We start from the raw sequence: 57671 nt of genomic DNA on the forward strand, positions 1-57671 counted from the left end.
GATATTTAGAGGCCTCAAAGCCTTCGGCCTGGATAATCTTATCGAGATCCACATCCTGCTGCTCACAGAATTCTTTGGCTTCGGCGACAGCTTCGCGGAGCTGATTCACCAGCTCGGATTTATCCTTGACCGGATTGGTAGCCTCGGGATCATCGGGTTCGTGTCCGGTGGCGTAGGTAGCCAGAGCTTTTTGCAGGTTGCGGAATACGCCTACATAGTCGACAATCAAACCATTGTTCTTGTCACCATGCACGCGGTTGGCCCGCGCGATGGTCTGCATCAAAGTATGGTTCTTCATCGGCTTGTCGAGGTAGAGGGTGGACAGGCTCGGAGCATCAAAGCCGGTAATCCACATGGCGCAGACAAAGACCAGCCGCAACTTGTCGTCGGGATCTTTAAACTTCTCGTCCAGACCGCCTTTTTCGAGGCGCTTACGGTGGGGACGAATATCCAAGCCCTCTTCTTCAAATTCTTTAATCTCGTTTTGGGACTTGGAGATCACCACGGCCATATCGGTTTCCTGCATGTAGTGCAATCGCTCCAGCAGGCGATCTTCCTCCATCCCTGAGACTGATTCCAACTCTTGCTTTACGCGCCGCTTCTCTTTTTCCCATTCCTCCTGCACCAGATCATACATCCGCACCGTGGTAAAGCGGTCGATGCAGATCATCATGCCTTTACCCATGTAGCCGCGGTCCAGGAAGTGTTGGACCAAATCCTCGGCAATAGCTTCGAGGCGGTCCTGCCGGGTAATCAGGTGGTACTCCTGGCGGAACTCCCGCTCCAACTTTTCTTCCTGCTCTTCGTTGAGCATTGCCTCGTCGAGCAGCTCTTCGAGCTCTTCGTTGAGATGCTCGTTGGTCAGCTGCAGCTCGGGGATGCGGTTCTCATAATAGAGCGGAACAGTAGCCCCATCCTCGATGGATTGCTTAAAGTCATAGACGCTCACGTAGTCGCCGAATACCTCACGGGTTTTCTCGTCCTGACCTTTGATCAGGGGCGTGCCGGTAAAGCCTAAGAAGGCCGCGTTGGGCAGCGCCTTGCGCATATTCATGGCCAGCTTGTCGTACTGGGTGCGGTGGGCCTCGTCAGTGATGACGATAATATCATCGTCGGTGCTGAGGACCGGGAATTCTTCATTATCTCGGCTGTGAAACTTGTGGATAAGAGTAAAGACGTAACGGTGGTTCTCCTGAAGCAACTGCTGGAGCTGCTCCTTGCTGTCGGCCCGGATTTCATCTTCGGGCTCGGTCACGGCTCCGACGGACGCAAAGTTCTTGTAAATCTGGTCATCGAGGTCCAGCCGGTCAGTGACGATCACGAACTTCCAATCCCCGGCCAACTCACGCATGACCTTGCGGGTCAGAAAGACCATCGAATAGCTTTTGCCGCTGCCCTGCGTGTGCCAAAAAACGCCCAGCTTGCCCTTATTTTCTTCGATGGATTTGACGGCTTCAATAGCATTATTAACACCCAAATACTGGTGGTTGCGGGCCAGCAGTTTCTTGGGATTGGCTTTGACGTCATCAAACAGAATAAAGTGCTCCATCAGGTCCGACAGCCGCTGTTTCTCACAGATGCCCCGGATGGCGGTCTCCAGCGTCACCATGCCGGGCTCGTCTTCGTCGCTGATCTTCTTCCACTCTCCGTACATCTCCCAAGGTGACGTAATGGTGCCCACTTTGGTATCGGCACCGTTGGAGAGGATGATGACCTGGTTGTACCAGAACAGCTGGGGAATGGTGTCTTTGTAGTCGCTGAGGTTGTACTGATAAGCGTCCTTGACGCTCCGGCCTGTTTTCTTGAGCTCAAACAGGATCACTGGCAGACCGTTGACAAAGGCAACCAGATCGGGACGCTTGTTACCGTAATCGCCGTGTACCCAGAGCTGGGAGACCAGCAGGTGATCGTTATTTTCGGGCTGCTGCCAGTCGATCACCTCCAGGGTCTTGCGGATCATCAAGCCGTTCTCGTCGCGGTACTCCACGTCTACTCCATCACGCATAAGCTCATAAATCTGCTTGTTCGCACGGACCCAATGGGTGGAGGAGCGGTCGCGGGACAATTGCCGAATAGCCTCATCGATTTGCTCTTTGGGCACGTCGGGATTGAATTCCTGCAGTTTGCTCCGAAGTCTCGGCCTCAGCACGACTTCATCCCGGGTTTCCCGGCCCAGCGTGCCGTCATCCTCTTCAGTAGCCAGCACTTCCTCATAGGCATTGATGGTCTCCCATCCCAACTGATCAAAGAGATCAATAGCCGGTTGCTCAACCTGTATGTCTTCCGAATATTTTGATGACATAAATATTGCTGGTTAATAAATTAATTTAAAACTAAATAATAGTATTAATTCTTTCTTTCAATTTTCTTTCGGTATCCTCAAATAAAGTTGCAAACTTATAGGAAGCACTTTCTCCTTTATTAAAAAGAGATTTATTTATAACCGGCAATTGGTAAGCTTTAACCTGAACATCAACATCTTCAGCAAATTCATCCCTTATTAAAAAACGAGCTGGCTCGTCTTGATAATTACTTAGAGTATCAGGGTAAAGAAGAGCAACCTCATTAATCTCGAATCGGATAGCATAAGCCAATACCTGATATAAGTCTGACTGTGATATTCCCTTTTGGGAATTATTACTATTTGAATATACAATCTTGTACTTGGTATCAGCGATTACTCTTTTCTCTCCTCTTTGTAGGATCAGGTCCGGTTTTAGAGCAAAGATTTCATCCTGATCTAATGATTTTGCAGTAGACTGGGGGCGTGCATCTAAGTCATCCACTTTTTTGTTAATAAATCCGTAAATAAAATCTTCAAATAGAGATTCCATCGGAATTAAAAAAGCGAATAACTTAAGATCGTTTTTATAATCAAAAGAGACCGCATGTTCTAAGAACAGCTGGCAGTAATCACGAACCGTTTCAAACTCCGAAAATGCTGGATTAAATTTTATTGCTCGGCAATCTTTAGCCGTGGCTTTCACATCAGACACTTCGTCGAGCTTGAAAAGTATTTCCCTCAAATACTTTTTGCTCTCATCATTCGTCGTCTGATTAAACAATAAAGTAGCTACGTATTTGATGATCTGGTTGAATCGATTGTCCAGTACATAGGGATCAAACACACAGTTCAACTTGTGCCAGCGAGCCCGCGAAAGATTTTTGGATATATATTTATCGATGTCAAGGCGACCGCGAACGAAATTAACCTCACGCCGCACTTCTTCGTATTGTTGGTATAGTGAATGGCTAAGCAACTGCCGGGTATACTTGGCAAACAGGTAGATAAGAACTTCAAAAAAATCATTCTTTGAGCTATCAAGAGATGTTCGGTAGTTGGGGAACTTGATCTTACTGCAATAGCTCAACCACCAAAGCACATGCTGTTGCATTGCACTTATATCCTGCTCTACATATTTCCTGGTATCATCATAAAAAATTTTGGGAAGCAGGTTAATCTTCTTCCCTTCAAAATGAATAACCCCAACGTATTTATTCGACTTGATTTCACCGGTCTTATGCAGAAACTGCAAAAAGCGTTGGGCTTCCTCGGTATCTTCCTCATCATTGCCATAGTAATAGCCCGTCTTTTCGCGTCGCTGCCATATATCATCTAAAAAAGCCTCCAGGCCGTCAAAAGCCCATGGTAACTCTTCCTTATTCTGATATTCAAACAGGTTAGTCATATCATGCTCGGCCTGTTATTTGCAGCGGCCAAACATCTTCTTTTATGTCCAGTCCGGCATGCGACAAGATCCCCCTTACTTCATCCTCATCATTCATAAAGTACTCAAGTAGCAATGGAATAACCTTTTTATTCATTCGCTCTTTCAACGTGATATCTTTGTCCATAAAGTATGAATGGCCAATTTGAAAGTCGTGTCCTTTTAAATCTACAATTCGCTTGTTGATCTTTTTAAGTATATCAGCATCCGGTAGCTCTTCTCCGTCAATAGTGTATTGGGGATACATGGCTTCAAACTCAAAGCGGCGACGAAGGGCAATGTCCAGTAGCGCTACCGACTTGTCTGCGGTATTCATGGTACCGATAAGGTATAAGTTAGAAGGTACTGAAAAGCTTTCTCCCGAAGGTAAAGTAGTAGTAAGCGGGATGGCATCATCAGAGCGTTTTCCGGGATCATATCTTTTATCCGGCTCTATCAGTGTAATCAGCTCTCCGAAAACTCTCGATATATTGGCTCTGTTAATCTCATCAATGATGATTACGTAATTTTTCCGTTTTATTCGTTCTTTTTCAGTATCTGACTTCCCAAGCTCCAATAACCTGTCTAATAAGGGTTGGTAATAAATGGACAAGCCCTGCATCTCCAAAGTGGACTCGGCCTCATACATTTTTTCAAGCGTGTTAAGATTCAGATTATGAGCAGTACCGCCGCTGGCTTTCCGAAACTCTATTCCATTGGGATTCACTCCGGTGATGTAATACGAAACCCTGGTCATTTCTACCTCAATCTCCTCTACCTTTCCTTCTACCAGAGGAGCAATAAATTCCTTAAATACCTCTTTGAAAGGTTGTTTTTTTGCTCGCACTGTCTGTGCATTAATGAGATTCTGTTTTGCTTTGTCAGCAAGTTTCTTAAAGATCCCTTCCTTTCGCTCAAACGTGAGATCCTTTTGATTTTCTATATCAGGCCGAAGTCCCTGAATAAAATCTTCATAGCTGTAGTTTTGATGGAAAGTTATAAATTCAATTGTATCGTGAAGATATTGGTTAAACTTCTCCTTAGCCTCTTCATAACTGCCAACTTTTTTATCTTCTACAATTTCAACAGCTCTTTGAATGGTATGATAGGTTTTGCCAGTCCCAGGCGGGCCATAAAAGATAGTGTTCAGCGGAAAATTCATATTATTTTTATATTCATGTGCTGCTTGAGTTCCCTCTTCATCATTATCGAGCACTTCTTCATCTGGCTCATCATACCATACAGCGGCAATATGTTTTCTATTATCTACCTTTGATACCGTATTCCAATATCCTCCTGAAAAGTTAAGTTCAAAAGAATCAATGTTAGGCTCCCAATCAACTTTCAGTGTTTTTCCATCCTGAGGATTTTTGGTTACCACCCCTCTGGCTTTGATTGCCATTACCGAATCGGTTTTATTTTTTGTGTATACTGATTTAATAGCAATCTTACTGCCAACGGCTATACTGTTAATCTCCTCTATATATTTTTCATCGTACCCATTTTCCCATATACCTTCTTCAATAAAGCGATCAGTTTGATCTGGGTTTTCTTCCTTATTCCAATAAGCCCCAACTAAATAATAGTTGATAAATAATTTGTCCTGCAAAGTATCCTCAAGGGCTGCGCGTATAACCCAGGGATTATGCTTATCTGCATATTGTGACCGATACTGAGACTTGCTTTGTCGCTCATAACCTTCTCGAGCAAGCGCCAACACTCCCTCATAGAAATCATTGGGATCTACTTTATCAGCCACAATCTCAACCCACACTCGTTTTAAACTGCCATCTATAGGGTCCTTGGCTTCGGCTGTGATGGTGGGATACTTGTTTTTGATTTCCTCTAACATCTCTTCCTTGATATAAAAACCAAGGATCGTATTATTTTTGCCCCTTTTTACATTGGCTATGTATCTACTGCCAAGTGTGACTTGTATATAGTTATTTAGAGCCGAAGCGTAAACATTTTGATGTTCATTCTCGATCTGAAGCTCGTTGAGCACATCACCAGCTACCGAAAAAAACTTGCGGACAGCTGATTCATCACTAATCCTGTTAATTACCTTTAACAACGACTCCCACTGATCATCAAACTCCCTATCTGATGATTCTTCACTCCACTGCCAAGCCTCATACGATAGCTCATAAAAAGGTTTATCGGTCTGGTCACTAATAGCCTTCAAGATTGACTGATACTCCTCAAAGGATTCGAAATCTGGATCAATATTAAACTTTTCCCTCAGAAAAGGCTTCGCCGGACCATTAATCGGGAAATAGGTTTCCGGGTCAACAAAGAACATGCCCTGGGTTAGTTTTATCTCTGCAACACTATCTATGTCTAATGCATCTGCAAAACCCTCTTCTGTAACTTCATTCTTCCTTACGCTGTGAAAAAATGACCATAAACGTTCTATTTCATTGTTAGTACGCGTAGCTTTATATGGGAAACACCAAACGTTTTGACCCTGAATAGAGGGGAGTCCCAGAGCATCTTGTGGAACATGAATACCCAATTCCTGCGCAAGCCGTTTAAGATATGTTAATCGATTAGCAGAGTATTTATAAATGAAGTTGAAGAAGGTAAACGGATCTATTTCTTGAAGATCAAATTTTTCACCATCAGCATTTTGATCCGTAAAACTCTTAGTAATACCAGCACTTTTTAAAAGCTCAATTATCTCCTTTTGCTTGCCTTCCTTATCAGCAAGATATGCTACAATTTCCTTGTGGGTTTGTACCCAGGTAAATTGACTTTCTGTATCAAGCATATTTCCTATAACTAATCTTAATTAATCCCTTTCCTTTGCGATTACGACATATTTAAGAATAATCCGATTTTCATCTCAAATAACTCTTTGAAATAATGTTTTCTCTTATGGATTTAAACCGCACAGAAGTTTAATTCATAAATAAATCTCCGGTATCACCACGTCGTCTTACGTCTTTGACCTCAATTATTTTATAACCTTTCTCCACAAAGACATCAGCTGCTTTATCCTTTTCTTTTGTAATCTCAAGATCAACTAATAATGCATCTCCATTCCCAAATCTTAAACCAGAACTTACCTTTTCGAGAAAGTCTTCATCTACGATTTTTACTCTTTTTATTTTTCTTTCTCTATAAATAAAAGTAAATGGCGTCCTCTTTGTTGGATCAGTGTCAAATTTTTTGACGTACAAGACTTGATCTTTTTCTAATTCAGTTTTTTCATTCTTTTCTTTTAGATATCCATTCGATTTTGATAGTTGCTTGAAACTATCTCTATCTAATTGAATCAAAGGTTTGTCTTTTTGATCTATTTTTGTGACTTCAATACCATCTATTTCTTCGTCTGAATCTAAGGCTTCACCTGATTTCCGCAAAGCTTCATCTACGACAGAATTCTCTTGATAGATTTGGAAGGCTTCTGGCGCTACATATATCGTGTTATTATTTCCTTTTATCTCAAGCTTATTCTCAGCCTTATTTACATTTTCTGCTTTTTCAGCACCTAAAAGGTCTTTTATTTTTAAATAGTCCTGAAGCAACTCGAAGAATAATTCAAGATTATTGATCTCCGGTTTAAAGGCTATACTTCCAACTGCTACCAACTCAATAACCTGTTCAATGCCAAAGGACTTTTTGTGAAAGGCGTTTACAGTGATTTTTATTTCATTATTGGGAAGAACCTTTCGACTTATCTCATTTAAAACACCTAAATAATGGAATTGTGTAACAAGCAAGGTATTTAGGTCAATTGTAGATTGGTCTCCAGTGTATCGAAATAAATATTTCTCTTGCATAATTTAATAATTTAACCCCGTAGTTATTTGTTTGCTTATTTCCTCCACATCTATCTTCCCCGAAATGAACTTCGGTAATAGTAAATCTCTTGTCGCTTTCAGCTTCTTATCTTGCTGACTTAGCAGGCCAATTTCTTTAACCATTGGCTCTGTTGTATCTTTAAATTCATTCAAGAGGTTTTTTGGTGGGAAGGTTATTTCAATTCTTTACCCGTACCTATTTCACTCTTTATCTCCCCAAAGTTTCAACCATACTTTTAAAACTTACGAGAAAGGGGATACGGAATAAGCCGCATCCCTTTTCGAACTCTTACTCCATCCTCTCCCTACATTTCTTTGGCTTCGTCTACAGAAGCTTTCTTGTAGGGCGTCAACAACTTCTTCAAGTTATTGGCAGCTTTCCTGGCTCTGCGACCAGCAGCTTTATTAGCCTTTTGATCGAAGTCTGCGTGGTTTTCTTCTAACTTTTCCCACTCTTCTTTCATTTTATTGAAGAGACTAACTGTGCTTTCATCCATAGTTATGTGTTGTTTATTTGTTTTTTAGTGAGGTCACATTAATCGTGGTTCTGTTTGAACCAATAATATATTTATTAAAAGGACTCAGGAATTTCCCTTTTCCGTGTAAGGTTAGTCAACATTATTCTGATTCCCAAGCTGATACAATTCCTCCACATCTATCTTCCCCGAAATAAGCTTCGGTAAAAGTAAATCTCTTGTTTCTTTTAATCTGTTGATTTGTTTACCTAAAATGTACATCTGCTTAAACAATGGACTGACTTTCTCTTGGAACTTCTCCTGTAACTCCATTGGCGGAATGAACATCTGTTTGTTTTCTGCAAAGAAGGTGAACTTAAAATTAGTAATACCAGTTGATTGCACCTGATATTTCATAATTCTCCTGTCGTCATAAATTTCTCGAATGTGTAGATAAAGTATTTCAGGTTTTAAAATACTTTTATCAGATCGTAATAACTTACAGAAGCTGGCATGTACAACATCATCGCAATCCAATTCAGATAAGAATGTATCGGTAATTAACATTGCCCTTCCAACAGGTTGATCTTTGCTACCTCCTGAAACTTCAAAAACTATATCCCCATGCTGTAGCTTTCGTGAATTAATGTAAGATTGTTTGTGGAATCTTAACGGTATATCATCAACGTTACCTGATCGTCCTCCAGGGATATCAGTACCACGTATTACATAGGCAGGATTATTCTCTTCTCCCTCAGGTTCTTCTTGTCCCCACGTTCCACCAATATAGTGTTCTAAAATTTCATCCATGATCTTTAAATCCCATCCCTCGGGCACAGCATCAAATTCATCCGTACCCGAATCCACAAACTCATCATCTTGGTAGCCGGGATAGCGGAAGTGCACAAACCATTCGCGGTAGATCCGTCGAGCCATCTCCTCCAGAATCTCGATGCGTCGAGTATTTGTTTCTATCAGATCGTCAAAGGCAGAAAGAATTGAGGCAACTTTTTTCTGATATGCTAAACTTGGAATTTCTACAGTTAAGTTTTTAAGAGTAGTAGAAGGGCTTGAAATTGCAGGAACGCCTGACCCTGACTCGTGTTTTAATAAATCGTCCTTCCCTTTTGAACAGAAGTAATAGTAAAAAAACATTGGATCCACTTTTTCTGGATCACATGTCAATTTCATTTGGCTTTGAGAAACCACATATCTCTCAAATTTGGCTGGTAATATACCTACTTGACCAAGTGTCCCTCGATGGGTAAAAACTAAGTCATCAGGAAATGCATTGCTTGAGCTTAGATCATCTGCTTTTTCTTCAGTTAGATATGAGAACTCCTCATCATTAAATCTACCATCTGAAAGATTTTGTCCCTTTATAACAGGAACACCCTCAGAAACAAAATTATCCTTAGTGATTCTTGAACCAAAGGGGCCCATCGCTACATTTAAGGTTATATCTTTAACCTGGTATTCTTTGAATTTTGGACTATTACTCTTGACCATTGGCAACATCCCCCAGAATTGTTTCTATATTTTGATCAATTATTTTTTCCAATTCCCTTGCTTGTTCATTTAAATCCCTTAGTTCTTTAGATAAACTTTTCATTTGTTCATTAAAATCATCCAGATCTAATTCATCTTTTTGAACTCCTACATACCGGCCAGGATTGAGACTCCATCCTTGTTCCTCAATATCTTCAACCGTAGCTACCTTGCAGAGGCCGGGAATATCCTGGTACTCTCCATCATCAAATAGCTTGTCCATATTATTCGGCTGAGTAACAGACGAACCGTTGGCTTCGTAATCGGTATCCGGTTCGGCGGCCACCTCAAAGTGCACTTTCTCTTCGTTGCGGTAGCGGCGTACGATACTGGAAATAAATTCAATCTGGTCGGGTGTAAAGTCGCGGTGAGCTCGGTCGATCTGTCGGTAAATATTTCGGGCGTCAATAAAGAGCACTTCGTTTTCACGGTCGGTGCCTTTCTTTCCCTTGTCAAAGAACCAGAGCGTACAGGGCAGAGTCACCGTATAAAAGAAGTTGGAGCCGATAGAGATAATCACATCTACTACACCTTCTCTGATCATCTCCTTGCGAATCTCTTTCTCACTATGGCGGGCATCGCCAGCGGAGTTAGCCATCACAAAACCGGCACGTCCGCGTTCGTTCAGGGCGCTGTAAAACTCCTGCATCCACAGGTAGTTGGCATTGTCGGTGCTGGGAATGCCAAACGGATATCGTTCGTCCCCTTCAATAACTTCCTTGTCCACCCCGCTTACGTTAAAGGGCGGATTGGCCATCACGTAGTCAAAGCGTCCCACGCAGTCATGCAGATTCTCGTAGTAGGTATTGCCTGCTTTAATATCGCCCTCCAGTCCATGCACTGCCAAGTTCATCTTGCAGAGGCGCACGGTGTTTTCCTTGTTCTCCTGTCCGTATATAGAGAGATTCTTCTCAGCCTGGTCCCGGTGCCGCTGGCGAAATTTCTCACTCTGCACAAACATACCACCCGAACCACAGGCCGGGTCTAAAATCTTGCCACCATAGGGCTCCAGCACTTCTACAATCAGCTTTACAATGGAGGTAGGCGTGAAAAATTCTCCACCTTTTTGTCCCTCATTCATGGCAAACTGCCCGAGGAAATACTCATAGATCTGTCCGAATACGTCACCTTCCACATCCGTACCAACGTTTGAGAAGTTCTTCAGCAGATCTTTCAACACAGGATCGTCAAAGCGCTTGTACTCTTTGGGCAGCACGTCGGCCAACTCGGGGTTCTCCCGTTCGATGGCTTCCATCGCCTCGTTCACCTTCTGCCCGATGTCTTCACCTTCGGGAAGCGCCAGCAGGTAATCGTACCGCGCTTCTTCAGGCAGGTAGAGCACGCCTTCGGCCTTATAGTGATCGGGGCCGATAGTCACCCGGCTGCTGCTTTCCTTTTCCATCTTTTCGTGCAGTGGCTTGAACCGGTGCCAGGCGTAACGCAAAAAAATGAGTCCCAATACAGGCGTGGAGTATTCAAATGAGCTGAGCGTTGAATTGGCACGTAAATTATCGGCGGCCTGCCAGAGCCGTTTTTCGAGTTCTTTGAGATTGGTGGACATGGGGTATGTGTTCGTCTCTTGGTTGGGTTACGTTTTACAATTACACTTTTAAGAAGATTACTATATACAAAGTTTTGGTAGGATAAGACAACACTTGAAATTACGAATGCTACTTTAGTCAGTATTTCGAGAAGTGCCTTTTACCACACAAGGTGTCCAATCCCTTGATGAGCTTCTGAAAAGGCTGGCTGAATTCAATTTCTAATTTTTTACTTACATCATCAGGATCTGGATAGGCCATATGGCCGTGGGTATCTATCACATTGTTTTTGTATTTCAGCTTTAAAGACCAAGAAGTGCCATCACAAACAGCAGCGGAATATTCTGATGCCCAATCCCATACTTCGATGCTCTCCATCTCTTCCCAGAAATGATCCCATTTTTCCTTATCCGGACGGATTAAATTGTCATCGCCAAAGTACCCATGGGAGTACCCAGCCTCCAAGGCCAGGCCATCACCTCTCCACTCGATTTTATAGGAGCCTGCCAGATAAGCTCCGATTTCAAATACGAGTATATCCGGATTCACATCATTCTTTGACATTTTTCTTACCCTTGGTTTATATCTATACCATATATGTTGTCATCAACATTTCAACAAATCAACATATATTAAAATAGCTTTGTATGACAATTACGGTCGTAGTACTTGCTAATTACCAAAACAAGCCGTTAAACAAGTTAACGGACCCTTGCCACCCATTTTAGTCCATTTGTCATACAATCGCTGAACGAAATAATCTAACTAAGTGAATAAATTTAAGTAGGAATTTGCCAAAGTTTATAACAAAATCACTCTTTATTTTTTTAATGTATAACAGTTTAGATGTATGGAATAGGCCCTGAAAACCATAATAACAAACCAACATCTCAACATTTGTTGATATGCAGTCACCTATTCTTCCCTTGCAATACAAAACAACATTTCAACAAATCATCAAAGTAACATTACTACTATAATATGCTTTGTTTCCTTTTCTATTAGTCAGTTTTAAGTGGGCAAAGGGGTTTCCAGATAAATGAAATAGCAATCCCTATTTAGCTTACTAATACTCTTATTTTATCCGTTTAAACGATTCTGACAAGGAATAAACTTTAAGGCTATATCACTTAAATTATTTAACCAGTAATTTCAAGTTTTCTACTTTCTGGGGGTATAGGGTTTAAAATGTTGCAATATAGAAAAATCGTCCATTTTCTCCCTCAGAATGCCTCAGATGCCGATTATTGCTGCAACATGCTCTGTTGCAGCAATATTTTTCTGTTTTTGGCAAACCATTGATAATACTGAATTTATCGTGATTTTTTACTGCAACATTATTGCAACATTGAATGTTGCTTATGTTGCAAAAGGGGGAAGAAATGTTGCAGTGTGTTGCAGGAATGTTGCAGTATATGTTGCAGTAAAATCGTTGTTTATATATTATATAAGGCGTTTTTTGACAATTGCAACATTGCAACATAGAAAAACGGGATTTCTCAGCAAATTACGCATACCTTAATTATTTAGGTTTTAAACCCTATATATTGTTGCTATAGTTACACTTCTTTATAGCTGTTACACTATGGTATTCTTCTGGCTGTTGTAGTATTTAAAGAGGCTTGCAATCAGGAGCCAAATAAGAGGTACCGGAACTGTTGCATGCTACAAGGAAGGAGTGGAATTCTACAATGGTAGGCTATGCCGGAGTTCGTTTTATCCGCTTAAAATGGAAATTTGAAGTCGTCTTTCTCCGGGGAAGAAGAATTTTTTCGATATTTGGCTTATCAGCTTGATAGGTCAGAAAATATTCTTTTAAGGAGAATCATTTATAAGTTGCCTTAACTCGTTTTGATACTTTGAAATAGGAAAACCAAATTCCAAAGAGAAATACTTCTCGGAATACAGCAACTATTACCTCATCAGTCATAATACTATACGCCTCTTGGGGAAGATCAGAAAGTATCATAAGAGCCAGTAATTCTGTCCCGATAAAAAGAAATAATCTAATCAACAGATAACGTTCTGCTAAGGTTTTTCCCTTTTTGTTTCCACTCCATATCATAGCTCCTGTTATAAATCCATAAATGGTGATAATAGAAATTCCAATATTTTCTACCCAAATAGCAGTTTCAAACTTTGGAAAAGCATCAAATGCTTGTTTGGCCCCTTCCCAACCAGATATCATATTGCCAATTGATAACAATGGTCCAAGAATTGTTAAACCCACACAAAAAAAGGTGAGCCATCCTCCTACTCCTTGGAGACTTTTGGGACTATTATTTTTTTTAGTCTGTTTTACTTCATCAGCTTTTCCTTTTGGATGGCTTATTGAATTTTTATCAGACTCTGTGCTTGTTGAAGAGGATTTGTTTTGGCCCGGAATGGTTGAAGTGTTTCCTGAAGAATAGTTAGAGGTATTATCATTTTCAGGAATCGGTGGTGGGGTATCAAATAGCATTGAAATATCAGAGGCCAATTCCCAATCATCAAAACCCGATCGCCAAACTTTATCTTTTCTCTCTAATTTGCCATTCTTTGCTAACTCTTTAAGCTCTGACTCATTTACGGGACCTCTTGGTTCAGTATCATCTTTTTTATGCCAATACCACTCTTCCATCTAAAATTATGTTTTGGTTAATACTTAGTTAAAGTAGCTCGGGCTCCAAGTTCATTTGAACCTTGAGGATAATATTTAAAATTAATTTTCTTATCACTCAAAATAGAGATCTCTACCTTCCCCTTATCCATGCAATTTGTAATTCCTGTAGTAATTTTTTCTCGGAATGTTATTTCCGTGCCATTTACTTCTATTAAATTCCATTTACCCGAGCAATCTAACGATGGATATGAGACTGAAACTTCCTCATTAGAAAATGATACGTCCATTTTCCAAGAGGTATCATTATTTAATTCGTATCCAACTCCAGACCACTTACCTTTTAACAATGTTAGTTCATTATTCGATAAAGATGTATTAGGCCCCTCGTATTTATTAAAAAAATCGAGGCTATTTATCATCATTTGGAAAATCTGGGCTGAATGTCTGAACTTATTTATAACTTTAGTTTTTGCCTTTTGTTTTTCTTGAGAGGACATATACATAAGTTGGATCATATTTTTCCCATCAATCATGGCAAATCCCAAGCCATGCATGTCAAGTTCAATTCCGGTGCGGTTTATTGAGCCAGAAAATTCTCCCCAAATAGCCGGTCGATTTGCTATAAATACTTCGCCTTCTTCAATGGTGTTTAATCCAGAAGAAAAGCCCTCCCAAATATTTTCTCCACTGAGTAAAAGTATATCATCATTGGATAGTTCTCCGGAAATTTCTTCCGGAAAACTTTTTATTATAATTAAAACCATATCGAGGCCATAACCATTATCACTTATAAAGTTCCGTACAACATTGGGTCTTCGCCCATCTTTTGCTTTCCAGCTTGAAGGGTATTCAATTGCTAAATCTACACCTTTAGCCTTCTCCATACCTTTTGAACGAAACTCCTTGGTATAATCATCAGTAAATAATAACCGAGGTGACTCTATGTATTTTGGGTGGAACATCAAGAGTGTTTCAAGCACAGGTGACTCTAAATTTCCCGAGGCTCTATTTTCGACCTTATCCAAAAAGTCTTTTGCATCTTCTCTTGTGACATTTGAGTAATCAAGATACTTTATACTATTATTCCGAATTTCTCCTTTGATATCTTCCCAACTGGGTAACTCATTATCTAAAACACCCTCAATATTATCGTATGCGGATTTATATTCTGAATTAAACTTCGCTTCCGTAATTTTACTCTCTGTTGATAAACTTGGGAATCGATTACTAATCATATTCAATGTATTCTCTTGTCCCATTCTAAAGCTAATGGTATGGACAATGTCTTTAACTAAAGCCTCAGTTATAAAAGGGTGCTGTGGATTAAATGATGAACTGCTTCTGCCAAAGTCAAAGGCAGATGGCCATTGTTCATTTATCTGTATTTGGTCAGATGAGGTGTTCGTAGATGTTTGAAATCCGCCACTCAAGAAGGCATAAAGTGATCCCATTAGCAGTAGGGAAAAAACCACAAAACTTACTTTCGTAATAAACTGAGAAGCTATAATGTCCTCTTTGCTCTGTAATGGACCAACAGAGATTTTATTATCTTGCTCAGTAGTTTTCTTATTAGGTAATGGTGGTGGAGATTCAATATTATCAGGTATTGGCGGAGGTTGTTGTTTTTTATTTGGTAAAGGAGGTGGTGAAGTAGACTCCTCCGCTTTTTTCTCTTGTAACACTTGGTTTAAGGATACCCAATCAGAAAATTGGTTACACCAAACCCTTGATTTCGAATCAATTTTACCGGCTTTGTACAGATCGATAATCTTATCCCATCTAACCGGACCAACAGCCTTCTCATTTTTTAAATAATACCATTTCCTATTCATACTTTAGGCAATTAACAGATCAAAAATTATACTAATTACTGAGTTTCTAAAAAATTACCAACCAAAGAAAGGAATAGCGCAGAAACCCACAAAATTAAAAAGAAAGTGTTAAAATTTTTGCTGTTAATTTTCTTTTTAAAAAGTCTCATCAATCCAGAAATAATCAATACAATAAGTCCTGGAAAAATAATTAAACCCATTGCTTGCCCTAATATATATGGAAAAGTACCACCGCCAATAATAAAACTAATAATTATACTGCCAAGGATTATCATTGGCCAGAAATACTTGTTTTCTAATGCATCAAATGTGGAAGTTTCCTGTTTATTTTCATTTGATCCCTCAGACAGTTGCTCATCAATAGATTCTGAAACTGAATCTAAAGCTGATTGAAGGGGTTCTACTTTTTTAGATTTTTCCCAATCTTTCATCCCTTGTGTCCAGACTAAATCTTCTTCCTTGACAACCTTTTGTTTAATAAGGTTTAGCAATTCCTCTTTCTCAACAGGGCCAATTTTTTCATTTTCTTTAACATAATACCATTCTTCCATTTTCAACATCCCGATGTTTTAAGAGTTAAATAGTCGTGTAAATATACTATTAGGGTGATGATAGTAGTTTTGTAGCTTAATGAATTAAAACCGCTGAGGCAAGAACTGGGAGAAGTGTAAAATGCGGTTGTAATTAAGGAATAAAAACATTCAAAAGGTGAAGGATATGTTTGGAATAGACCCTGATGACCATAACAACAAACCAACATCTCAATGAATCATCAATTTAACATTGCCATCATAACCTTTTTCATTTCCATTTCAGCAATCAATTAATGGAAACCACCATATTTCCAACTAAGGGAATAATAAAATATCGGTCCATACTTAGCATGTTACTCAATCAGCAATTCCCCATTTAAACGATCCTGATAAGGAATTAAATAATAGCCCACTTCACCTAAATTATTTAACCACAAACTTCCTATTTTCCATTTCTGGCCGGTATGGGGTTTGAAATGTTCCTATCTCAAAAAACCACCAATAATTGGGCTTATAATGCCACAGACCCCGAAATAGGCAGGAACATGGCATGTTCCTGTAAAAATTCAGCAATTCCTATAAATAACTGTTATTTAAAAGTTTATAAGAATATTGGACAGGAACATATTAGGAACATTGAATGTTGCTCATGTTCCTATAAGGAGAAGAAATGTTCCTGTATGTTGCCAAGATGTTCCTGTAAATGTTCCTATAAAAACGTTGTTTATATATTATATAAGGCGATTTTAAGCAATAGGAACATAGGAACATAAAAATACGGGATTTCTCAGCAAATTACGCATACCTTAATATTTTAGGTTTTTAACCCTATTTATTGTTGCTATGGTTGCACTTCTTTGGAGCTGTTGTTTATCCCTACTCTCTTGGCTTTGGTAGGATTAAAGAGGTTGGCAATCACCAGTGAATAAAGAAATACCGATACTACAATAGGCTACAAGCAAAGAGTGAAATAACGCAATGGTACGGTATGCCAGATGTCATTTTATCCGCTTAAAATGGAAATTTGAGAACGGCTTTTTCTGTGAAGGTATTTTTTTATCGTATTTTAGGCTTATCAACTTGTTAAACCAGAAAAACGCTTCAATTCTTTTAATCTGTTCTCCAGTTTATCCTCCCACCCTGACAGTGTGTTGTCTGCACACCTTTCAATGAACTCCTTGCGAACTGTTTCATCCTTTGCAATAGAAATGCATTTTTCAATTCGATCAGGTCGAGACATTTGGGGATCTAATCGATATTGATTGAGGTATATCTCAATTGTTTTCGGTTGATATGAACTTGCTTTCTTCTTAGTGATGTTTTTTGCGATTTCTCTTATCAATGAAGGAACCTGAACGGAATACTTCTTTTCTACCTCTGAGAGAGGACTCAGTTTTAAATTATCTTCATAGTTTTTATTTCCAATTTGAGTAAGAATTCTCTGTAGTACCTGACTCCTAATATAGGCATTATGACTCTTGACACTTTCCAAGATCAAAAGTTGTAAATCATCAAAAGTGAGTCCATTCTCATTAACATCATCACCAACTATTTGTTGAACTTCCTGATATTGTGCCTTTATGCTATCCAATATGGAACCATCGGCAAATCCCTTCTTGAGTGCTGTAATAAACACATGCAAATATGCTATTAATAAATTAGTTTGCCCTTTTAAACTGTCATCAAATTCCTCCGGATCTACAAACCTGAACTCATAGGGTGGGTCTTCTAATTCTTCAACTTTAAACCCGGTATAGGAGCATAAAGCTTCTTTGAGGCTTAATAAGTAGCTATCTATGATCCTATCATGAAATTGAGCAAGTTCTTCACTGTCTCTCTTACGGTCCCCTAAAACTGACGTAAATCTAATGCGCTCTATTTTTTTGCCGAGACTATTATAGCTCCCAAGATAAGTACTGCGAATCTCCTCTCTGGCAATAATCTCTTTTAAATATTTTTCCAAAGAGACTAATTCTAATTTCATAAGTCGTATGAGTTTTATACAGATGTTCAGCAGGTGCCAAACATCTGCATAATCTCATACCATAACAAGAGATTTTATTAGTAGGCATCGGATTATGACACCAGTAACTTCCTACTCAACAGAAGCTGTTTCTTCAGTCCTTTCTTCCATCCACTCTTCTATTTGACTACGTCGCCAACCGACAGCACGTTTCCCTATTTTTACTTTCGGTGGTAGATCGCCTTCGTTTATCATTCGATAGAGCGTTGGTATTGAAATACTGAGTAAGTCAGCCAGTTGCTTAGGTCGTATGAGTTCTAAATCATCCATGGTCTTGAGTGTTTATTGGTTTTCAATTGCACTCAAAACTTATCGGGGATAACTGTAGGATCATTTCAGTTTGTTTGTGAAAATTCACTGAAAATTTACCGAAATTTTTCACTACCCCTCATTTCCAGTTCGTAGGTTACGGGCAGAAGAAATATGAGTGATCTTAGCTCCGGTTTTTTCAGCCTTATCTTCACTTTGATCACCTTGGTATTCCTGGAGGATCTCCTTTAACCTACGGCCCCATTTATTCATAGCTTCCCGTTTTTCCTCAATATAACTATGGCGATCATAGATAGCTGTAACCTGCGAATCCCCTGACAAACCTTTATGATTAAGAATCTTGCCCAATACCGTTCTATCAACTTTCAACTTGGCAAGATTGGTTGCAAAAGTACGTCGCAAATCATGGGGGCGGAAATCTTCTATATTCGAATGCTTCTGAATAGTCTCTTTGGCTCTTTTAATAGACTCCAATGGTTCGTTATCCCTCACCGGTGATTCGAATACATAATCACTATCTCCTGATCTTGAACGCTGATTTTGTATTATTTCCTGCGCAAAATCAGAAAGAACTACTTGATGTACTTGCTTATTTTTAGTCATATCCGGTGATATCGTCCATATATCCCCTTTTATATCATTCCACTTCATATGCATGGTTTCGGTTTTGCGCTGACCGGTGATAAGCAACATTTTGAAAACTGAAGGTGTTGGAGCCTCCCAATCCTCAAAATAGTTCCAAAGCTCTCTAATTTCCTCATCCGAGTAGTAACGATCTCTTTTCTTTTCCCCCTCCGGATATTTTGAGGTTTGTCGAACAGGATTGTTTTTAACTAATCCCCGCTCAATACCAAAGTTGAAAATCCTGGACAGCCGTGTTCGTATGCTGTTGGCCATTCTGGGAGCAGGATCTGAATCACCTTTACCATATGCTTTATCATCCAATATATCGATTATTAAGTGCTTACCAATCTCGTCAATAGGATATTCACCCAATTTTGGAACGAGTTCTACATCTACAATTCGTATGTACTCCTTCCGAGTGTTCTCACTTTTATGAGGCACTTCCTTTTCCTTGTATTCCTTGGCCAGCTCACTAAATCTTATTACCTCTTTCTTATATTTACGCTTATCCTTCTCGGCTTGAGGATCAATTCCATCGTTAACTTTAACTCGTAGTTTCTGAACTTTTTTCCGAGCATCTGCAAGCCCAATTCCCGGAAACTCTCCAATTGTATAGCGTTTATTCTTTTCTCGAAATCGATATCTATAGCAAAAGGTTTTCGTGCCGGCTTTAGAATGGCGTAGCATGAGACCCCGCTCTACTTTGTCATAATATTCGATGGGTTGCTCCGGGTTATCTAAACCAGAAATCATGTTATGATCTAATCTTACTTTTGGCATAATGAATGTATTTAGGTTTATGTTATCCAACTTGTGCATTTGGGTAACATTTGGGTAACAAACTTATGAGAAGTTACGATAACTTCTGTTATCTAATTTAATCGCTAAACCGTTGAGTCGCAACGGTTTAGGCAACCTAAATACAAGTTTTGAGAAATGCCAATAATACCTCAAAATAAATCTGTCACGCAGGAGGTCGCGAGTTCGAGTCTCGTCCGGATCGCTTTTCATAAACCCCTGACTTTCAAAGAGTTAGGGGTTTTTTTATAGGATTAAAAAAAATCAAAATTTCTTCAAAAACCCCTCTCGGGGTAACATCGGGGTAACAACTCAAGGGGTAGTAAAGAGAATTTCCGATAAAATTAATCGTCACTTTCTCGCAGTTTCCACACCCACCATTAATAAAATCTCTCCAACTTGGGTGAAGCATGCTCTTCAATTTTTAATCTTATACTAATGAAGTACTAAGATAATTGAATGTATTCTCTAGCGATATAAATCGTTTTTGATACTCTAAACTTAGCAACTCATTGGGAAGCAGATGATCAAACTTCTCCTTCTCTTTATTTTTAACATTTTCAACTAGTTTGATCGGATCAGGTTTATCTGATTTCAGTATATGTTCAAGTGCACTCTTAAGATTCTCTTCACTACAATCTCGAGCGAGAATAGCAGTATTTTCTATAGCAACATTTAGTCCAGCATTTTTAAGTAAAAGCATAAGGGTATTTTGAATAACACTACCTTTCCAAACAAACATTAAGGTGTCATTTCCAAATTCTAAGAAGCTTGTTTCCAATAGGTTAAAAACATCAAAATACTTTCGACCCTCTTTTAGTAACTCTTTCCCTTGTTTATTTAAATATGGGGGCTGCAAACCAAAAGTATAGATCTCGAACATTTTTTCCCGTATTTCATCTTCAATCATAATCCCACTTCCCCCAAATGAGGGTGGTTTCCCTCCGCTGGATTGATCTAAAAAGACTACCTTTTTGTCTTCATCAACAGATTTGATAACCCATCTTTTCCCCGCAAAAATTATATAAGTTCCTTCCACTAATGGAAACACAATGGGAATTGTACCAAGTGACTTGCCATTAGCGATAATCTTATATTCTTCAGGAGTGTTAAATGCCGCATAAAACGAATAGTGGCCAACGATATGTTCTCCCTTTAATCCCAAAGTCAACGTTTTATCATTTGCCTGGGTGATAAGATCCTCTTCACCAAGCTTTCTTAGCAACAATGTAAATTGGCTCTTGGTAATGCCATCAAATGGCCCCTTTTCAAAAAGGATAGTCCAGGCTTCATTAGCTCTCACACCACCATATTGAGCAATCAAAGAAAGTAACTGGTGGATCAAAGTAGACAGATGGACTCGCGATAAAGAAGGAGGTTCAATCCATTTATTAATTAAAAGCTCCACCATTGCAATAGATTGAACCAGCTCTGTTCTAAGTTGGTCTTGGGGAGGAGTTCGGTCGGTAATTTCTTGTTCTTTGATATAGAGTCTCATTATGGCCGGATTACCTCTACGTCCTGACCTACCAAGTCGCTGCCTCATACTAGCAACTGACGGTGGGGCACCGATTTGAGCAATGCTTTCCACCGTACCAATATCTATCCCCATTTCTAATGTACTTGTACATACAGCGGTACTAGGCCGATTTGTCTTTTTTAATTCTCCTTCAATTGTTTCTCTCAAATTCTTGGACAAACTCCCATGATGCGGCCAAAATTCATTAGGTACTTTCTCATCTTCACTAAATTGCCTCAATTTATCAGCATATTTCTCAACATTCATTCTGCTGTTAGCAAAGACAAGATTATCTTGGCCCCTTAAGGTTTTAAATAAATGCTTGGATATCTCATAATCTGCATATCCACTATCCTCTTCCTGAAGATCGTCTGAATCATTATCTAAATTTGGAGGTTGATCTAAATATCCTCTCAATTGAAGCCTTAGATCTGTCCCCAACGATTTGGACTCTATATATGAGATTGTCTCTGGGGAAGCTTCTCTCAAAAACTTTTTAGCTAAGCTCTCATCTCCGATAGTGGCACTTAAACCGATTCTTGTTATGGATTTATCTAACGTTAATTCTAAACGGCTTAGAAGGGATTTAAGATGCCTACCCCTTTCATTTCCTATAAATGAATGTAGCTCGTCGATTATTACATAGTTTAAATCGCCAAAGATTTTTTTGAGTTCTGTTCCATGGTTAACAAAAAGAGATTCTAATGATTCAGGAGTAATTAACAGTACTCCTGACGGTTCTTTTAGTAACTTTTTCTTCTTACTCCTGCTTATATCACCATGCCATGGCGTGATCTGTATATGTGCTTCTTTTGCTATTTCTGAAAATCGTCGGTACTGATCATTTATAAGTGCTTTTAACGGACCTATATATAGCCCATAAACACCATTTTCATTGTTGGATATCGCATTTGATAGAATTGGGAGGATAGCAGCTTCTGTTTTTCCACTGGCTGTTGCCGAAGCAATGATAACATCATTCTCTCCCTCGATGATAGTAGGTATAGCATCTTCTTGAATATCCCGGAGCTGATCCCATTGCTCCTTCCAAATCCATTTCTGAATTTTTCGATCTAGTAGTTCAAATGCTTCTGAAGCTTGTTCTGAGTTACTCATAGTTTAAAGCTCAAAAGATGATAGTTCATCATCACTATCAACTTCGTCGTTATCCAAATCTGTCATATTTGGCCCCTGATCTTCTTCTATCTCCACACTACCTATAAGTTGCTCCCAATGTATATCAGAATTTTGTTCTAAGACCGAAAGCATATCAACAAAGGAACGAATCGTATTTCGAGGAGTACGGAAGTAAGCTTCTCCAATTTTCTCATTGCAATGCCGCATAAACTGTTCAATCGCCTCATCAGGAATCAGATAATCTTCTTCGTTCCCAGAAGCAAATACATTTCTAATATTTCTTAGAAGCACGTAAATATCTTCAGCTTGTAAATTATCCAATCTGATAATTGGACCACTTAAGTCACGTACACCAGCCTGTGAAGCAAATCTATTTTCTGCCAACCGTGTTTGAAGGGCTTCATAGCTGTATAAACCTTTTCGCGTATCCATCAAAAATTCCGGGGTCCCGCACATTAAGAATCCAATACCCTCGACACTACCCTGGAGCGAATCATTTACTATTCTTAAGATTTGTTCATAGTTATTTCTTCGGGCAATTCCACTATTCAGCTTATAGAGATTTACCATTTCATCTATCCCAACAAGAAGCCCTTCATATCCCGCAAGGCGGACAAACTTAGCCAACAACTTTAGATGATCATACACGCTGCTATCATCGATATAGGTCCTAACACCTAGTGCCTTCTTTGCATCTGTCTTTGTTGTATATTCGGCACGTAACCATCGAATAGCATTGCTTTTCAACTCTTCGTTGCCAGAATCATGCCCTTCCCAGTAAGAGGCAATTACATCTGCAAAATCATATCCTCCAACCATTTCTTTAATCTTCTCAAGCTTGGAATGAATAATATTTTCAACAGTATCATCCGATTTCCTGGCTTCATTTAAAGCAGTGCTAATAAATTTTTCTACCACACTTGATAGGGCATTTCCATCGGGCTTCGTCCGAGTTGCCATATTTTTCATCAACTCAGCATATAAGTTCCTGGCTTGTCCACCGGTAGCATGAACTCGTCGATCCGGGGCTAAGTCAGCATGTACAGTTACTAACTTCTTCTCATGAGCAATGGATCTAATTAAATGCAGGAAAAAGGTTTTCCCCGAGCCGTACTCCCCAATTATAAACCTAATTGAAGATCCTCCGTCCTGAATGCGATCAATATCTTCAAGCAACGCTTTTACTTCCTCAGCTCTTCCCACTTGAATATGTTGTAATCCAATATTGGGTACAACTCCCGCTCTTAAGGATTGTAGAATAGTGTCACGCTCTCTTCTTCTTATTTTCTTGCTCATAATTTTATGTCTTTAGCTATTTCTGTATTTATTTCGATTTCTTCAAAATCTAATATCAGCGCATCATCATACTCTTCAAAAGCTTTATCATTAATAACCTCCTTTGCACCTCCGGGGAAAAGATTCAACTCAGAACAAATATTTTCAAACTCCATCTGTGTCCATTCGTCCTTCTCTAAAAGCTTAACAACTAATTCTGAATGCAATTCATCCAATCCTAAAATCGTCTTCTCCATACTATCTTCTGACTTATTTACTTCTGGTTCATCCTCTTCTTCCTCAAAAATGTCAGTTAATATTGATTGTACCTCATCGGTTTTTCGTAGCGTCTCATTTATACGATCCTGATCTAGCTTTTGAGTATCGTTTTCTTTCTCTTCCAGTTTTTGATCTGGAATAGAATACCCTTCATGCTCTTCTCCCTTCATCACAAGTACAGGATCATCATCTGCTGCCTGTTGAGAGTGGATATCGTGATATATTTGATCTGGATCCAGATCAAATATATCTGCAGTCTTCTGGAGTAGTTTTACTTCTTCCGGATCAATATAACCATCTGCATTGGCCACTTTAATTAAAAAGTCTAGAATAGACTTTCTTTTATCCATTTTAAGATCAGAGATCTTCTTTTTAATACCCCGCACTCCCGGATTTTCTTCTTTTAACCAAAATAGATAGGCATTCAGTCTCTTCTTTTCTGCCTCAGAAAGCTGGAATAGATTTTCAATATACTCATCTAAATATCTCTCTTCTTCCTCTGAAAAAGTCCCATCGGCCAAGCCAACAACTGTAGTCAGCTGTAAAATTAAAAGGGCTAGCTTATACTCTTTAGAAGGAGCTTTAGGATAATTATCTGGGTCAATCTTAAAGAATACAACATTACTATCTCTCTCAAACTTCGCACTACCAAAACGCAAATCAGGCTCTATTCCATAACCAAGCTTAAAAAAGAACTGTGCTATTTCTATGGATTCTTTTTTTCGATACTTATTAACCCCTTTAATATCCCAGTAGTTAGTAAAATTGTTGGTGGAGACTAACGTGTATTCTTGGTTATCTAACTCTTCTTTAAGCTCATTAACAAAACCCTGAAGATCGGAACTTAAGTAATCCTTTATAATTTCTTGCGGCAAATTAGAAATGGCTTCTGCACTTTTTTCATCACCTGGATTTCGCCCTAAATGGCGACTGTAAGGGTCTAATTTGTCCGTACATTCATCGATAAGTTTTCGGAATTTATTTACATACTTATTTTTCTGATGGTTGAATTCCGGAAGATTGGTGTCAATACTAATACCCCCATTAAAGCTACTACTAGCAGGTTTGTACCTAAAAGTAAGTGTATCTTTATAGTCCTCTAATATTACCCCCTCATCAAATTTGTCATGATATTTGATTCGGAAAAGATCTTGGAACTTCTCCTTACATCTTTGGGCAGGGGTATTTAACATGCTAGACTTAACAGCCCATTTTAATGCCCAGTCTGGAGGTAATGGCTTTTCTTCTAAAGCATAATAGGCTAACCCTTTTTTGAAATTTAAATCATATCTGCGACTATAAGATCCGTTGTTGTAATATTCATTGAATTTTAGATTCTCATTATCCAAAGCTGTTGACAGATCCTTTTGATTATTATCAAATAATTGGAAAAGATCTAGGAGTTGAGAAGCATAGCGGTTGAAAGAATTATTTGAGCCATAAATGTCTAGCAGCCTTCGTATTTCCGCCTTAATTAATTCTACTTCATGTTGACTATTTTCTTCATTACCACCACCTAAATCATAAAGGAGTCTCCTTTCTAAGCCATAATAATATAGAAAAACGTATCCTATAGGAGTGCCTGGATCTTTTTTCCCATCTGCCAACCATTCCAAATATGCTGCTCTAGCACTTGGGTCAAGCCTAGAATAAGAAGGCCAGTAGGTCAAAGTAGAACCAGTATAATCTGGATTCCTTTTATTTAGAGAAAGCTTAGGATTTATAAGTGAGGGCTCAACGTTAGATCCATACTGTTGAGCAACTGAAGCAAGGTTCGTCCCTACGTATATATGACCTTCAGACAAACCGTAACCGTTTATTTTTACGGTCTTACTCTTTGGTATCCAAAACTTTTCTGAATTATCAGAAAGTTGTTTTTGGCGCCTATATTGCCTTGATCGGCTTGACTGCTTTTTTGTGCTTGTAGCTTTATTTCCACTCCCTTTAGATAATGAGCCAATAATAAGAAGGGCTATAACAAATAGTACAAAAATGATGAATCCCATATACCAACGGTTATTTAAGCTATTTCACAAGTTTAGTTCCTCACTACGGGTTTTGTATTGTATCTATTGAATAGGCAAGGTGCAACTTTACTCCAATAGGCACGAATTCAACAATTGCCGTGCTTGATTCTGATATCGATCATTGATCCTCCCTGGATAACTCCGGCACTACTATTTTATATTTTTTATTAAGCTTACCGCCTTTCAATATTTCCCTTTTACCTTTCCCAAAATCTATTTTTGTAGAATCTATTCTTTTGAGCCAACTATGTTGATGATGTTCGGCCATATACATAAACAATCTCTTTACTCGTATGGAATTACACGCTTCGAGTAAAAACTGTAGTGCATTTGGGCGTAAAGACACAAGCCCCTCAATGATATAATTAGCCTCATCAAAGCCTTCATGCCTCGGCACATCATAAAGATACTCCAAAATCGCTCGTTCAGCAGATGATATTCGGACTTCTACCTCTTGCACTGTTGCATCAGAAAGCGCATTTACTTCGTTTGAAAAAAGAGTAACAGACCGTATATCTAATTGGCTCTTCCACTTATCATAACTCTTAAACCACGACGGTAGCCTGACTTCAGGTGTTTTCCATAATATTACCTTGTCACGAGTAGCCATTTTGATATAATGGCCATAACCCTGCAACTCTAATGCTGTTTTACCTCCGACATATACAGGAAGTTTTTCAAGCTCCTGCAAGGCATATAAGGCGCCTGGCCACGATATTTCATCGCCCTTCCTTTTATATGCTCCTTGACCTAGCCGTTCTAACCATCCACTTTTTTTATAGTTATCAACGGATTGTCGAGATATGCCCTGACTCTTTAACCAGCTAGTGGTTATAACAGTACCTTGAGGCCACTTTTGTAATATTTGGTTTATTTTTTTCAATATTTGTCAATAATATATAGACAAATATTAACTTTTTTAAACTGATTAGCCTATGTTCATAAATTTATCTTGTTCATGAAACGTGAACAGTAATTAAAAATGAACAAGAGAATTTGGAATTCAACTATGTGCTATTGTTTCTGCATAAGGTCGAATCACATTTTGTACTCTACATATCTTAGCAAATTTATCAATCTCATTAAATGAAGTTTTATTCTCTCTGATCCCATCTTTTAAAGCTTCTATCGCTACATCAAGACCAATCTTATTCCGGAATTTAAAACAATCAGCGATGGTCTTAGCCGGGTTATATACCTGAATATCTATACCATCTATCTCATGGGTTTCTACGCCTTCGGTAAAACTATCTCCTGAAAACCTGTGAACCTTAATTGGAGGATGATCTAGCTTGGGGTTTCTCCTGGTTCTAGAAATAGCTATATGAATTCTATGAGGAAGTTGCGTTGTCATATCATGAAAGTGCAGTGCTGAAATCAGGCATATCGTGGCCGCCGGAATTTTCGTACCAATAATAACCAGATCCGGATTGGACAACGACTTAGTTGCACTAATTTTATATACTCCCCGTTCAAGCTTATCCAGATATCCATGGTCGCGCATCCAATAAAGAGTTTGACTGTGAACACCTTCTTCAAGTGCTTCCGAAGTACGCATAATTCCCCCGTGATTTTCAAACACGGAAAGCGCTTCTTTTATCTTTTCGTTGGATACAGACATAATTATAATTTAGCATACATTTATAAATAAGTGTATGCGATTTTATCTACATAAAAACTACTGGAATCAATTCTAAACAACTAATTTCTCACCCTAATTAGCCTAATTAGGCCTAATTTAGGTTATTTTATTAACTTAGTTAATAACTTAGATGATTTTTATCGGAATTTTTCGTATGTTCTATCTATATGGAACCACAAGAAATAAACCAATTACGAGAACGATTAGGATGGAGTTTAGCTAAATTTGGTCGCTATTTTGGCGTTACCGCACAAGCTGTTCTTAAATGGGAACGGGGGACGGCCCAGCCGAATGATTTTGCTCTAGCTACAATGATCCAGCTAAGAACAAGATTAAATGCAGTTGAGGGGGAACAACAAAAACAACAATTCATAAATGGACTGAAAAGCGCACTTCTTACCGGAGGTATTGTTGCCTTATTAGCCTATTTGTTTAACCAGAATGAATAACTATGGAAATCCAATCTACTAATAATACCTCTCTTACGGACAATTTTATATTCTTAAATGGGAAACAGTTAGCCGAAGTGTTAGATGTTGCAGCCCCTTCTCTTTCTGAAGCTGTTAAAAAGAGATACAATTGCGGGGGATACCCTGTATATGAATGGGCCGTTGAAACAGATACCGGTCGCATTAAAGGATATGACGTACCAGGGTTTTTGGTTTCCGGAGAACATCAAAAACCTGAAAAACGAACTAATCCTGAGGATTCCCTCCCAAATAAGCCTAAAATTAGCCCTAATAAGGGTAAAAAAAGTACAACTAAGCCGGAGCAGATCATCAATAATTATTCCCTCTTGCCGGAAGGAGAAGACTACGTCCGCCCCGCAGGGATGGTTACGCTACCGTTGGTACTCAAAAAAGCACTTGATCAAGATACACCGCAAAGTCGCGCCGTTATTGGAGCTATCATAGCCATGTTGGGTGCAATTACCGGACATGCTGTTTCTAATAACACTACGGGAGCAGGGGTTGGGGCTATGGCCGGATTTGGAATAGCTCTTTATATGTATAAGTATTCTAAGCCAGTTAACAACTTTAGCTACCAGCCTGCATTAGCTCAATCAGTTAATAACCAAATGTTGTTAAAAGGCTACTCAGAAAGTTCTAATCAGTCAGGTTTTTTGCCCAATTAGGATTTTTTTGTAAGGATTGTACCCTATTACGGTCTTACTAATAAATATCTCTAATAAGCTGGTATTTATATGGCAAGATATTACGTTCATACCAAAAAAGATGATGATGGCGATCACGAAGTGCATGATTCGAATTGTTCTTGGCTACCAAAACCAAGCCACAGGGTAGATTTGGGTTACCACACCCGTTGTTCTTCGGCTGTTAAAAAAGCAGAACGTAAGGGATATCAACCTGCAAATGGCTGCGCCCATTGTTCTGAAGATTGTCATACTTCTTAAATACCGGAAGAAGTAGAAAATAAATAGCTAAACATTTCTTAAGTATCGGGAAGCATTTTGGGGGGTGCTTTTTCAGCTTTTCCCGGATTAAATCTTACCAGAAAATTTTAATAAGACGCCTCACTTGCTTTTGGATGTTTCCCGTATTACTTCTTAAACATAAATTTCTGTGTGCCATCAAATCATTAATTAATAAGCAAAAATCTTATTTCCGCGCAAAAAGGAATAAGGTGATGAGCTACTTAATACTATTAACAAATTCCAAAAGACGCAGGTGTAAATAGTAACAAAATCTATTTATTATGTCATTAAAAGACTTATTTAACATATCAAGAAAAGATCTTGAATCGATTGAAGGTCATTATTTTCAATGGGAGTCAGGTCCGTATGATGATGAAACCGTAAGAAATGGGAAGGACGGTAATAACCTAAATAAGCGACAGGGCTATGAAGTATTGAGCTATGTCAATGATTATTGCAATCAATCAGTAATCATCAAAAAAGACGATCGGCTAGCTGTAGCAAGGAAAATACTTAATGATGCTCCAAGCGATGTGAGTACGTTTGATGAATATGATAAGTGGTTGGATCAGTTTGATTTTGGGGTGTAACTATTAAGCTAAACACTATTCTTTATGGGAAAATATGAATGGGATTATCAAAAGGGGATTATCCCTGAAATATCACAACACAGCATCACAAAGCATGATGTAATTGCCAAATATGTTGAGGTTTACTTAAAAATTGTTGGGGGACATTATCACTCAAAAAAATTAACAATAAATCTAGTTGATGGTTTTTCTGGTGGAGGCCTTTACACTAGAGAAGATGGAAATCAACACTGGGGATCTCCATTAATTTTAATGAATAAAGTACAAGAAGTTGAAGCTTTTTTGGACGTTTCTAAAAAAAAGGGCTTCAAAATAAATCCCAAATTTTATTTCATTGAAAAATGATCTTAAAGCAAAACAATTTTTGAAGTCTTTTATCAAAAATGATTTTGAGACACCTTACAAAATTGATAATGAAATAATAATAAGACGGTCAAAGTTCGGATCAGAATTAGATGATATAATTTCAGACATAAAAAAAAGAAAAGGAAGATCACGTAGAACAATTTTTCTTCTTGATCAATATGGATACAAAAAAGTACCAGTCGGAACTATTAATTATATTTTTAAAGAATTACCAAATTCGGAAATAATATTGACATTTAATGTTGATTCAATGATCGATTACTTATCAGATCAAGGAGTATCTGAAAAAACATTGGATAATGTTGGGCTTAATTATGACTTAACACAGATCAGGAAAATAAAAGCTGAAAAAAGAAGATGGAAAGCTCTTATTCAATTCGCCCTTTTTGATGATTTTAGAGATAAGAGTTCTGCAAAACATATTTCAAATTTATTTATTAAATCTAGCAATAGTTCTCGTGCATACTGGTTGCTTCATTTTTCAATGAAAGAAATAGCAAAAAATGAAATGGAAAAAATTCATTGGGAATATCGTAATCATTTTTACAGTGAAACCGATAAAGGTTTGCGTGTATTTTCAGCATATGATCCTAAAAAGGATTTAAAACATACAGGACAGGAAGAATTTTCCTTTGATTATAACGATAAGATAGAAAGTGAAGAGCAATTAATTTTTCAAATTCCTAAATATTTATCCTATGATAAGATTACTGCCCACAAGTTTTATTTGAGGGAAATGGATGATACACCAGCTACAAAAGAAATGATCTATGATGCAATAATGCAGCTTTATAGGCTTAAGCAAATAAAAATCACAACAAATTCTGGTAGAAAAAAGCGAACAGATGTTAGTTTAAATGATGATGATCTCATTTGTCGTGAAAAACAAACAATTATCAATTTTTAAAAAATAATAAAATGTCTAAATCCAAGATTGAGTGGACCGAAGAAACCTGGAACCCTACCACGGGTTGCAACAAAGTTTCCCAAGGCTGTAAGAATTGTTATGCTGAGCGTATGTCAAAGCGCCTTAAAGCTATGGGGGTGGAGAAATATCAAGATGAATTTGCATTCCGTATGCATGAAGATGCGTTATATCAACCCCATGCATGGAGTGGGTCCAGATTGGTATTTGTAAATTCGATGTCCGACTTATTCCATGAAGAAGCTACTCTAGAATTCATTCAAAAAGTATTTAAAGTAATGGCTGATACCCCGCAACATACTTATCAGCTTTTAACGAAGCGGCCAGAACGGGTAATTGAATTAAACAGTGAGCTAAACTGGAAAAGTAATATTTGGATGGGGACTTCTGTTGAGCGTGATGATGTTAAACACCGAATAGATTTATTACGCCAGTGCGATGCGCATATAAAATTCCTATCTGTTGAACCGCTTATTGGTCCAATACATAATATTAACCTTGATGGGATCGATTGGGTAATTGTTGGCGGAGAATCTGGACCTGGCGCACGACCTCTCAAAAAAGAATGGGTTGTTGAAATTAAAAATGCATGCTTAGATGCCAACGTCCCTTTCTTTTTCAAACAGTGGGGAAAATCTGAATTCAATGTCAATGATGAAGATCCAACTAAGTCAAAAGATCATCCGCAGCATGCTAAAGGTGGCTGTCAATTAGAAGGACAAGTCTATCGACAAATGCCAGCATAAGAATATTCAATTAAATATATCATGAGAGAATTAGAAAATATTATTTCAAGCAACTTATTTTTTGAAGATTTGTACAATGACCCGAGGCTTAAATATTCCTTTCAGATAGTACCCGCACTAAATTATACATTGAAAGCTATTGTAGAGGAAAAATTAGATCAGGAAGAAATAAATAAGTATGACAACCTAGACGTTGATGACTATCTCCAAATTATCATCGATCGCGAATTATTGGATAAGGTCCTGACAGATCAAATTACAAATCTTCTTGAGGTAATTAAGGAAGTTAGACAACTGGGGATTGTTAAAGCTTTGAATAATGAAGGAAAGCTAGAGCAAATCCATCAACATCTTGAAAATGCTGATCAAAATATTCAAGAAACCAAAAATATTATTCAGAATATTAACGTCTATTTTAGTAACTAATGTTTATAGCGTTTACTTTATGATCAATAAATCCTACTACTATGGGACGGCGTTTTGAATCATCCTCACTGGATGAACATCAAATAGAAGAGTTAGAAAACCTTCTGAAAAGTGAAGGATTACCTTCTTTAATTGACTCTTTCGGTAATCGAACGGAGCTTCCCAAACCTATATTTGAGATGCTTTCCGATATTGTCCAGCATGTAAAACAAGGGCACTCAATTTTTATGATCTCGGAGGATGAAACATTTACTACCCAAGCAGCAGCCAACTTTCTGGTAGTTTCAAGGCAGCATTTAGTTGATTTACTTGAAAAAGGAGAGATTGACTTTCACTACGTTGGCACCCACCGCAGAGTATATTTCAGAGATCTTAAGAAGTATGCTGATAAGAGAGATAGGAAACGTAAAGAAACCTTGGACGAACTTTTTGACAAGGTAACGGATACTGGAAAATATAATGCAAGCTATCAGGGTGATGATAGCTGATTCGGGAATTCTTCCCAATAGCCCCTCTTAAAAAATATTTGTCCCTGTGAATAAGCCCATAAAAAACGGCTTCCATATTTCCATTCTAACGCCCGATCGTCTTCAGTAACTTATGATGGCATTAGTCTTTTACCGGCTTAGACATTGATTATTATCTCGATCACCCAGAATATGGAGACCACCAAATAATTTATCGATATAAAGGAGGTTCAAATGAAAAAGATTACTTTCGAACGAAATGAACTCTATGAAAAGGTTTGGGAAAAGCCGGTATCTCATTTGACTGACGAGTTAGAGATAAGCAGTCATAAACTATACAAAGCTTGTGAGGAACTTGACATACCAACACCATCTGCAGGATATTGGGCAAAACTCAGACATGATAAAGAAGTCACTAAACCTGAACTACCTGAATCAGATAAGGAGTCATTTACCTTAACGATTCGTGAAGAAAGTAGAATGCAGAAAGAACAAACTAAACCAACTAAACAAATTTCTGTCTCTAAAAGGCTAACCCAGCCTCACCCTTTAATCAAACAGGCACGCAAGAATATTGACAAAACATCTCTTAACCGTTATAACCGAGTTAGGGGTGGTACACCGTTGGATCTCTCTGTTGGACCTGATAATGTTGAGAGAAGTTTGCGCATACTAGACGCACTATTAAAAGAGATAGAAGAACAAGGCTATAACCTGACGACGAAAAGGAAGAATAAATCCTACTGGATGTTAATCGGCAACGGACAAGACGAGGTCTATTTTCAATTAAGGGAAAAAGGTAATAGAACTGAAGTCTCTGATGATCAGCGTTGGCCAGAATATGAATATACACCTATAGGAGAACTGCAACTGGCATTATTTAGAGAAACCTATGATCGGACGGGAAAAGTGTTATCAGATACAAAATCCAAGAAATTAGAAGATCGATTAGGTGAATTCTTTATAAAGCTTGAGCAGGTCATGGAACAAGTAAAAAAGAGGCGTTTAGAACGAGAAGAATATCACCGAAAGCAAAGGAAAAAGAGAGAAATTAAAGAGGCAGCAAAAGAGCGACGAAATGAGGAAAAACAACGCCGAAACAAACTTAAAAAACGAGCAACCACCTTTACCAAATCACAATATATTTATGACTTTATAGCTGAAATAGAGAAACAACAAACTAAACTGGATCTAACCAGAGAAGAGGAACTGAAATTTAAAGCATGGATTATGTGGGCCACGAATCATGCTGATCGCCTGAATCCAGTTAAGCAAACAGTTAATGAGATCTTGAAATGAACAAAATGTTTCCCTTTGACAACAAATGACAATGTTTGGGACAAGTTGGGACGTTTCTGGATAGAATGGGATTTTGCATCCCTCCTTGCTAAACTTCAATTTAACCAATAACACATAAAACAATTCATCCCATTTTTCTCTGACTCAACCATTCTTCAATATCTGTCCTCAACCAGCCAACTGCATTATTAGAGATTTTAATCTTAGGTGGTAGTTGCCCCTCATCTTGCATTTTATATAAAGTGGATATGCTTATTGAAAGCATATTAGCCAGTTCCTTGGGCCTTATTATTTTGCTTTCTGGTTGACTGCTATCTTTGGTTTCATGACGATTTTTAGATTTAGGAGTAATAGCATTCGAAATTTCTTCTTTGAAGTCTTCGAGTTCTTCTCGAATAGCAGCTTCCACTGATTGTTTTATGATTTTCGTTAAATAGGATTCTAAATTCATTTTGAGTTCTCTTTTTAGGATTGCAGTTACTAAAACTAGCTATCAATATGATGTTATATTTTATTTAAAAAATTGAACTCGAAATGAGAAACTTTTTTTGATATGTACCAATCGTTTTGTTGCCCATAGGCTTCCCTGAAAGTATGGCAACACTTCTCTTAGTTATCAAAAAAGCATTGGAAAAGGATACTCCTCAAAGTTGTGCTGTAGTAACTGGTGGTTTAGTTGGCATCGATGCTGTCATTGGGCATGCAACTACTAAAAATCCGATAGATATATTAATAGGAGCTGCAGCAGGTTGGGTTTCTCTTATAAGTACTTTCGTTCCGTCAAACGGAATGACCTTAAAAGGTGAATCTTCAGCCAAGCAGTTTGTCCCGAAAACCTCAAAAAGCTATGCCCAATCGGGCAATCAATCTGGATATCTAGTTAATTAGTGTCTTATTTATAAGTGATACTTTGAGCTTTTGAGCCTATACTCTTCTTCAGAGTAGAGCTGATCTAAAGAGTTTTCTCCATAATATTTGAGAAAAACAGACTCTGCATATGAATCTTGCATACCCGCGATATAATCAATAATCAGTCTTTTTCTACTGTCCTTTAATTTATCAGAGGGCCTATATTCAGGAGGGAGGAGCTGATTTTCTTTATTAAAAGCTTTATCAATAAAAGCTTTGTACAATCCTTCTATAACGGCCTTTCCCTTTGCTTCATAAAGGTGGATTATGTCAGATCTATTAATGCACTCAAAAGTTACTTTTTTAAGTGCCTTCGATAAAACACCCCACTTTTTAAAACCCAATTCTTTTGATTGCTCTGTATTGGTTTTGTTTTTCATTTCTTCTTCCACCTCAACTAAACCAATATCTTTGATTAAGGTATCTACAATTTTTGACGTTAACTCCTTCTTAAAAAGGAAAGAGTATTCCTCTGATGAATTAAAAGACTCTCCTTTATATGCAAAGTCCCTACACTTCTCTACAAGCTCCTGAAACTTATCATCTGCGTTGCTGTCAGGATACTCCCTTTTTAACCATACCTTTAATTCATGAATAAATTCATCTATCGTAAATAGGCCTAAACTCAAAGAATCCTCCAAGTCATGAGCTGCATAGGCTATTTCGTCAGCAATATCAACAATCTGAACATCAAGTGTTCGTAGACATATATCATTCTTTCCAGCATATTTTGTTAACTTTTTATGATCATCTTTATAAAGATATTTGCCATCATGCTCTTCATTTTCTGAATAAATATATTTGGATGTTCCTAACAAAGATCGAAAAGTCAAGTTAAGTCCTCTGACATTAGGGGCCTTCTTTTCTAACTTGGTCAAGATCCTAACTGATTGTGCATTACCTTCAAAGTTAATCTCTTTATCTATGTCATTAAGTATAGTTTCACCGTAATGACCAAAAGGAGGATGACCTAAATCATGGCTTAATGCACACGTATCAATTACATACATGTCTTTTCCATAGAAAGATAAATCATCATCTTTAATTGCCCTCCTAAGATTACCAGCCATTGTTCTTGCTATTTGCGCAACTTCTAAGCTATGAGTTAATCTATTTCGATAAAATTTATCATGATGAATACCAAGGATCTGCATTTTGCCCTGAAGACGCCTAAACGAAGAAGAGTATAAAACTCTTGCATAATCTCTCTGATAATCATTACGCTCCCTTTCATCTATTTGGACTTCATGAGCTCTTTCATGAATTCCATTAATTTCTCTATACTTTTTCTTTATGTACTCTCTATCCTCTGTTGATAAATCAATTTCTTGATTCTTAGAACTCATTTCATTTTTGACTTATTAAAAAGAATTATTACGAACTCTTCTCCTGCATCCAGCTCTGGAAATCATTGAAAAGCATATGCACTAAAGCGTCCCGGAAGTCATCATCATCGTTGAACTTTTTGTAGAAACCGAAGTGCTCATCGATCATTTCCCGAGCATGCTCGCGGGCCTTATCTTCAAAAGTAATCTTGGCATTCTCTTTGGTATTGGCTTCGGCACTTTTTTGTACCGCCTCGTCCCTATATAGACGATCGCGGAATGCGGTAAATACTTTATCATCTTCACTAAAGTCTGTGCCGTATCGGTCATTAATCACCCGGATTATTTCGGATAGCGATTCCTCCGCTTCATTACTCCCCGATGTTTCTCCATCAATATCACCCGGCTTTAATTCTCCGCCTCCTCGCTTCGGATCTATATCCCCTTTAAACATGCGCTGGATACGATAAGAGTCCATATCAACTTCCTGCAATACTTCTCGTGGTAATTTTGACTCATCAAGTGAAATCAAGCGAAGCAGGTATTTACCGAAAGCATAGAACTTTTCCATCGGTACATCATCGAACGGAAGAATCTGGGAAAGAAAGGAATAGGTGCGAACATACTTGCGCAGCTTGCGATAAAAGTCACGCTGTTCATCTTCTCCAAGCTCATTAAACCGATCTGCAATCGGTACCAGTATATTCTGCAATTTTACCTGCTTTACATTCTTGGAAAAGTAGTGCTCAGCGAATTGATCAATATCTACTTCACTGTACAATCGATACTCCTCCAAATCCTCCATCAGATTATAAAGCACATTCTGGTCGGTTCCCTCACTTAAGAATGTCTTCTCGTAGTAATTACTAAATGAATGCTGTATATCCTGGGCCTCATTCGCAAAATCCAGCACCATCGTCCCCTGCTTTTGAGGATGCGTACGGTTAAGCCGACTTAACGTCTGCACCGCATTAACTCCCCCCAGCTTTTTATCCACATACATGGTATGCAGCAACGGTTGATCAAAACCCGTCTGAAATTTATTGGCCACCACCATAAACCGATAGTCTTGCTTCTTAAACTGATCCTTGGTCTGGGTTTGCGGAACACCATTCATGCCACTTTCTGTATATTCCTTTCCCGTTTCAGGATCTTTGACTGTGCCTGAAAATGCGGTGAGCACCTTATATGGATAGTTTTCTTCCCCTATAATTTTCTTAATCGCCAACCCAAACCGTACGGCATGCAACCGTGATCTCGTAACGACCATCGCTTTCCCCTTCCCCGCAATAGCATGTGAAACAAATTGATGAAAGTGATCCACAATGATTTTGGCCTTCTCATTGATCGCGTGCTCGTGCAGGCTAACAAACTTTTTAAGCATAGCTGAAGCTTTGCCCTGATCATACTTGGGGTCATCCTCAATAGACTTAAGCAACTTGAAATAACTGTTATAGGTCGTATAATTTTCGAGCACATCGATAATAAAATCTTCTTCTATAGCCTGACGCATGGTATATAGACTAAACGGCTCGTAACTGCCATCAGGCTGTTCAGTGCCAAATAACTCCAGCGTTTTTTCTTTGGGCGTAGCAGTAAACGCAAAATAACTGACGTTGGGTAACTGCCCTCTGCTCTGTACCAGTCGCTCAATATGATCAAACAGATCTTCTGGTTCTACATCGTCTGTGTCTTCTGCTTCATCCAGAGAAACCGGAGAAAGTACCTCATTCATCTGCCTTGTGGTACTACCGGCCATTGAGGAATGGGCCTCATCAATCAACACTGCAAAATTAGCTCCCTTATAATCTTTCATCGCTTCGGTGATATAGGGAAACTTCTGTAACGTTGTGGTGATAATCTTTTTGCCTTTACGAAGTGCCTCCTTTAAATCCTCAGAAGTGTCTTCATCTCCAATGGGTTCTACCAGCCCACGCTCTTTTTGAAACTCCAGTACTATATCGCGCAACTGTCTATCCAACACACGACGGTCGGTAATAACAATAACGGTATCAAACACTTTCTCATCCGTAGCATCATGCAAAGAGGAAAGCTGATGCCCCAGCCATGCAATGGTATTACTCTTACCACTACCTGCGCTGTGCTGTACTAAATACCGTTGGCCCGTACCATGTTCTTTGGCATGGTTCACCATTCGCCTGACTGCTTTAAGCTGGTGATACCGGGGGAAAAATAAGGTCTCCTTGGTCTTCTCTTTTCCCGTATTGGGATCAGTTTCTGTTTCTTCCATCGTGTGAACAAAGTGCTGGATAAGATTCAGCACGCTGTCTTTACTCCAGATCTTTTCCCACAAATAAGACGTCGCATACTTATCTTCATCTCCCATGGGCGTAGGATTTCCGGCTCCCCCCTGCTTGCCTTTATTAAAAGGTAGAAAATAACTTTTGTACCCTTCCAGCTTCGTGGTGTAGTAAACCTCCTCCGGATCTACCGCAAAGTGAGCCAAACACCGCTTAAACTGAAAGATAGGTTCATGCGACTCTCGGTCATCTTTATACTGAGCTATCGCATCCTTCACATCCTGACCATTCATGGGGTTCTTCAGCTCAACGGTAAAAATGGGCAGTCCATTAAGAAAGATGCCCATGTCGAGGCTGTTTTCGTTTTCTTCACTGTATTTGAGCTGACGCACTACCGAAAAGAAATTAGCCTTGTACTTTTTCTGCAGCTCTGGATTCAGGCTGGTATTAGGCTTAAAATAGGTCAACTTAAATCGACAGCCCGAAGCCCTGAGCACATTTCTAAATACGAAGATCGTCCCCCTGCGATCGATCTTCTTTTTTACTTCCTTCAGCAACTCATCCTCGGCATCTTCGCCTACTATGTCTTTATACTTTCGCCATTCTTTTGGCTGGGTCGCCTTGATGAAATCAATTACATCTTTCGGAATAAGGCAGAGTGACTTGTCATAGTCTTCGGTGGTACGCTGGCAGTATCCACCTGGTTGACCTGCCACAGTATATTCTTTGCCTTCTTCTTTGACGCGGTCGCCCTCCACCTGCTCCTGTAGCAGGACGTTTTCAATATCTTCCTCCAAGTACTGCTCTCTGATCTGTTGACTCATACTTAAGCTGTTTCCTTAGTTGATTTACCAAAGCCAGTGGGTAAAAGTTCTTTTTCTTTGATCCATCTATACGCAGATCTCCAACGTTCCTCGGATATTTTCTTTTTGTTGGGATGCCAGTTATTCAATATCTCATCTAAAACTTTATCCTCACTCGGTTCCTTGCCCTCAATTAAAAGGTCGTTATAAGCGGCATAGACTGTTGCAATAATTTCGGCCTGAGTAGAATTAGCATCATTAAAGATGCTCAATATTTGTTCTATTTCATCATCAAGCTCACCCCAACTATTTTTAAAATAATGACTCTTTTCGTAGGCCTTATGGGTTGGGGTATATACTTTCTGATCATAATTTTTACTCTCTTCTGATTCAATATTTATCCACCCATCTTTTTTAAGGTTATATTCAACCGAATTGATCAGTTGATTATCAAAAGGGCCGTGGTCCCACCGATTGTAATTACTATTAAATCCTTTTACTCGAAGATGGTACTCAACCAAGAAGAGAATTTTAACCAACATAATACGTCCGAAATGCTGGTTATCTTGCATACGCTTTATAATCTCCATCGCTAAAACGAACTTATCCCAACTGGAAATCTCTTTCCTCGGCTCTGAAATTTTTTCCTGAACTTCGGTTGCTCGTACATCAATTTTTCCTGTTACCGCAGCAGAAATAAGTGACTGTCGATACTCTTCAAATAATTTGATTTCTGACTCAATTTTTCGAGCAGCCTCTGATATAGTTTCATTAACCTTCCGAATGTATTCAACTATATTCTCCCTTTCTTCTTGAGCTATTACTGGTACTTTAATCTTTTTAAGGTACTGCCAGTAAATTCTATTTCTATCTTTGACCATGCCATAGGAATACCGATCTATCTCAGTTAAAAAATTAGAAGTTTGGAAAAGATAACCATAGAATTCAGTCGAACTTAACTCCCTTGGCCTCAAAACAGTATAATCGGGACTTACCAGACCATCCATTGGCACATCTCCAATTGCTCCCTGCCATGCTCTCATTTTATTTAATGCGATATCTCCTTCAGCAGCTTTCTTATAATTATTATAATCACTTGCTACTTGATGCACTTTTTTTTCAGACAAATCCCTTTCTCTAACTCCATGGTTTATCGTCACTTCTAATAGTGGAAGGTTAGGATAACCTCTATCATCAACCTCTTTAAACAAAGCACCAATTCTAATAGCGTCCCAATGCTCTGGTATCTTTCCCAACCACTCAATACCTGAATCCTTCATCGAAACATCAGGATCAAGACTTTTAGTAACAGCCTGAGTAATAAGCGCATGACGTTTTTCTTTCAGCCCTTCAATAAGCTGCTCTTTCTTTTGAATAAGTTGGTCGATGACATTGGTCTTGTTGTCGAGGAAGGTGGCGATGGAATCTTGTTCGGGAGGAGGGGGTAACCCTACCTTCTCATTTAGATATTGTGAACTATCTAAATTTTGAATTCCCGTTGTTTGCTTAATAGATCGAGTATTAACTCTCCCATGATAGAGGTGGTAATGAACATACCGCAAAAAGGATGAATTATAATTCTTTTTTACTGGCATCCGAGCTGTAAAGTTGGAGCAAACGGCATCCTTATCTAAGTCATAGAACATAACGGCACCTACAGGCTGCTTATCTCCACCACCTGACTTTTCGAGAATCAGATCTCCTTTTTTAAGAACTTTACCTTGTCTTTTATCCTTTGGCACTGACCGAATTGTGAAATCTTGGTTTGGTATTTCCAATAAGAATCGATCAAAATCAGCTACCCTTATACAAGGGATATCTGTCTGATCATCTTCGGGACTATCACCCCAAACACCATTCTGACAAAATTTTATTGTACTTTTTAATCGTTCAAAATCCCAATTCTGAGGAATCTCTCCGATCCAATCAACATCTGTTTCTTTCAATTCTTCTGACTTACGGTAGCGCATAGATTATGCCCCAAATACTTGCTTAAACTTATCTGCCTTATCTTTTAACCACCCGAAATAGTCCGGCCACTGGTCCTGATCCTCAAAATTAAAGTCTTTGGCCAACTTAATGCGACTTGCCTTCTTATCATCAAGTCGCTGCCACTCTAATTCTGAGCCAATTTCTTTCTCAATCTCTACTTTCCCTTCATGGAGCTCATCGAACCACTCCTTGTCATCTTGAATATAGAGTTCACATCCCAACTCTTGGTCCCGCGTATTTACAGTCAATGCAATATGTGCTTCGGAACTGCCAATACTTATTTCGTACCAATGCTGGGGAAACGCTTTTCGGGTGCCCAGCCGTGACCCTTTATCCTTACAAAAGGCCTTAAACTGCTGCCAGAAATCAAGCTGCATCAGCTTGGTCTCTGATAGATTCTTCGACTGTGTTTGCTCGCGCAGCGTTTTGGTCCACTCGTTGGGTTTTACAACAGTATTAAACTTCACCGCCGGTTTGGAGTCATCAATTTGCCACAGCTCCAACTTCAACAGAAAAAAGTTAAGCTCATTGCCCGTATGATCGTTGAGCCATTCCAGCGCCTGCCGGTGCTCGTCATTGGCTGCCTTTACAATCCAGACAATATACTCGGCGTCAAGTCCCGATCCATAGGTTACCAGTTTCCCCAAATGATCGTGGTCGGTCTGCTCCAGCTGGTTCTCGATGATCACTTTTCGTCCGGTATTCTCCTCTTCCGCCAGAATATCTACGCTATAGCGCCCGGTCCTTGCTTCCGACTCTATGGGAGCGATCTCAATGCCAATCTCATCAGAAAGCATTTCAAGGTTTTCAGGTTTCACCAGCCACGTCGTAAAGTCAAAAGCCTCATGTGACCAGCCTTTTCTAAGATCTACTTGCTGTAGGTTGCCAAATGTGCTCATAATAAATCAAATTCTATTTTTCGGACTTTAAATATTCCATGCCGACATCCGTAACAGTATAGGCTTGCTTGGGATGATTAGGCATATCCGGAATCGTGTACTGTAACTTACCTTCATCCATCAACGGTTGTATATACTTTCGCAAAATATACTTAGGCTCTCGATCCAACAGATCGGCCATTTCCTGAAGCTTCATATCTTTCCATCGGCAAACCGATAGTAAGAAAAGATTCATTTGTTTTTTAGTAGCCCTGTTTCCTATATCATCTAAAAATGCTTTTACCTCTTTTGGTAATTCTTCTTTTGAATCAACTGGTGCACTATCATCTCGAACTGGTGCACTATCTCCTTGATCAACTGGTGCACTATGGTCTTCAGATTGTTTTGAGTCCGTTTTATCAACTGGTGTACTATCTTCTCGAACTGGTGCACTATCATCAGCAAAATGAGGACCAGGCACGTAGTAAGTACCTCGTCCCTTTCCTTTTTGTTGAATTAATTTCTTATCTCTAAGACTACGTAATTCACCACTTGCCTTAAGCACATCAAGGTCACTTAATTGCCTAAATGTTGGATTATCAATTGCTCCTACCTCTCGTAAAAAGATGAGTGCACGCTTTTGTGAATCTGACAATGACTCAGCATCAAATTGAGTTAACCATTCGATGTCATCCTCACTTAAAAAGTGATGCAACAATAGACGTGCAGTAAAAGTATCTTCGCTTCTGTTAGACTCAAAAGTGGGAGGTGCCATACCGGCATCTTCAAGCAGTTTTCGCATTGCTCTAATTCCTGAACCTTTGGTCTCAGCCAAATTAGTCTCGTGAAATACAGCTGCAATATGCGGATTTCTAGTTTCTGATCCAGGATCCCCCAAACGCTCTTCAGGTTTAAGAGAGTAACCGGGATTCACTATCTCAATGCGATTATTATAGCGAATAATTTGAATGGGACTGTTTTTGCGATAAGAACGGTGCATTAAGGCATTTACAATGGCTTCACGTAGTGCTTTAGTGGGAAGCCCTACACTTTCCGCCTGTAACAATCCTTCTTCTAGCAAAAAACCCTTGGGGAGATCATCATTTACGGCATTCACTGTACGATTTACTAACTCTAATAAGGAACCACGCATATCTATAGTAGTAAACCGTTGGTCGGGATCTTCTACCCAGGTATTTCCCGGCACTCGAATGTAATCGACCCGAATCATTGGCATCACCCTGCGTAGTGCCGGACGCTTCCCGAAAAGCAGGAGTCCCGCTACTGTTACCTCATCATTCTTTACGCATCCAAGCGCCTCTAATAACTCTGTATCATCATACTCAAGCTCTGCAGCATAGGGATTAACGTTTTCGCGCAATGATCGGTACCGTTCAATAGCCTTTGGATCTAAATCACTTACTGAAGCATCACGAAGAACCGAAGAGTCGTACCCTTCACGCCCTTGATAAAAAACCTGTAAGTCATCCTCGGTACAACTCTGATCAGTAGAACCAATACGTCTGTATGCCCCTCTGGGTAACCCCTGGCTATTAAAGTAAATAGGCTTGGCCGAATCATCCTCCTCCGGAATAAAAACCACGATAACCGTTTCTCCCTCAAGCTCATCAACTTCTATCTGAGGGCGTAATGCTTTATTAAACTGGGAAGAACATTTCGACGCCAAATCCATTTGAATTTTATCGGGATCATCAATACCAACCACTTCATAGGACGGGAAAAGCCCACCCGAAGATGGTGCAACTCCCAGCAACAGGTAACCGCCCTCTAACCCAGGTTCATTAGCAAAGGCACAAACTGATTTCATGATAGCCTTATCTATCCCGGAAGCGGTCTTCGCTTCAATTCGCACATTTTCGTCCTGTGCATTGAGCTGTTTAAAAAGATCTTTAGCTGTTCTCATTATCAGTCAATCACTTCTTGCATTAAGTCTTGAATCTGTTCTTCAAGCGTTTTAATCTCATCTTCGATTTCATCCAACGGACGCGGTGGCTCGTATTCATAAAAATGACGAGTAAACGGAATTTCATAGCCCACACGTCCCACTTCGCCATCTTTCTCATCTGTATAGTCTTCATCAATCCAAGCCTCTGGTACGTGCGGTTTTACTTCTCTTTCAAAGTATTCAAACACATCTTCATTCAGCGGAACGTTTTCATAATCCCGTAGGTCCGTATCTGACTCTGGGTTGCCTTTCTTATCGCGTACGATATCTGCATCCTCATCCTTTTCGCCAATCGCCCGCTCAATAGCATTTAGTAAGCTCTTCTTAGGCTTATAGTCATGTTCACCAAATCGCTCTTTGAGCCGTTTAAAGAAGTTTCTGCTATTGGTGAACTTCTCATCACTCATCGAATGAAGCACATCCAGAATAAACTGCTGCTCTTTTTTACCTTCCTCAATTTCTTTCTGCTTTTCCTCTTTATTCTTTTTGCGGCTTTTTGCAAAATTCTGATAGACGCGTTCCTCTTTGAGTCGTTCTATGCGTTCCGGAATTGCATGATAATTCAGCCGCAAAGGTTGTTCTATACGCACCTTGCGGTAACCGAATTCCTCATTTTCAAAAATCTTGACCTTTTCACCTTCCTCAAAGTCCTCATACAGTTGTGTAATCTGTTTTATCTGCTCATCGGAGATTTGCCGCCTTTTATCTCCAAGACTCTTACGCATCGGCTCCCAGATATCAGAAGCATCAATGAGTTGCACTTTGCCTTTGCGTTCAGGAGATTTTTTGTTGGTTAGAATCCAGATATAGGTAGCAATGCCAGTATTATAGAAGAGTTGTTCAGGTAGAGCCACGATCGCCTCTAACCAGTCATTTTCCAATATCCACCGGCGGATTTCACTTTCTCCGCTTCCAGCATCACCGGTGAATAGCGGAGACCCGTTATGGATAACAGCGATACGACTCCCACCTTTGCCATTTTCAAAAGGCGCTTTATGGGAGAGCATATCTTGCGTAAATAGCAACTGGCCATCATTTTTTCGAGGAGTACCAGCACCAAACCGCCCCGCATAACCGCGATCAGCTTCATCCTGGACCTCTTTTTTATCTCGCTTCCAATCTTTACCATAGGGGGGATTAGCCAGCATGTAATTAAAGGTTTCCCCACTATGTTTTGGGTCCGATAGGGTGCTACCCTGCAAAATATTCTCCGCATCTTTACCATCGGAGGTTTTAAGAAAGAAGTCACTCTTGCTAACCGCGTATGTTTCTGGATTTAACTCTTGTCCAAATACTCGCACGTCCGCATCAGGATTGATCTCCTGGATCTTATCCTTGGTAATACTGAGCATACCCCCCGTTCCACAAGCTGGGTCATACACCTTTACAATAATACCTTCCTTTTGTAATTCTTCCAGATCAGGTTCCAATGCAATATTGGCCATCAAGTTAATCACTTCACGCGGAGTAAAGTGTTCACCAGGGTTTTCATTTGTTGCTTCATTAAACTTTCGGATGAGCTCTTCAAAAATATACCCCATCTCCATGTTGCTTACCGTATCCGGATGCAGGTCAATTTCATTAAAGCGCTGCATAACTTGGTATAGCAAGCCCTGATCATCCAGCTTTCGAATAGTGTTATCAAAGTCGAAATTATAGAGCACCTCGCGCATATTATCCGAAAAACCATTAATGTAACGGCGCAAGTTATCAGCTATATGTTCATGATCAGCCAGCAAGCGTTCGAAATCATACTTGGTGGTATTGTAAAAGGCATAACCGGAAGCCTGCCGGAGCAGATCATCCATGTCCTCCAGCTTATCCTTGTACTTGTTGTAGGTGGTAAGCACTTCTTCTTTGTTTGGCTGTAGTACACTATCTACGCGACGCAATACAGTAAAAGGGAGGATGACATCTTGATATTTTCCTCTCTTGAAGCTATCCCGAATAAGATTCGCTACATCCCAAATAAAATTAGCTCGTTCCCGGAAGTTGGTCATGTTGCTCTTAAAAAATTTTGATTAAACGCTGTAAACTTAAAAGCGTGTTTCGCTGCTTTGGCTTGTTATTTTCTTTAGCTCCTCATATTCATTGGAATCAAAAAGCTGAAGTGCATAATCCATGAGATCTTTGTAAGTGTAATCTTCCCGTGGTTCAGCCCCAGCCATTCGGAATGCTTCTTCAACATTGAGCATTAAGTCATAGAGTATTTCAGGCATCTCTTGACCTGAATGGTTATAGGTTCTTGATATTAGTTGTTCTTCAGGCATTACCTACTCAGTTACTTAAAATTGAAAGAATTAAAGTTCTTAATATAAGGGTAAGATCAAAACTTTTAATTGTTTATAAATTAAAAGCTGAATGAGTAGCCAGCAGTATTAAAAACTAACTTTTTTGATTTAATGACATGCTGATTTGCAGGTTACACTCCTAATGTCATTATCAAAATATTATGTCATTGGAATAGTCAATCATATCTATATTTCGGCACTATTCTTTGTTTACTGCCAATAATTAGAAATATAATTGACTGAAAAAGTTCTGAGCTTGGACCCTTTATCAAATAAGCTAAAACACCTCTTGTGTGTTACTAAAGGGACTTTTAAGAGCATGCCCCCCAGCTTGTACCCCTGCTTGGCCCCACCAAATATCAGCTCGTTATTAGTCCGTAAACTCAAATAATGTTAAATCATATCCCATGAAGCTGGATACCCCTTTTCGTTTAGTACAACTTCGACATTAGTGTTAATAGACTCTGCGGCTTTAAGAAATCCATCAACTTATACTGAAACACATAACCACGTAAAGTTCAGTTAAGCTACCACGTTAAATTTTGTCTTTAAAATTCGGTTGATCTCCCCAAATAATTATTGATTCATTTTCGGGGTGTGGGTCAATATGTACATGTTTAAAAGCCTTCCAAGAAGGGTAAACTCCTAAACTGCTGTACCCTTCGCCTTGTTGGTTTATATCAGCTCTCCAACAAATTACTACTTGTCCATTATGAAACTTCACACCATCAAGTACGCGACCAGAACCACTAATTCCAGTTTCGTCTTTTTGTCGTATTAAAGTAAATAATTTTGGTTCTTCCATAATGTTAAACTGATAGACTATATTTAAATCCTTCTTTTGTATTATCGTATATCTTAATGTCAGGATCTGCTTTGGGTAGTAAGGTACGACCAACCTCAATAGCAATAGGTATTGGTACAGCAGGAAATAAATGAATTACGCAATCTTCCCCATGTTTTTGTCTTATCTTTGCTAATAGTTTTCTGATCTCTTTACCAAATAATTCTAACTGCTCTAATGCTTTAAGAAATAATGGGTTAGGATTCGGAACACTCATTTCATAGATATTTAAATTTTTACCCAATAGGTCTGTAACCTCATCCACATGAACTTTGCCACTTAGGGAAAGAATCAACACAACATCATTAGGTTCTTCTTCCTTATTTTTTGGTTGCTTAATAAGTTCATATTTGAACTCTTCTTTTTCTAAATCTCTCCAACTCCAATTATCTGTATCTCGATGTTTTTGGTATAAGTCTGTTGGAACTTTATTCCCTAATTTTTTTCCAAAGTGTATTAGAAGTGGTATGGGGGCAAAGCCAAAAACTGAAATATGATTTATTTCTTTTCCATCAGGTCCAGATTGTAATTTCGTATTAACCTGTCTGGTAATATTTTTAGCATTTACAGTCCAATATTCTGGATCTTTTTCGGTCAGAGTGCTACTCGTTAGATCAATTTTTATTATTTGATCAGAAGCAGGAAACCTTTCAGGTAACATTGCTTGTTTCGCATCTTTAAAATTGACGAAACCTTTATGTTGATCAATATTTGCTGTTAAACTCACGATATAAGATTTTCGATGTGCATCAAGGGATGTTACTAATTCAATCCTTTGTTCGTGTTCCTTTTTAAACTGTCGTAGTAACTCAACAGGATGGTGTTCTTCAGGTTCTTCTCCTTTCTCATTTTTATTATCAATCAGGCGATGATGAACATCGCAAAGCAACATAAGATTAGATATATCATCAGATAATTTTTCAGAAAGGTCTTTATCTCCTCTAGGTCCACCAGGTGTATCAGCAATAATATGTGCCATATAAGCGATATTCATTTTATTATATGTGACACTATCTTTCCACAAGGGCTTATTACACCCAGGGTATTCACACCTACCTCCTGATATCAACCATAATTTAGTTTTGTTTTTTGTGCTAATACTAGTTGATGACATATTAAATCTTTTGTAATTCTCTTATAGCGTTATTCTTTACTAGTGCTTCCCATGCTTTTACTTCCTCAATCCCTACAATAATGAAAAATAAGCTATGGTGATCGAAACTGTCCCGAACAATTTTTTCTCTCCAACCTTTTATGTCAAAACTTGAAGGCGAAGGGTTTTTTTCAGGGTGTGTATGCCATTCTCCTAAGTAGTTGCAGGTACCCTCTGATGACTCCCATTCTTGGTCAACAATATCTTGATGTTGCAAATCCCTTTTACAAAAATAATATCTCTTTCTAACATCACGTTCGAAGGGTATTGTAATTTTATCAACGATTATGTCATTAGAATTTTTGATATATCTGCCTAATAGCAACCCACCTGCTTCTTTTTTGGTTGGTTCATTCTGTCGATATTGAGAAAATGACTCAATAGATTCGGATGATATTTTAAGCTTTCCATTATTGGTTGTTTTAAAAGTCATCTATTCCCCGCCACAGATACTGCAGGTATGATTAATATATTTGTATCGATTCTCGAATAGTTCTTCTGTCGTTTGTTGGTATCTGTTAGAAAGTTCAAATCCAGCATTGATAAATTCTTCCTTTTCTCCTTTCCAAGAATAAAGAGGGTTTCCTGATATCTTACTTTTTAATGCATTTATAGCCATTTTTGTTGCTAAGCTTGCAGTATTCAATGCGCTCAAGGAGCCATAGGGTGTGAATGCATTACCGCAGCCATCAATTGTTTTGAAAAATGTTTGGCCTGGAGCTGCAAAAGAGGCTCTATTATAATATTCTTGTTGGTCTTCAATCTCTTTATAAGTAAAAAGACATTTGAAACATCCATTTTCTGAATTGTTAAATAGGAGAGCGTGTCCCCCGATTCCATAGGGTTCGAGCCAAGTAAATATCGTTTTGGCGTCAATATCTCTTTCTACAATAAACTTATTAAGATATAGTTCCATTGAGGGTTCCCCCATCGCGGAAATAATTAAATCAAATTTATCGAGCTTTAAATCTTTTTCAATCGCCTTTTCAACTCTTTGGTTGTACGTAGATATATGTACTTGAGGAATTTTTCTCTCTAACTCTTTTTTTAAAGCTACAGCTTTATTATTTCCAACATGATCTTTTCCCAAGGTATGACGATATGCATTCTCAATTTCCATTTTGTCATGATCCACTAATGTAAGATCAGAAATCCCAGCTCTTGCCAATTCTGTTGCTATATACCCACCTACAGATCCACATCCTATCAAGATTACACTCTTGTGCGATAATAGATCAGTCTGATGAGACCTAGAGGTTATGTAGCTTTTGTCTTTTCTATTAATATTTAATGGAGTAATTTTTCCTGCTTGACCATTTAAGAGCGGGTGTCCAGTAGAAATATCTTGAAATTCAATACCAAAGATAGCCTTTCCTTCAAGAGTCCTAGGAATTGAAACAAATATTTTTTCATTTCTTCGAAGCCTGCGTTGTTCTAACTTCTTTAAGAGTAGATCTTTTTTAGAAAGGGTTAGGTTAGACCAAATTTTCTGGTTAATAATTTCTATGGTCCAGTTTTCATCATATCGTGGAGGGGTTATATCATTTCTGTCTAAAGGAATATAAATTGCAGTTTCTAGAATAATATCATTTTTCGTATAACGAGAAGTTTTACTCCTGTCTTCTTTATTAAAGATTAAGGATAAAGTATCTTCCCTATCAACAATACAAATTTCTCTTATTTTATTATTCAGTTCTAAAAAAGAGATATAGTTTTTTATTCCTTTTTGCTTGGACCAATATGACTCAAACTCATCCACAAAGTCAGATAAATTTTCCCCATTCAACCCAGTTCGAAGATTTAGAATAGCTCTTTTATGTGCATCTTCTAATATATTTTGCGGAGTTTCACTATTTAAAACAAGACCTTCTTTTTGAGCATAACATATCCATCCATCAGGTTCTACATGAGGAATAAATCCCAATTGATCCCAAGGGATTAAAAATACATGTGGCAGGCTATGCGGGAATGATGAGTCTAATCCGATAGCAAGAGAGAGTTCTTTGCCATCAAATTGGAAGTTGAAGTGAGCTGCAGCAACAACCTGCCATCTATCCCTGAAATCCGGCTCATCTATTAGCTTGTGATTGTATATATCAGGGTTCTCTGAACAGAATTTCTCAAGATAATTTTCAAGTTCTCCTATGTCAGACATTATTAAGCAGATGCACTAGAAGTAGAAATCCCCCGACTTTTCTTTTCAGCAGTATCTTTCTTTTCTGGAACTGGGAAATCATCCCCAAAATACCTGCGGAGAATTTTACAAGCTTCATGGGGATCAGGCTCATCCGAGGCATCTTGTAATCCTTGCTTCAGATCTTCCAATTCACTTTTGAAATCTTCCATTTGGATATTTGTCATCTTACTAAATACATCGTTATAAGGCTCAGCTGGCAATTTAGCAACAAGCCTTTCGACATATTCCTCCTCTTCCTCATCCCATACTTCAGAAAAGTTATTAAGCATAGAACCAACAAAGGATTCTAAAGCAGAAAAATCGTCCAGATCATTAGAAAAGATGTCTTCATATTTGGGTGAATACCAATTGTATGCTGCTACCGTTAATCCAATACCTACTGGGGCAGCATTACCATCATTACGAAATTGTAAATCCTTCCACCTCTTTAAATACCTAATGATTCTTCGGTACTGCTTATCTTCCTCTCCAGAAAACTGAGATTTAAATTCTTCAATTACACCTTTTGGATCTGCATCTTCCCAAAATCGATATTCGTCAAGCGAATTCTGCTTCCCTCTTGCCAATTGGTATTCATCATCAATTATTAATGAGTAAGGATTTTCTTCAAGAGAATAAACTGCAAGATCGACATGATATTGAGGATCATTTCCAGTCGAATATTCAACACGTACACAGGGTTCTTTTATTTCTACTGAATTTGTGTGTCCATCCAACGCTTCAAATATCCATTCCTTCACTTCTACTGGATCTTCATATTCATCTGGACTCACATTAAAATGTACTCCAATGTCTATATCGTAATCACCATCTTCTATGGGTTTAATACCTGTACCCATTTCATAGCTCCCTTGGTTAAACCAATCCCAATCAGGAAGTTCTTCCTCTTTATCGTCAAAGATATTATCAAGTCGGTCTTTTAATTTATCAATAATTATATCCCTTTTTTCTCTCAGTGTCTCGTTCTCTTCAAATCTTTTCAGCTTAATATTTTCATGAAATTGTTTGAAGTGCTTTTGTAAAGAACTCATAAAAACTCTCTTTTAGTTTATGATTTACTAATTAAGTTAATGCAATAACTATAAGGACATACAAAAAGTAAATAATTAGACTGTCAAATCTTGTCACCCCTTATTAAGTATTCCCAATTAGTGAATTAATTCCATACTGAGCTCAAACTCTCTGTCCATAGGCGGCCTACTGTCATGTTCTTTCATATACGCACGAGAACAACTAGTAATAATTTCAGTAATTTTAGTTATTAACTGCAAAAGGGGTCGAACTTCCGCCCATTTTGCAGGTGAAAAATAAAAGAACATATTATTGGCTATCCTAAATCTAAATCATCAAAATAGTGATATATCCCTTTAATTTAAGCTTTGATAATGACATTACTTATGTCATTATCAAAATATCATGTCATCGGAATAGTCAATCATATCTATATTTCGGCACTATTCTTTGTTTACTGCCAATATTTAGAAATATAATTGACTGAAAAAGTTATGAGCTAGGACCCTTTATCAAATATGTAAACCACCCTTTATGTATTGTTAAAGGCATTTAAAAGAACATGGCACCTAGCTTGTACCCCTTTGTACCCATGTCATTTCTAACTGAACAAATTGAGTATTAAGAAATGAATAGAACTCTCCTATAAGCATTGTAATAGCATCACCCCAACTTTAAATAACTATCAAAGATTATCCCAAGAAGCTGGATATCCCTTCTCATTTAATACAACGCGCAACTTAGAAACAAGCTCTCCTTGTTTAAACTTGTCCAAATCATATTGAATGAGGTAATCTCCTAAATCATAGCCTTCTTCTTTATCATTTCTATCAGAATATTCTTCAAGCAAGTTCGATACCCTGATATCACAAAAGTATGATAAACTTTCGGCTTTCTGTTGCCAATCCTGATAAGCGCCCAAGTCTGGAAATAGCGTAACACTCCGACCCATTAAGCACTTACAACACTCTGGTTTCAAGTTGGACTTTGCCCCTGTTGCCAGCCAAATGAATTCAGGAAAATACACACTGCTAATTATTGCCGTTTTCTCACTTTCAACAATGGCTACAGGGATCCTTTTGTCATCTGTTAACAAATGCTCTCCAAACAAACACTGCTGAAGATTATAATTCTCATATAATAAGTTATGCACCCAGTTTATATGCGAATAAGGGTCTTTAACTCGATGGCCATAGGTATCATATAGCATGACCTTACCAGTACGGATCATGCCCTGGATATCAATTTGCCAAAAGACCGTTGCTCCATCCCAATGTTTTGAAGTACCAATTTTGTAAGTATTAATTAAGCTACTAACGGTATTACTATCAAATAGGGAATGAAGGTATTTTATAAACCTATTTTGACCGTAATGCTTTAAACTAGCTGTATAATACTTGTCGGAGATGTAGTCTATTGGCTTGGGAATGTTCTGTAAATTGCCCTCTACTTGCCAAGAGGTAAAATTGGTATTACCGTATTTATCACCATATGGATTTAAGAAATAACCGCAACTGCTTTCTCGATCACATCGGCCATATTTAGCTGGCAAATACTCTTTAGTCTGCTGATCCATGAATCTTACGAATCGTCTTTTGTCACATTGCGGACATTGAAATTTCTTGCTGCTCTCATCCAGTATGTACCGGTAGCTTTGGTTAGATAGGCTCATAAAAGTTTTTTCAGAAACTACATTTGCTACATTATCTACATGGGACCTTTCTCTAAAGCATTTAAACAGGGAATTGATGTAGTAGATGTAGATAGTGCAGGTTTAAAAGAAAAGTTTTTTATTGTTGGGCTTTCTTTAGATACACCACATTACCAGAAGACCTGCGCTTTACTTGGATCCCGGAGTTTTTAAGGCGCTTACTGAATTTTCGTTTACTCACCGGATAATAGCCGTCGTCTCCACAAAAACCCTTGTACTTGCTAAACAGCTCGGATAACCCAATGTATATTTCAACGGAAGTTTTATAATTGCTTTCATTCAAAAACATCTGCACTGAATCTGACTCAAGTCGGTACTGCTGATTTTGGAGTTCAACAGTATCGCTATAAGTAAATTCTCTCTGTCTCAAAAGTCGCTGCAGTCCTTCCAGCACCCAATTGAATACCCCCGACAATTCTGTTTGAATAATCTTGATTGCCAACTCTTTATCCTGCTTCGATTCTGGAATTGTTTTATCAAAAGGAATGATCATGAAACGCCTGAAAAAGGCATTGGTATGCTCTACATCAGATGGCAACTCATTACAGTTGAAAATAAGTTTTGCATAATCAGTAAGAGTAAACGGCTCACCATACGGCAATCGAGCTTGAACGGGTTCTCCGGATACAAGCTGTTTAAAAAGAGCCGTCCCCATATTACCGTTAATCTCACTGGCATAATTAACCAAGCGGTTAGCCAGTTTGGCCCTGTAGTAGCCCGATTCATTTGTTAAAGACTGCAGCGTATAGGTTGAAACATTCTCACTACCAAAAAGAGCATTTATTATCTCAAAGAATACACTCTTTCCATTTGCTCCAGTCCCATACAAGATCAGCGCTTTCTCTAGCTTTAACGTGGAGGATCTCACAAATACATATCCTATATACTCAGCGAGTAGTTGTTGCATAACCTGATCTGGTAAAACCTCATCCAAATACTGGGTAAATCTTGGCGCAGTTGCATCCTTATTGAACTCAAAGGGCAACTGGTAGGTTAAAAAATCAGTTCGTTTTGGGTTGCGAATTTTTACTGGATTTCTTTTGCCAGGATTAATTTCTACAGTACCATTTTTAAGGTTGACAAGTACCAAGCCCTCAGGTTGTTTGGGCGTAGGAAGGTGAGCTATACTCATGAATTGCTTAAGTAATTTCTCTCTAAACTGATAATAATGAGCATCAAATTTACTAACCCCCATTTTATTGGCAGCATGTCCTAAAAACCCTTCCATTTGGCCTTCTTCAAGCTGGCTCCAGTAGGCCCCGTTATATAAGTAGATGAAATCGTGCTTTTTGCATAGTCCCCAGTTGTTGTATTTAGCAAGCTCCAAAATCTTCTCAATGGAGATTACGATATAATGCTTCTTACTTAATTTGTCAGTCTCGGCCTCGCGGTGGAAGTTCACTTTCTCCACCATTTCTAATAGCCGGTTGAGTATTTCTTTATGAGGGATAGGTGATGGAGGTTTGGCATGCTGGAGAACCCCATTTTTGAGTATTTCAGGCGTTAAACGGCTCATATCTAACTGGTTAGTTATAATTGCTTTTGATTATGATTGAGAAAGGATTAGTCACAAAAAAATGGGCAGGTATGGCTAAAAACTATTAGCTATACCTGCCCTACAGTACTGCACTAATTGAGCACTTGCTGCTTTGGTTCTTCCGTACGCTCATCCATCCACTCTTCAATTTGTGAACGTCTCCAGCCAACAGCTCTTTTTCCTATCCGGACTTTCGGAGGTAGCTCTCCATTACTTATCATTCGATATAAGGTGGGAATAGAAATGCTTAGTAAATCAGCTAATTGATTGGGTCGTATAAGAGATAAGTTTTTCATAGGTCTAAAACGTTTGATTAGTATTTAATACGCTTCAAACCTACTGTTAATACAAGCCTCAGGTAAGATGACAACGGTTACTTTCGTAGGGTGACAATTGTTACTTTGCCCCTGAACTCCGTTTCTTGTCAAATCTACTCTTGGCCCTTTTGAAACTGTAAAAAGAAGTGTACCTGGGTACTAATCCAAGGTCCGCTCTTAGTTGTTCTATTACCCCGTAAACCTCTTCCCAAGTACGATCATTACTATAAAGCTCATAAGCAGTTATCCAATAGTCATCTTTCTGTAAATCGAAACTCTTGAACACCTCTCCCTTGAGATCTTCCCTTTCTTGCTCACCCAGCTCTTCTGGCAGTTTAATCCTTTGCGGATAGGCCTCTTCATTTACTTTATGTATGACAAGCCCCAAAGATGTTAGATGTATCCTGTGGTCTATAAACCCATTGTAAAATTCATATAGGTCGAGAACCTCTTTTAGGATAGGCAGCTCGATATTTACATTTTCTTCCCCGTAAATAATTTTGACAAACTTTTTAGTATCGGCCAGCAAATCTTCCATGATTTCAAATATATCTGGATAACAGATCTCTTCAGGCATTGAAATCAAATCAAGCAAGGAAAAAATTCTGGCTTTAAAGAATCGAACCTCAGTAGTATCTCCTTTTTCATACTCCCTACTTAGTAGAAGTATCCCATTTTTGACCCTTTCTTTCCTTTTTTCCAAAGATCTATGTTTTGCATCTGACGTCTTACCAAGTAGATCCAGTATGTTAGCAAAATCAGCCTGCGCACCAACGCGATGCTTATTATAATGGTCCGCATAAACGGTGAAGAAATGAAATAGTACGTTCTCTCTGCGTTCCTGCTCTTTACTAGAACTCCCTTCCCACTGTAAATCAGCTAAGGTTAGCCTATTTGTCATTCTTACCTGCCAACAATTACTTTATTATTTTTCTCAGCCAGAATCTTTCGCAGGTTCTTGCTCCATAGCTCCAAGGCATCGTGCTTTTCATCCATATAACTGTGCCGGTCATAAATGGCCGTTACCTGTCCATCCCCAGCCAGCCCTTTATGATTTAATATTTTACCTAATACCGTACGCTCTATTCCTAACTTAGCCAAGTAAGTTGCGACCGTACGCCTCAGATCATGAGGACGAAAATCAGAAACCTTCGTATTATTTTTGATTGCCTGGCGGACTCTACTTAGTGAATCTAGTGGCTTTTTAGGATTCTGCGGGGAAGCGAAGACATATTCACTCTTTCCATTTAACTTTTTCATACGGCCAATAATCTCTAAAGCCATTGAGGATAGTGGAACATCATGAGGTTGCTTATTTTTCGCTAATGAAGCTGGAATGGTCCATACTTTTCCTTGGATATCTATCCATCTCATCTGCATAGTTTCGGTCTTTCTCTGGCCACAGATCAAAAGCATTTGTAATACTGACTGCGTGGGTTCCCCCCAGTCCTCAAAAAAGCCCCATAGCTTGCGTATCTCCTCTTCGCTGTAGTATCGATGTCGTTTGGACTCCCCTTGCTTGTAGGTGGATATATTTTGTATAGGATTCATTTCTACATGTCCTCTTTCCATACCAAAAGTAAAGATCCTAGATAACCGGGACCTTATCCGGTTGGCCATGGTAGGAGACTTATCTTTGTAGGCTTTATTATCTAAGATTTCTACGATCTCGTGTTTGGTAATTTTAACGACGGGGAATTTACCGAACACCGGTATTAATTCCTTGTCAATAATTCTAATATATTCTTTCTGAGTGTTCTCCCTCAAAGTAGGCAGATACTTTTCTTTGAACTCTTCGACCAGCTCAGAAAAAGTTTTCAGCCCGTGGATATTCTTTTTCTTTTGTCTCTCTGCTTGGGGATCCAATCCATCTAATACCATGACCCTCAGTCTTGACACTTCATCACGAGCTTCTTTTATGCCAACTGCATCAAACTGACCTATGGTGTATCTGCGAATCTTGTTATTGATCCGGTATCGGTAGAAAAAGGTTTTTGTACCATTTTTGGTAACTCGCAGCCCCAATCCCTTTTCTCCCTCATCAAATATTTCTATTCTTTTGCCCTGAGACTCTATTGCTTTTACAGCTTGGTGATTAAAACGTATTGATGCCATTTACTTTTTTAAAAATTGTTTGTACCCCCAATCTCGGGGTAACAGCGGGGTAACACGATGGTGCGCACATCCGAGAATTGTTGATAATTAAAGATAACTATAATTTATTGCGCCCCAAGAACTTGCGTAAGTTTTGGTAGGCCTTAATAACTTACGAAATTTACTTTTAAATTGCTGTCACGCAGGAGGTCGCGAGTTCGAATCTCGTCCGGATCGCTTTACGAAAAGCCGCTAACTCACAAAGAGTTAGCGGCTATTTTGTTTTGTTGGACCTACTATTTATCTCGCCAATTATTCATTTTGGGGTGAAGAAATCAGCTATCCAATTCTAATATTCAACTCAAAAATAAATTTTGAGAATCATACTCTGAAAGACGGGGCTTTCTGTAAAATCCTAAAGAACTGGTTGCCAGCTAAAGGTTTGAAATGATTACTTAAATAAATCTAATAATTAATAACCAACTCTAAATCACGTTAGAGTATATATTA

47 protein-coding genes are annotated in these 57671 nt (G+C 38.6%); 10 read left to right on the plus strand and 37 right to left on the minus strand.

The genetic code is table 11. The features are described 5' to 3' along the window. From ACQ76V_RS13980 to ACQ76V_RS14070, 19 genes are all read right to left on the minus strand, one after another. On the minus strand, positions 1-2302 hold a 2302-nt coding region (locus ACQ76V_RS13980; RefSeq protein ID WP_441001127.1), incomplete at its 3' end, for a type I restriction endonuclease subunit R. Positions 2303-2333: 31 nt separating this feature from the next. Beyond that, the gene (locus ACQ76V_RS13985; RefSeq protein ID WP_441001128.1) at positions 2334-3689 is read right to left on the minus strand and encodes an McrC family protein; all 1356 of its coding nucleotides are present in this window, start codon (positions 3687-3689) and stop codon (positions 2334-2336) included. A gap of 1 nt (position 3690) precedes the next feature. Then, a complete protein-coding gene (locus tag ACQ76V_RS13990) occupies positions 3691-6477 on the minus strand; it encodes an McrB family protein (RefSeq protein ID WP_441001129.1) in 2787 nt (928 codons plus the stop codon). Positions 6478-6607: 130 nt separating this feature from the next. Next, complete coding sequence (locus tag ACQ76V_RS13995) at positions 6608-7492, minus strand: hypothetical protein (RefSeq protein WP_441001130.1); 885 nt, start codon at positions 7490-7492, stop codon at positions 6608-6610. A gap of 326 nt (positions 7493-7818) precedes the next feature. Further along, positions 7819-8010 carry a histone H1 gene (locus ACQ76V_RS14000; protein ID WP_441001131.1) on the minus strand — a complete coding sequence of 64 codons (192 nt, stop codon included), beginning with the start codon at positions 8008-8010 and terminating at the stop codon, positions 7819-7821. A gap of 111 nt (positions 8011-8121) precedes the next feature. After that, positions 8122-9486: a restriction endonuclease subunit S gene (locus tag ACQ76V_RS14005; protein ID WP_441001132.1), complete on the minus strand. Its 1365-nt coding sequence runs from the start codon at positions 9484-9486 to the stop codon at positions 8122-8124. After that, the gene (locus tag ACQ76V_RS14010) at positions 9464-11077 is read right to left on the minus strand and encodes a type I restriction-modification system subunit M (protein WP_441001133.1); all 1614 of its coding nucleotides are present in this window, start codon (positions 11075-11077) and stop codon (positions 9464-9466) included. Before ACQ76V_RS14010 ends, ACQ76V_RS14005 begins: the two co-directional genes overlap by 23 nt. Positions 11078-11195: 118 nt before the next feature. After that, positions 11196-11621 carry a hypothetical protein gene (locus ACQ76V_RS14015; protein WP_441001134.1) on the minus strand — a complete coding sequence of 142 codons (426 nt, stop codon included), beginning with the start codon at positions 11619-11621 and terminating at the stop codon, positions 11196-11198. A 1261-nt stretch (positions 11622-12882) separates the two neighbouring features. Beyond that, positions 12883-13677, minus strand: coding sequence for a GYF domain-containing protein (locus ACQ76V_RS14020; RefSeq protein ID WP_441001135.1), 795 nt, complete (start codon positions 13675-13677; stop codon positions 12883-12885). 17 nt (positions 13678-13694) lie between these two features. Then, positions 13695-15491: a DUF4339 domain-containing protein gene (locus ACQ76V_RS14025; RefSeq protein ID WP_441001136.1), complete on the minus strand. Its 1797-nt coding sequence runs from the start codon at positions 15489-15491 to the stop codon at positions 13695-13697. A gap of 35 nt (positions 15492-15526) precedes the next feature. Then, positions 15527-16042, minus strand: coding sequence for a DUF4339 domain-containing protein (locus ACQ76V_RS14030; protein WP_441001137.1), 516 nt, complete (start codon positions 16040-16042; stop codon positions 15527-15529). A 1057-nt stretch (positions 16043-17099) separates the two neighbouring features. Then, positions 17100-18008: a hypothetical protein gene (locus ACQ76V_RS14035; RefSeq protein ID WP_441001138.1), complete on the minus strand. Its 909-nt coding sequence runs from the start codon at positions 18006-18008 to the stop codon at positions 17100-17102. Positions 18009-18119: 111 nt separating this feature from the next. Next, on the minus strand, positions 18120-18317 hold the full coding sequence (locus ACQ76V_RS14040; RefSeq protein WP_441001139.1) for a helix-turn-helix transcriptional regulator: 198 nt from the start codon (positions 18315-18317) through the stop codon (positions 18120-18122). A gap of 111 nt (positions 18318-18428) precedes the next feature. Then, positions 18429-19721: a tyrosine-type recombinase/integrase gene (locus ACQ76V_RS14045; RefSeq protein ID WP_441001140.1), complete on the minus strand. Its 1293-nt coding sequence runs from the start codon at positions 19719-19721 to the stop codon at positions 18429-18431. A gap of 448 nt (positions 19722-20169) precedes the next feature. Next, positions 20170-22374 carry a DEAD/DEAH box helicase gene (locus ACQ76V_RS14050; protein ID WP_441001141.1) on the minus strand — a complete coding sequence of 735 codons (2205 nt, stop codon included), beginning with the start codon at positions 22372-22374 and terminating at the stop codon, positions 20170-20172. 3 nt (positions 22375-22377) lie between these two features. Beyond that, positions 22378-23694, minus strand: a complete 1317-nt coding sequence (locus tag ACQ76V_RS14055; protein WP_441001174.1) for an ATP-binding protein — start codon at positions 23692-23694, stop codon at positions 22378-22380. Continuing rightward, on the minus strand, positions 23688-25955 hold the full coding sequence (locus ACQ76V_RS14060) for a TerB N-terminal domain-containing protein (RefSeq protein WP_441001142.1): 2268 nt from the start codon (positions 25953-25955) through the stop codon (positions 23688-23690). Before ACQ76V_RS14060 ends, ACQ76V_RS14055 begins: the two co-directional genes overlap by 7 nt. A gap of 139 nt (positions 25956-26094) precedes the next feature. Then, positions 26095-26859 carry a type IV toxin-antitoxin system AbiEi family antitoxin gene (locus tag ACQ76V_RS14065; RefSeq protein WP_441001143.1) on the minus strand — a complete coding sequence of 255 codons (765 nt, stop codon included), beginning with the start codon at positions 26857-26859 and terminating at the stop codon, positions 26095-26097. Between the two features lie 120 nt (positions 26860-26979). Then, the gene (locus ACQ76V_RS14070; protein ID WP_441001144.1) at positions 26980-27597 is read right to left on the minus strand and encodes a type IV toxin-antitoxin system AbiEi family antitoxin domain-containing protein; all 618 of its coding nucleotides are present in this window, start codon (positions 27595-27597) and stop codon (positions 26980-26982) included. A 188-nt stretch (positions 27598-27785) separates the two neighbouring features. On the opposite strand from ACQ76V_RS14070, the gene ACQ76V_RS14075 reads away from it, so the two are divergent. The 9 genes from ACQ76V_RS14075 to ACQ76V_RS14115 all read left to right on the plus strand — a co-directional run bounded on the left by ACQ76V_RS14075 (position 27786) and on the right by ACQ76V_RS14115 (position 33872). Further along, on the plus strand, positions 27786-28067 hold the full coding sequence (locus tag ACQ76V_RS14075; protein ID WP_441001145.1) for a helix-turn-helix domain-containing protein: 282 nt from the start codon (positions 27786-27788) through the stop codon (positions 28065-28067). Between the two features lie 2 nt (positions 28068-28069). Beyond that, on the plus strand, positions 28070-28753 hold the full coding sequence (locus ACQ76V_RS14080) for a glycine zipper family protein (RefSeq protein WP_441001146.1): 684 nt from the start codon (positions 28070-28072) through the stop codon (positions 28751-28753). A gap of 581 nt (positions 28754-29334) precedes the next feature. Then, a complete protein-coding gene (locus tag ACQ76V_RS14085; protein ID WP_441001147.1) occupies positions 29335-29643 on the plus strand; it encodes a hypothetical protein in 309 nt (102 codons plus the stop codon). A gap of 24 nt (positions 29644-29667) precedes the next feature. After that, the gene (gene tcmP / locus ACQ76V_RS14090; protein WP_441001148.1) at positions 29668-29988 is read left to right on the plus strand and encodes a three-Cys-motif partner protein TcmP; all 321 of its coding nucleotides are present in this window, start codon (positions 29668-29670) and stop codon (positions 29986-29988) included. Continuing rightward, on the plus strand, positions 29978-30916 hold the full coding sequence (gene tcmP / locus ACQ76V_RS14095; protein WP_441001149.1) for a three-Cys-motif partner protein TcmP: 939 nt from the start codon (positions 29978-29980) through the stop codon (positions 30914-30916). The genes tcmP (ACQ76V_RS14090) and tcmP (ACQ76V_RS14095) overlap by 11 nt, the downstream gene beginning before the upstream one ends. Before the next feature lie 11 nt (positions 30917-30927). Next, positions 30928-31680, plus strand: coding sequence for a DUF5131 family protein (locus tag ACQ76V_RS14100; RefSeq protein ID WP_441001150.1), 753 nt, complete (start codon positions 30928-30930; stop codon positions 31678-31680). Between the two features lie 21 nt (positions 31681-31701). Beyond that, a complete protein-coding gene (locus ACQ76V_RS14105; protein ID WP_441001151.1) occupies positions 31702-32106 on the plus strand; it encodes a hypothetical protein in 405 nt (134 codons plus the stop codon). 41 nt (positions 32107-32147) lie between these two features. Beyond that, on the plus strand, positions 32148-32594 hold the full coding sequence (locus ACQ76V_RS14110) for an excisionase family DNA-binding protein (RefSeq protein ID WP_441001152.1): 447 nt from the start codon (positions 32148-32150) through the stop codon (positions 32592-32594). 213 nt (positions 32595-32807) lie between these two features. Beyond that, positions 32808-33872, plus strand: a complete 1065-nt coding sequence (locus ACQ76V_RS14115) for a hypothetical protein (RefSeq protein ID WP_441001153.1) — start codon at positions 32808-32810, stop codon at positions 33870-33872. A gap of 124 nt (positions 33873-33996) precedes the next feature. Here ACQ76V_RS14115 and ACQ76V_RS14120 read toward each other — a convergent pair whose 3' ends face one another. Beyond that, on the minus strand, positions 33997-34323 hold the full coding sequence (locus ACQ76V_RS14120) for a helix-turn-helix transcriptional regulator (RefSeq protein WP_441001154.1): 327 nt from the start codon (positions 34321-34323) through the stop codon (positions 33997-33999). Between the two features lie 143 nt (positions 34324-34466). Between ACQ76V_RS14120 and ACQ76V_RS14125 the strand changes: the two genes are divergently transcribed. Continuing rightward, entirely contained in the window at positions 34467-34760 is a 294-nt protein-coding gene (locus ACQ76V_RS14125; protein WP_441001155.1) for a hypothetical protein, read from the plus strand. Positions 34761-34768: 8 nt separating this feature from the next. Here ACQ76V_RS14125 and ACQ76V_RS14130 read toward each other — a convergent pair whose 3' ends face one another. The 17 genes from ACQ76V_RS14130 to ACQ76V_RS14210 all read right to left on the minus strand — a co-directional run bounded on the left by ACQ76V_RS14130 (position 34769) and on the right by ACQ76V_RS14210 (position 57182). Beyond that, positions 34769-36127: a deoxyguanosinetriphosphate triphosphohydrolase family protein gene (locus tag ACQ76V_RS14130; protein WP_441001156.1), complete on the minus strand. Its 1359-nt coding sequence runs from the start codon at positions 36125-36127 to the stop codon at positions 34769-34771. Between the two features lie 28 nt (positions 36128-36155). Continuing rightward, positions 36156-39191 carry a type I restriction endonuclease subunit R gene (locus ACQ76V_RS14135; RefSeq protein ID WP_441001157.1) on the minus strand — a complete coding sequence of 1012 codons (3036 nt, stop codon included), beginning with the start codon at positions 39189-39191 and terminating at the stop codon, positions 36156-36158. Between the two features lie 2 nt (positions 39192-39193). Further along, positions 39194-41140 carry a restriction endonuclease subunit S gene (locus tag ACQ76V_RS14140; protein WP_441001158.1) on the minus strand — a complete coding sequence of 649 codons (1947 nt, stop codon included), beginning with the start codon at positions 41138-41140 and terminating at the stop codon, positions 39194-39196. Positions 41141-41143: 3 nt separating this feature from the next. Further along, the gene (locus ACQ76V_RS14145; protein WP_441001159.1) at positions 41144-42061 is read right to left on the minus strand and encodes a DUF4268 domain-containing protein; all 918 of its coding nucleotides are present in this window, start codon (positions 42059-42061) and stop codon (positions 41144-41146) included. 13 nt (positions 42062-42074) lie between these two features. Then, positions 42075-43964: an ATP-binding protein gene (locus tag ACQ76V_RS14150; protein WP_441001160.1), complete on the minus strand. Its 1890-nt coding sequence runs from the start codon at positions 43962-43964 to the stop codon at positions 42075-42077. Positions 43965-43966: 2 nt separating this feature from the next. Next, complete coding sequence (locus tag ACQ76V_RS14155) at positions 43967-46006, minus strand: type I restriction-modification system subunit M (protein WP_441001161.1); 2040 nt, start codon at positions 46004-46006, stop codon at positions 43967-43969. 36 nt (positions 46007-46042) lie between these two features. Then, positions 46043-46276, minus strand: coding sequence for a hypothetical protein (locus ACQ76V_RS14160; RefSeq protein WP_441001162.1), 234 nt, complete (start codon positions 46274-46276; stop codon positions 46043-46045). Between the two features lie 556 nt (positions 46277-46832). Further along, positions 46833-47102 carry a hypothetical protein gene (locus ACQ76V_RS14165; protein WP_441001163.1) on the minus strand — a complete coding sequence of 90 codons (270 nt, stop codon included), beginning with the start codon at positions 47100-47102 and terminating at the stop codon, positions 46833-46835. A gap of 4 nt (positions 47103-47106) precedes the next feature. Next, the gene (locus ACQ76V_RS14170) at positions 47107-48255 is read right to left on the minus strand and encodes an HNH endonuclease (RefSeq protein ID WP_441001164.1); all 1149 of its coding nucleotides are present in this window, start codon (positions 48253-48255) and stop codon (positions 47107-47109) included. A 1-nt stretch (position 48256) separates the two neighbouring features. After that, the gene (locus tag ACQ76V_RS14175; protein WP_441001165.1) at positions 48257-48727 is read right to left on the minus strand and encodes a Mov34/MPN/PAD-1 family protein; all 471 of its coding nucleotides are present in this window, start codon (positions 48725-48727) and stop codon (positions 48257-48259) included. Further along, on the minus strand, positions 48728-50449 hold the full coding sequence (locus tag ACQ76V_RS14180) for a ThiF family adenylyltransferase (RefSeq protein WP_441001166.1): 1722 nt from the start codon (positions 50447-50449) through the stop codon (positions 48728-48730). 2 nt (positions 50450-50451) lie between these two features. Next, the gene (locus tag ACQ76V_RS14185; protein ID WP_441001167.1) at positions 50452-51522 is read right to left on the minus strand and encodes a nucleotidyltransferase domain-containing protein; all 1071 of its coding nucleotides are present in this window, start codon (positions 51520-51522) and stop codon (positions 50452-50454) included. A 665-nt stretch (positions 51523-52187) separates the two neighbouring features. After that, the gene (locus tag ACQ76V_RS14190; RefSeq protein WP_441001168.1) at positions 52188-53174 is read right to left on the minus strand and encodes a DUF6371 domain-containing protein; all 987 of its coding nucleotides are present in this window, start codon (positions 53172-53174) and stop codon (positions 52188-52190) included. Positions 53175-53292: 118 nt separating this feature from the next. Continuing rightward, positions 53293-54729, minus strand: coding sequence for a DNA primase family protein (locus tag ACQ76V_RS14195; protein ID WP_441001169.1), 1437 nt, complete (start codon positions 54727-54729; stop codon positions 53293-53295). Positions 54730-54842: 113 nt separating this feature from the next. Continuing rightward, on the minus strand, positions 54843-55046 hold the full coding sequence (locus ACQ76V_RS14200; protein WP_441001170.1) for a helix-turn-helix transcriptional regulator: 204 nt from the start codon (positions 55044-55046) through the stop codon (positions 54843-54845). A 100-nt stretch (positions 55047-55146) separates the two neighbouring features. Beyond that, on the minus strand, positions 55147-55770 hold the full coding sequence (locus ACQ76V_RS14205) for a hypothetical protein (RefSeq protein ID WP_441001171.1): 624 nt from the start codon (positions 55768-55770) through the stop codon (positions 55147-55149). A 200-nt stretch (positions 55771-55970) separates the two neighbouring features. After that, positions 55971-57182 carry a tyrosine-type recombinase/integrase gene (locus ACQ76V_RS14210; RefSeq protein ID WP_441001172.1) on the minus strand — a complete coding sequence of 404 codons (1212 nt, stop codon included), beginning with the start codon at positions 57180-57182 and terminating at the stop codon, positions 55971-55973. Positions 57183-57671 lie beyond the last annotated feature (489 nt).

It is taken from the genome of Fodinibius sp. SL11, from assembly GCF_052060035.1.
Classification (GTDB): Bacteria; Bacteroidota; Rhodothermia; order Balneolales; family Balneolaceae; genus Fodinibius.

Coding starts and splice junctions, on each gene's coding strand:
- ACQ76V_RS14005 (WP_441001132.1), bottom strand. CDS start 9,486: ATGTTGCCAATGGTCAAGAGTAATAGTCCAAAATTCAAAGAATACCAG.
- ACQ76V_RS14050 (WP_441001141.1), bottom strand. CDS start 22,374: ATGAGTAACTCAGAACAAGCTTCAGAAGCATTTGAACTACTAGATCGA.
- ACQ76V_RS14115 (WP_441001153.1), top strand. CDS start 32,808: ATGAAAAAGATTACTTTCGAACGAAATGAACTCTATGAAAAGGTTTGG.
- ACQ76V_RS14185 (WP_441001167.1), bottom strand. CDS start 51,522: ATGAGTTCTTTACAAAAGCACTTCAAACAATTTCATGAAAATATTAAG.
- ACQ76V_RS14070 (WP_441001144.1), bottom strand. CDS start 27,597: ATGTCTGTATCCAACGAAAAGATAAAAGAAGCGCTTTCCGTGTTTGAA.
- ACQ76V_RS14110 (WP_441001152.1), top strand. CDS start 32,148: ATGGGACGGCGTTTTGAATCATCCTCACTGGATGAACATCAAATAGAA.
- ACQ76V_RS14040 (WP_441001139.1), bottom strand. CDS start 18,317: ATGGATGATTTAGAACTCATACGACCTAAGCAACTGGCTGACTTACTC.
- ACQ76V_RS14035 (WP_441001138.1), bottom strand. CDS start 18,008: ATGAAATTAGAATTAGTCTCTTTGGAAAAATATTTAAAAGAGATTATT.
- ACQ76V_RS14190 (WP_441001168.1), bottom strand. CDS start 53,174: ATGAGCCTATCTAACCAAAGCTACCGGTACATACTGGATGAGAGCAGC.
- ACQ76V_RS14125 (WP_441001155.1), top strand. CDS start 34,467: ATGGCAACACTTCTCTTAGTTATCAAAAAAGCATTGGAAAAGGATACT.
- ACQ76V_RS14135 (WP_441001157.1), bottom strand. CDS start 39,191: ATGAGTCAACAGATCAGAGAGCAGTACTTGGAGGAAGATATTGAAAAC.
- ACQ76V_RS14160 (WP_441001162.1), bottom strand. CDS start 46,276: ATGCCTGAAGAACAACTAATATCAAGAACCTATAACCATTCAGGTCAA.
- ACQ76V_RS14175 (WP_441001165.1), bottom strand. CDS start 48,727: ATGACTTTTAAAACAACCAATAATGGAAAGCTTAAAATATCATCCGAA.
- ACQ76V_RS14100 (WP_441001150.1), top strand. CDS start 30,928: ATGTCTAAATCCAAGATTGAGTGGACCGAAGAAACCTGGAACCCTACC.
- ACQ76V_RS14025 (WP_441001136.1), bottom strand. CDS start 15,491: ATGAATAGGAAATGGTATTATTTAAAAAATGAGAAGGCTGTTGGTCCG.
- ACQ76V_RS14080 (WP_441001146.1), top strand. CDS start 28,070: ATGGAAATCCAATCTACTAATAATACCTCTCTTACGGACAATTTTATA.
- ACQ76V_RS14020 (WP_441001135.1), bottom strand. CDS start 13,677: ATGGAAGAGTGGTATTGGCATAAAAAAGATGATACTGAACCAAGAGGT.
- ACQ76V_RS14170 (WP_441001164.1), bottom strand. CDS start 48,255: ATGTCATCAACTAGTATTAGCACAAAAAACAAAACTAAATTATGGTTG.
- ACQ76V_RS14130 (WP_441001156.1), bottom strand. CDS start 36,127: ATGAGTTCTAAGAATCAAGAAATTGATTTATCAACAGAGGATAGAGAG.
- ACQ76V_RS14180 (WP_441001166.1), bottom strand. CDS start 50,449: ATGTCTGACATAGGAGAACTTGAAAATTATCTTGAGAAATTCTGTTCA.
- ACQ76V_RS14120 (WP_441001154.1), bottom strand. CDS start 34,323: ATGAATTTAGAATCCTATTTAACGAAAATCATAAAACAATCAGTGGAA.
- ACQ76V_RS14045 (WP_441001140.1), bottom strand. CDS start 19,721: ATGCCAAAAGTAAGATTAGATCATAACATGATTTCTGGTTTAGATAAC.
- ACQ76V_RS13990 (WP_441001129.1), bottom strand. CDS start 6,477: ATGCTTGATACAGAAAGTCAATTTACCTGGGTACAAACCCACAAGGAA.
- ACQ76V_RS14030 (WP_441001137.1), bottom strand. CDS start 16,042: ATGGAAGAATGGTATTATGTTAAAGAAAATGAAAAAATTGGCCCTGTT.
- ACQ76V_RS14165 (WP_441001163.1), bottom strand. CDS start 47,102: ATGGAAGAACCAAAATTATTTACTTTAATACGACAAAAAGACGAAACT.
- ACQ76V_RS14150 (WP_441001160.1), bottom strand. CDS start 43,964: ATGAGAACAGCTAAAGATCTTTTTAAACAGCTCAATGCACAGGACGAA.
- ACQ76V_RS14015 (WP_441001134.1), bottom strand. CDS start 11,621: ATGTCAAAGAATGATGTGAATCCGGATATACTCGTATTTGAAATCGGA.
- ACQ76V_RS13995 (WP_441001130.1), bottom strand. CDS start 7,492: ATGCAAGAGAAATATTTATTTCGATACACTGGAGACCAATCTACAATT.
- ACQ76V_RS14085 (WP_441001147.1), top strand. CDS start 29,335: ATGTCATTAAAAGACTTATTTAACATATCAAGAAAAGATCTTGAATCG.
- ACQ76V_RS14145 (WP_441001159.1), bottom strand. CDS start 42,061: ATGAGCACATTTGGCAACCTACAGCAAGTAGATCTTAGAAAAGGCTGG.
- ACQ76V_RS14060 (WP_441001142.1), bottom strand. CDS start 25,955: ATGGGATTCATCATTTTTGTACTATTTGTTATAGCCCTTCTTATTATT.
- ACQ76V_RS14075 (WP_441001145.1), top strand. CDS start 27,786: ATGGAACCACAAGAAATAAACCAATTACGAGAACGATTAGGATGGAGT.
- ACQ76V_RS14000 (WP_441001131.1), bottom strand. CDS start 8,010: ATGGATGAAAGCACAGTTAGTCTCTTCAATAAAATGAAAGAAGAGTGG.
- ACQ76V_RS14155 (WP_441001161.1), bottom strand. CDS start 46,006: ATGACCAACTTCCGGGAACGAGCTAATTTTATTTGGGATGTAGCGAAT.
- ACQ76V_RS14105 (WP_441001151.1), top strand. CDS start 31,702: ATGAGAGAATTAGAAAATATTATTTCAAGCAACTTATTTTTTGAAGAT.
- tcmP (WP_441001148.1), top strand. CDS start 29,668: ATGGGAAAATATGAATGGGATTATCAAAAGGGGATTATCCCTGAAATA.
- ACQ76V_RS14200 (WP_441001170.1), bottom strand. CDS start 55,046: ATGAAAAACTTATCTCTTATACGACCCAATCAATTAGCTGATTTACTA.
- ACQ76V_RS14010 (WP_441001133.1), bottom strand. CDS start 11,077: ATGTCCACCAATCTCAAAGAACTCGAAAAACGGCTCTGGCAGGCCGCC.
- ACQ76V_RS14195 (WP_441001169.1), bottom strand. CDS start 54,729: ATGAGCCGTTTAACGCCTGAAATACTCAAAAATGGGGTTCTCCAGCAT.
- ACQ76V_RS14140 (WP_441001158.1), bottom strand. CDS start 41,140: ATGCGCTACCGTAAGTCAGAAGAATTGAAAGAAACAGATGTTGATTGG.
- ACQ76V_RS14210 (WP_441001172.1), bottom strand. CDS start 57,182: ATGGCATCAATACGTTTTAATCACCAAGCTGTAAAAGCAATAGAGTCT.
- ACQ76V_RS13985 (WP_441001128.1), bottom strand. CDS start 3,689: ATGACTAACCTGTTTGAATATCAGAATAAGGAAGAGTTACCATGGGCT.